The organism is Evansella sp. AB-P1 (genome assembly GCF_029688925.1).
Classification (GTDB): Bacteria; Bacillota; Bacilli; order Bacillales; family Salisediminibacteriaceae; genus Evansella.
Map to the genome: position 1 here is coordinate 1 of NZ_JARUKY010000008.1, position 56,142 is coordinate 56,142.

At 35.2% G+C, this 56,142-nt stretch carries 72 protein-coding genes, 1 riboswitch and 1 other annotated feature (1 of these 74 only partly in view); of the genes, 21 read left to right on the forward strand and 51 right to left on the reverse strand.

The annotated features are described in order from the left end of the window. Positions 1-339 precede the first annotated feature (339 nt). Entirely contained in the window at positions 340-867 is a 528-nt protein-coding gene (locus QA612_RS09455) for a DUF84 family protein (protein WP_278283562.1), read from the reverse strand. 144 nt (positions 868-1,011) lie between these two features. Next, positions 1,012-2,085, reverse strand: coding sequence for a M42 family metallopeptidase (locus QA612_RS09460; RefSeq protein WP_278283563.1), 1,074 nt, complete (start codon positions 2,083-2,085; stop codon positions 1,012-1,014). Positions 2,086-2,356: 271 nt separating this feature from the next. Here QA612_RS09460 and QA612_RS09465 point away from each other — a divergent pair, with 271 nt between their 5' ends. Then, the gene (locus tag QA612_RS09465) at positions 2,357-2,677 is read left to right on the forward strand and encodes a PepSY domain-containing protein (protein ID WP_278283564.1); all 321 of its coding nucleotides are present in this window, start codon (positions 2,357-2,359) and stop codon (positions 2,675-2,677) included. A 474-nt stretch (positions 2,678-3,151) separates the two neighbouring features. After that, entirely contained in the window at positions 3,152-5,575 is a 2,424-nt protein-coding gene (locus QA612_RS09470) for a S8 family serine peptidase (protein WP_278283565.1), read from the forward strand. 190 nt (positions 5,576-5,765) lie between these two features. On the opposite strand, the gene QA612_RS09475 is transcribed toward QA612_RS09470, so the two are convergent. Continuing rightward, positions 5,766-6,626 carry a YtnP family quorum-quenching lactonase gene (locus tag QA612_RS09475; protein WP_278283566.1) on the reverse strand — a complete coding sequence of 287 codons (861 nt, stop codon included), beginning with the start codon at positions 6,624-6,626 and terminating at the stop codon, positions 5,766-5,768. Between the two features lie 150 nt (positions 6,627-6,776). Beyond that, a complete protein-coding gene (gene trmB / locus QA612_RS09480; protein ID WP_278283567.1) occupies positions 6,777-7,412 on the reverse strand; it encodes a tRNA (guanosine(46)-N7)-methyltransferase TrmB in 636 nt (211 codons plus the stop codon). A gap of 346 nt (positions 7,413-7,758) precedes the next feature. On the opposite strand from trmB, the gene QA612_RS09485 reads away from it, so the two are divergent. Further along, the gene (locus tag QA612_RS09485) at positions 7,759-8,088 is read left to right on the forward strand and encodes a YtzH-like family protein (protein WP_278283568.1); all 330 of its coding nucleotides are present in this window, start codon (positions 7,759-7,761) and stop codon (positions 8,086-8,088) included. A 116-nt stretch (positions 8,089-8,204) separates the two neighbouring features. After that, the gene (locus tag QA612_RS09490) at positions 8,205-8,465 is read left to right on the forward strand and encodes a YtzH-like family protein (protein WP_278283771.1); all 261 of its coding nucleotides are present in this window, start codon (positions 8,205-8,207) and stop codon (positions 8,463-8,465) included. A 140-nt stretch (positions 8,466-8,605) separates the two neighbouring features. On the opposite strand, the gene QA612_RS09495 is transcribed toward QA612_RS09490, so the two are convergent. The 3 genes from QA612_RS09495 to thpR all read right to left on the reverse strand — a co-directional run bounded on the left by QA612_RS09495 (position 8,606) and on the right by thpR (position 11,348). Further along, complete coding sequence (locus QA612_RS09495; RefSeq protein ID WP_278283569.1) at positions 8,606-9,397, reverse strand: phosphotransferase family protein; 792 nt, start codon at positions 9,395-9,397, stop codon at positions 8,606-8,608. Between the two features lie 187 nt (positions 9,398-9,584). Then, positions 9,585-10,541 (reverse strand): nuclease-related domain-containing protein, encoded by a 957-nt coding sequence (locus QA612_RS09500; protein ID WP_278283570.1) that lies wholly within the window; start codon positions 10,539-10,541, stop codon positions 9,585-9,587. 255 nt (positions 10,542-10,796) lie between these two features. Beyond that, complete coding sequence (gene thpR / locus QA612_RS09505) at positions 10,797-11,348, reverse strand: RNA 2',3'-cyclic phosphodiesterase (RefSeq protein WP_278283571.1); 552 nt, start codon at positions 11,346-11,348, stop codon at positions 10,797-10,799. Between the two features lie 161 nt (positions 11,349-11,509). Here thpR and cysK point away from each other — a divergent pair, with 161 nt between their 5' ends. Next, positions 11,510-12,448 (forward strand): cysteine synthase A, encoded by a 939-nt coding sequence (cysK, locus tag QA612_RS09510; protein WP_278283572.1) that lies wholly within the window; start codon positions 11,510-11,512, stop codon positions 12,446-12,448. 351 nt (positions 12,449-12,799) lie between these two features. Then, positions 12,800-13,018, forward strand: a complete 219-nt coding sequence (locus tag QA612_RS09515) for a DeoR family transcriptional regulator (protein ID WP_278283573.1) — start codon at positions 12,800-12,802, stop codon at positions 13,016-13,018. Between the two features lie 147 nt (positions 13,019-13,165). Here the strand turns inward: QA612_RS09515 and QA612_RS09520 are convergent, their stop codons facing one another. From QA612_RS09520 to wrbA, 5 genes are all read right to left on the reverse strand, one after another. Beyond that, positions 13,166-13,885: a pseudouridine synthase gene (locus QA612_RS09520; protein WP_278283574.1), complete on the reverse strand. Its 720-nt coding sequence runs from the start codon at positions 13,883-13,885 to the stop codon at positions 13,166-13,168. Further along, a complete protein-coding gene (locus tag QA612_RS09525; RefSeq protein WP_278283575.1) occupies positions 13,875-14,549 on the reverse strand; it encodes a hypothetical protein in 675 nt (224 codons plus the stop codon). Before QA612_RS09525 ends, QA612_RS09520 begins: the two co-directional genes overlap by 11 nt. A gap of 102 nt (positions 14,550-14,651) precedes the next feature. Beyond that, the gene (gene rodA, locus QA612_RS09530; RefSeq protein ID WP_278283576.1) at positions 14,652-15,830 is read right to left on the reverse strand and encodes a rod shape-determining protein RodA; all 1,179 of its coding nucleotides are present in this window, start codon (positions 15,828-15,830) and stop codon (positions 14,652-14,654) included. A 13-nt stretch (positions 15,831-15,843) separates the two neighbouring features. Beyond that, positions 15,844-17,064, reverse strand: a complete 1,221-nt coding sequence (gene ftsW / locus QA612_RS09535; RefSeq protein ID WP_278283577.1) for a putative lipid II flippase FtsW — start codon at positions 17,062-17,064, stop codon at positions 15,844-15,846. A 248-nt stretch (positions 17,065-17,312) separates the two neighbouring features. After that, a complete protein-coding gene (wrbA, locus tag QA612_RS09540; RefSeq protein ID WP_278283578.1) occupies positions 17,313-17,933 on the reverse strand; it encodes an NAD(P)H:quinone oxidoreductase in 621 nt (206 codons plus the stop codon). Positions 17,934-18,151: 218 nt separating this feature from the next. On the opposite strand from wrbA, the gene QA612_RS09545 reads away from it, so the two are divergent. The 4 genes from QA612_RS09545 to QA612_RS09560 all read left to right on the forward strand — a co-directional run bounded on the left by QA612_RS09545 (position 18,152) and on the right by QA612_RS09560 (position 19,369). After that, complete coding sequence (locus tag QA612_RS09545; protein WP_278283579.1) at positions 18,152-18,463, forward strand: winged helix-turn-helix transcriptional regulator; 312 nt, start codon at positions 18,152-18,154, stop codon at positions 18,461-18,463. Positions 18,464-19,010: 547 nt separating this feature from the next. Further along, complete coding sequence (locus QA612_RS09550) at positions 19,011-19,148, forward strand: hypothetical protein (protein WP_278283580.1); 138 nt, start codon at positions 19,011-19,013, stop codon at positions 19,146-19,148. Beyond that, positions 19,129-19,251, forward strand: a complete 123-nt coding sequence (locus tag QA612_RS09555; RefSeq protein WP_278283581.1) for a hypothetical protein — start codon at positions 19,129-19,131, stop codon at positions 19,249-19,251. Before QA612_RS09550 ends, QA612_RS09555 begins: the two co-directional genes overlap by 20 nt. Next, positions 19,232-19,369: a hypothetical protein gene (locus QA612_RS09560; RefSeq protein WP_278283582.1), complete on the forward strand. Its 138-nt coding sequence runs from the start codon at positions 19,232-19,234 to the stop codon at positions 19,367-19,369. Before QA612_RS09555 ends, QA612_RS09560 begins: the two co-directional genes overlap by 20 nt. A gap of 117 nt (positions 19,370-19,486) precedes the next feature. On the opposite strand, the gene QA612_RS09565 is transcribed toward QA612_RS09560, so the two are convergent. Beyond that, positions 19,487-19,636: a hypothetical protein gene (locus QA612_RS09565; RefSeq protein WP_278283583.1), complete on the reverse strand. Its 150-nt coding sequence runs from the start codon at positions 19,634-19,636 to the stop codon at positions 19,487-19,489. A gap of 76 nt (positions 19,637-19,712) precedes the next feature. Beyond that, positions 19,713-21,353 (reverse strand): putative polysaccharide biosynthesis protein, encoded by a 1,641-nt coding sequence (locus tag QA612_RS09570; RefSeq protein WP_278283584.1) that lies wholly within the window; start codon positions 21,351-21,353, stop codon positions 19,713-19,715. A gap of 305 nt (positions 21,354-21,658) precedes the next feature. Here QA612_RS09570 and QA612_RS09575 point away from each other — a divergent pair, with 305 nt between their 5' ends. Both QA612_RS09575 and QA612_RS09580 read left to right on the forward strand, forming a co-directional pair. Continuing rightward, the gene (locus QA612_RS09575; protein WP_278283585.1) at positions 21,659-22,618 is read left to right on the forward strand and encodes a DUF4349 domain-containing protein; all 960 of its coding nucleotides are present in this window, start codon (positions 21,659-21,661) and stop codon (positions 22,616-22,618) included. Positions 22,619-22,837: 219 nt separating this feature from the next. Then, positions 22,838-23,893, forward strand: a complete 1,056-nt coding sequence (locus QA612_RS09580) for a D-alanyl-D-alanine carboxypeptidase family protein (RefSeq protein ID WP_278283586.1) — start codon at positions 22,838-22,840, stop codon at positions 23,891-23,893. Positions 23,894-23,967: 74 nt separating this feature from the next. Here the strand turns inward: QA612_RS09580 and QA612_RS09585 are convergent, their stop codons facing one another. Both QA612_RS09585 and proC read right to left on the reverse strand, forming a co-directional pair. Beyond that, positions 23,968-24,369, reverse strand: a complete 402-nt coding sequence (locus QA612_RS09585; RefSeq protein WP_278283587.1) for a secondary thiamine-phosphate synthase enzyme YjbQ — start codon at positions 24,367-24,369, stop codon at positions 23,968-23,970. 38 nt (positions 24,370-24,407) lie between these two features. Then, complete coding sequence (proC, locus tag QA612_RS09590) at positions 24,408-25,211, reverse strand: pyrroline-5-carboxylate reductase (protein ID WP_278283588.1); 804 nt, start codon at positions 25,209-25,211, stop codon at positions 24,408-24,410. A 167-nt stretch (positions 25,212-25,378) separates the two neighbouring features. On the opposite strand from proC, the gene QA612_RS09595 reads away from it, so the two are divergent. Beyond that, positions 25,379-25,558, forward strand: a complete 180-nt coding sequence (locus QA612_RS09595) for a hypothetical protein (RefSeq protein WP_278283589.1) — start codon at positions 25,379-25,381, stop codon at positions 25,556-25,558. Between the two features lie 57 nt (positions 25,559-25,615). Here QA612_RS09595 and QA612_RS09600 read toward each other — a convergent pair whose 3' ends face one another. Then, the gene (locus tag QA612_RS09600) at positions 25,616-26,308 is read right to left on the reverse strand and encodes a hypothetical protein (RefSeq protein WP_278283590.1); all 693 of its coding nucleotides are present in this window, start codon (positions 26,306-26,308) and stop codon (positions 25,616-25,618) included. Positions 26,309-26,582: 274 nt separating this feature from the next. Here QA612_RS09600 and QA612_RS09605 point away from each other — a divergent pair, with 274 nt between their 5' ends. Beyond that, positions 26,583-27,860 (forward strand): BaiN/RdsA family NAD(P)/FAD-dependent oxidoreductase, encoded by a 1,278-nt coding sequence (locus tag QA612_RS09605; protein WP_481804434.1) that lies wholly within the window; start codon positions 26,583-26,585, stop codon positions 27,858-27,860. Between the two features lie 42 nt (positions 27,861-27,902). Here the strand turns inward: QA612_RS09605 and leuS are convergent, their stop codons facing one another. Further along, positions 27,903-30,320, reverse strand: coding sequence for a leucine--tRNA ligase (gene leuS / locus QA612_RS09610; RefSeq protein WP_278283593.1), 2,418 nt, complete (start codon positions 30,318-30,320; stop codon positions 27,903-27,905). A 115-nt stretch (positions 30,321-30,435) separates the two neighbouring features. Beyond that, positions 30,436-30,695: a binding site (T-box leader), on the reverse strand. Between the two features lie 114 nt (positions 30,696-30,809). Continuing rightward, positions 30,810-32,018, reverse strand: coding sequence for an MDR family MFS transporter (locus tag QA612_RS09615; RefSeq protein ID WP_278283594.1), 1,209 nt, complete (start codon positions 32,016-32,018; stop codon positions 30,810-30,812). A 252-nt stretch (positions 32,019-32,270) separates the two neighbouring features. Between QA612_RS09615 and mnmL the strand changes: the two genes are divergently transcribed. Both mnmL and mnmM read left to right on the forward strand, forming a co-directional pair. After that, positions 32,271-33,233 carry a tRNA modification radical SAM protein MnmL/YtqA gene (mnmL, locus tag QA612_RS09620; RefSeq protein WP_278283595.1) on the forward strand — a complete coding sequence of 321 codons (963 nt, stop codon included), beginning with the start codon at positions 32,271-32,273 and terminating at the stop codon, positions 33,231-33,233. Further along, positions 33,230-33,802, forward strand: coding sequence for a tRNA 5-(aminomethyl)-2-thiouridylate-methyltransferase MnmM (gene mnmM, locus QA612_RS09625; RefSeq protein ID WP_278283596.1), 573 nt, complete (start codon positions 33,230-33,232; stop codon positions 33,800-33,802). Before mnmL ends, mnmM begins: the two co-directional genes overlap by 4 nt. 82 nt (positions 33,803-33,884) lie before the next feature. On the opposite strand, the gene QA612_RS09630 is transcribed toward mnmM, so the two are convergent. Both QA612_RS09630 and QA612_RS09635 read right to left on the reverse strand, forming a co-directional pair. Beyond that, positions 33,885-34,949 (reverse strand): tetraprenyl-beta-curcumene synthase family protein, encoded by a 1,065-nt coding sequence (locus QA612_RS09630; protein WP_278283597.1) that lies wholly within the window; start codon positions 34,947-34,949, stop codon positions 33,885-33,887. Positions 34,950-35,072: 123 nt separating this feature from the next. Continuing rightward, positions 35,073-35,864, reverse strand: coding sequence for an alpha/beta hydrolase (locus tag QA612_RS09635; protein ID WP_347568868.1), 792 nt, complete (start codon positions 35,862-35,864; stop codon positions 35,073-35,075). A 176-nt stretch (positions 35,865-36,040) separates the two neighbouring features. Here QA612_RS09635 and QA612_RS09640 point away from each other — a divergent pair, with 176 nt between their 5' ends. The 3 genes from QA612_RS09640 (at position 36,041) to QA612_RS09650 (ending at position 39,066) form a co-directional block, all read left to right on the forward strand. Then, positions 36,041-36,559 (forward strand): gamma carbonic anhydrase, encoded by a 519-nt coding sequence (locus tag QA612_RS09640; RefSeq protein ID WP_278283598.1) that lies wholly within the window; start codon positions 36,041-36,043, stop codon positions 36,557-36,559. Between the two features lie 472 nt (positions 36,560-37,031). After that, positions 37,032-37,568: a phosphatase PAP2 family protein gene (locus QA612_RS09645; protein WP_278283600.1), complete on the forward strand. Its 537-nt coding sequence runs from the start codon at positions 37,032-37,034 to the stop codon at positions 37,566-37,568. A gap of 352 nt (positions 37,569-37,920) precedes the next feature. Next, complete coding sequence (locus QA612_RS09650; RefSeq protein WP_278283601.1) at positions 37,921-39,066, forward strand: glycosyltransferase family 4 protein; 1,146 nt, start codon at positions 37,921-37,923, stop codon at positions 39,064-39,066. Positions 39,067-39,576: 510 nt separating this feature from the next. Here the strand turns inward: QA612_RS09650 and metK are convergent. Beyond that, the gene (metK, locus tag QA612_RS09655; RefSeq protein WP_278283602.1) at positions 39,577-40,782 is read right to left on the reverse strand and encodes a methionine adenosyltransferase; all 1,206 of its coding nucleotides are present in this window, start codon (positions 40,780-40,782) and stop codon (positions 39,577-39,579) included. 235 nt (positions 40,783-41,017) lie between these two features. Continuing rightward, positions 41,018-41,139, reverse strand: a riboswitch (SAM riboswitch). A 429-nt stretch (positions 41,140-41,568) separates the two neighbouring features. Here metK and pckA point away from each other — a divergent pair. Next, entirely contained in the window at positions 41,569-43,158 is a 1,590-nt protein-coding gene (pckA, locus tag QA612_RS09660) for a phosphoenolpyruvate carboxykinase (ATP) (RefSeq protein ID WP_278283603.1), read from the forward strand. A 127-nt stretch (positions 43,159-43,285) separates the two neighbouring features. Here pckA and QA612_RS09665 read toward each other — a convergent pair whose 3' ends face one another. Then, positions 43,286-44,065: an alpha/beta hydrolase family protein gene (locus tag QA612_RS09665; protein WP_278283604.1), complete on the reverse strand. Its 780-nt coding sequence runs from the start codon at positions 44,063-44,065 to the stop codon at positions 43,286-43,288. Positions 44,066-44,241: 176 nt separating this feature from the next. Between QA612_RS09665 and QA612_RS09670 the strand changes: the two genes are divergently transcribed. After that, positions 44,242-44,601, forward strand: coding sequence for an ABC transporter substrate-binding protein (locus tag QA612_RS09670; protein WP_278283605.1), 360 nt, complete (start codon positions 44,242-44,244; stop codon positions 44,599-44,601). Here QA612_RS09670 and QA612_RS09675 read toward each other — a convergent pair. The 28 genes from QA612_RS09675 to QA612_RS09810 all read right to left on the reverse strand — a co-directional run. After that, positions 44,598-44,852 carry a hypothetical protein gene (locus tag QA612_RS09675; protein ID WP_278283606.1) on the reverse strand — a complete coding sequence of 85 codons (255 nt, stop codon included), beginning with the start codon at positions 44,850-44,852 and terminating at the stop codon, positions 44,598-44,600. The two genes, QA612_RS09670 and QA612_RS09675, sit on opposite strands and share 4 nt — an antisense overlap. A gap of 247 nt (positions 44,853-45,099) precedes the next feature. Next, entirely contained in the window at positions 45,100-45,285 is a 186-nt protein-coding gene (locus QA612_RS09680) for a hypothetical protein (RefSeq protein WP_278283607.1), read from the reverse strand. 129 nt (positions 45,286-45,414) lie between these two features. Further along, a complete protein-coding gene (locus tag QA612_RS09685) occupies positions 45,415-45,957 on the reverse strand; it encodes a recombinase family protein (protein WP_278283608.1) in 543 nt (180 codons plus the stop codon). Further along, positions 45,957-46,133, reverse strand: coding sequence for a hypothetical protein (locus QA612_RS09690; RefSeq protein WP_278283609.1), 177 nt, complete (start codon positions 46,131-46,133; stop codon positions 45,957-45,959). Before QA612_RS09690 ends, QA612_RS09685 begins: the two co-directional genes overlap by 1 nt. Before the next feature lie 155 nt (positions 46,134-46,288). Continuing rightward, positions 46,289-46,546, reverse strand: coding sequence for a hypothetical protein (locus QA612_RS09695; RefSeq protein WP_278283611.1), 258 nt, complete (start codon positions 46,544-46,546; stop codon positions 46,289-46,291). Positions 46,547-46,557: 11 nt separating this feature from the next. Then, positions 46,558-46,902: a hypothetical protein gene (locus QA612_RS09700; protein WP_278283612.1), complete on the reverse strand. Its 345-nt coding sequence runs from the start codon at positions 46,900-46,902 to the stop codon at positions 46,558-46,560. A 12-nt stretch (positions 46,903-46,914) separates the two neighbouring features. Then, entirely contained in the window at positions 46,915-47,274 is a 360-nt protein-coding gene (locus QA612_RS09705) for a hypothetical protein (RefSeq protein ID WP_347568869.1), read from the reverse strand. Positions 47,275-47,406: 132 nt separating this feature from the next. After that, positions 47,407-48,039 carry a zonular occludens toxin domain-containing protein gene (locus QA612_RS09710; protein ID WP_278283613.1) on the reverse strand — a complete coding sequence of 211 codons (633 nt, stop codon included), beginning with the start codon at positions 48,037-48,039 and terminating at the stop codon, positions 47,407-47,409. Then, positions 48,039-48,386, reverse strand: a complete 348-nt coding sequence (locus QA612_RS09715; RefSeq protein WP_278283614.1) for a hypothetical protein — start codon at positions 48,384-48,386, stop codon at positions 48,039-48,041. The genes QA612_RS09710 and QA612_RS09715 overlap by 1 nt, the downstream gene beginning before the upstream one ends. Positions 48,387-48,391: 5 nt before the next feature. Continuing rightward, positions 48,392-48,553, reverse strand: coding sequence for a hypothetical protein (locus tag QA612_RS09720; protein ID WP_278283615.1), 162 nt, complete (start codon positions 48,551-48,553; stop codon positions 48,392-48,394). Between the two features lie 4 nt (positions 48,554-48,557). Beyond that, the gene (locus QA612_RS09725) at positions 48,558-48,944 is read right to left on the reverse strand and encodes a hypothetical protein (RefSeq protein WP_278283616.1); all 387 of its coding nucleotides are present in this window, start codon (positions 48,942-48,944) and stop codon (positions 48,558-48,560) included. After that, entirely contained in the window at positions 48,944-49,090 is a 147-nt protein-coding gene (locus tag QA612_RS09730) for a hypothetical protein (protein WP_278283617.1), read from the reverse strand. Before QA612_RS09730 ends, QA612_RS09725 begins: the two co-directional genes overlap by 1 nt. Further along, positions 49,081-49,356: a hypothetical protein gene (locus tag QA612_RS09735; RefSeq protein ID WP_278283618.1), complete on the reverse strand. Its 276-nt coding sequence runs from the start codon at positions 49,354-49,356 to the stop codon at positions 49,081-49,083. The genes QA612_RS09730 and QA612_RS09735 overlap by 10 nt, the downstream gene beginning before the upstream one ends. Continuing rightward, positions 49,357-49,866 (reverse strand): hypothetical protein, encoded by a 510-nt coding sequence (locus QA612_RS09740; RefSeq protein ID WP_278283619.1) that lies wholly within the window; start codon positions 49,864-49,866, stop codon positions 49,357-49,359. Beyond that, positions 49,866-50,021: a hypothetical protein gene (locus QA612_RS09745; protein ID WP_278283620.1), complete on the reverse strand. Its 156-nt coding sequence runs from the start codon at positions 50,019-50,021 to the stop codon at positions 49,866-49,868. Before QA612_RS09745 ends, QA612_RS09740 begins: the two co-directional genes overlap by 1 nt. After that, positions 50,018-52,153 carry a fibronectin type III domain-containing protein gene (locus QA612_RS09750; RefSeq protein WP_278283621.1) on the reverse strand — a complete coding sequence of 712 codons (2,136 nt, stop codon included), beginning with the start codon at positions 52,151-52,153 and terminating at the stop codon, positions 50,018-50,020. Before QA612_RS09750 ends, QA612_RS09745 begins: the two co-directional genes overlap by 4 nt. A gap of 13 nt (positions 52,154-52,166) precedes the next feature. Further along, on the reverse strand, positions 52,167-52,355 hold the full coding sequence (locus QA612_RS09755; RefSeq protein ID WP_278283622.1) for a hypothetical protein: 189 nt from the start codon (positions 52,353-52,355) through the stop codon (positions 52,167-52,169). Between the two features lies 1 nt (position 52,356). After that, entirely contained in the window at positions 52,357-53,568 is a 1,212-nt protein-coding gene (locus tag QA612_RS09760) for a hypothetical protein (protein ID WP_278283623.1), read from the reverse strand. Between the two features lie 167 nt (positions 53,569-53,735). Beyond that, positions 53,736-53,915, reverse strand: coding sequence for a hypothetical protein (locus QA612_RS09765; RefSeq protein ID WP_278283624.1), 180 nt, complete (start codon positions 53,913-53,915; stop codon positions 53,736-53,738). Between the two features lie 76 nt (positions 53,916-53,991). Next, positions 53,992-54,192, reverse strand: a complete 201-nt coding sequence (locus QA612_RS09770; RefSeq protein WP_278283625.1) for a hypothetical protein — start codon at positions 54,190-54,192, stop codon at positions 53,992-53,994. Between the two features lie 8 nt (positions 54,193-54,200). Further along, positions 54,201-54,359, reverse strand: coding sequence for a PTS ascorbate transporter subunit IIC (locus tag QA612_RS09775; protein WP_278283626.1), 159 nt, complete (start codon positions 54,357-54,359; stop codon positions 54,201-54,203). Positions 54,360-54,377: 18 nt separating this feature from the next. Next, entirely contained in the window at positions 54,378-54,524 is a 147-nt protein-coding gene (locus QA612_RS09780) for a hypothetical protein (RefSeq protein WP_278283627.1), read from the reverse strand. Then, on the reverse strand, positions 54,515-54,652 hold the full coding sequence (locus QA612_RS09785; protein WP_278283628.1) for a hypothetical protein: 138 nt from the start codon (positions 54,650-54,652) through the stop codon (positions 54,515-54,517). Before QA612_RS09785 ends, QA612_RS09780 begins: the two co-directional genes overlap by 10 nt. Positions 54,653-54,654: 2 nt before the next feature. Then, the gene (locus tag QA612_RS09790) at positions 54,655-54,798 is read right to left on the reverse strand and encodes a hypothetical protein (RefSeq protein ID WP_278283629.1); all 144 of its coding nucleotides are present in this window, start codon (positions 54,796-54,798) and stop codon (positions 54,655-54,657) included. 349 nt (positions 54,799-55,147) lie between these two features. Next, positions 55,148-55,372 (reverse strand): hypothetical protein, encoded by a 225-nt coding sequence (locus tag QA612_RS09795; protein ID WP_278283630.1) that lies wholly within the window; start codon positions 55,370-55,372, stop codon positions 55,148-55,150. A 26-nt stretch (positions 55,373-55,398) separates the two neighbouring features. Then, positions 55,399-55,683: a hypothetical protein gene (locus QA612_RS09800; RefSeq protein WP_278283631.1), complete on the reverse strand. Its 285-nt coding sequence runs from the start codon at positions 55,681-55,683 to the stop codon at positions 55,399-55,401. A gap of 72 nt (positions 55,684-55,755) precedes the next feature. Beyond that, entirely contained in the window at positions 55,756-55,902 is a 147-nt protein-coding gene (locus QA612_RS09805; RefSeq protein WP_278283632.1) for a hypothetical protein, read from the reverse strand. A 72-nt stretch (positions 55,903-55,974) separates the two neighbouring features. Beyond that, positions 55,975-56,142 carry the 3' portion of a hypothetical protein gene (locus tag QA612_RS09810; RefSeq protein ID WP_278283633.1) on the reverse strand. 33 nt of this gene lie beyond the right edge of the window, so the window shows 168 of its 201 coding nt (coding positions 34-201); its start codon lies off the right edge, out of view; it ends in the stop codon at positions 55,975-55,977.

Consider the following 56,142-nt stretch of genomic DNA (forward strand, 5'->3'; position numbering starts at 1 on the left):
ATATAAACAACTCATTAGCAATAAGGTTTTGAACCGAGCCGACAGGACGGTAACGTAGTCCAATAGGACAGGCGTTGTCCATGAAAGTCTAAGGGAACAGCATTAGTCTCTAAAACAGATACCATAGTTTTAGAGGAAGTGCCTTTAAGTACCTTAGAACCCACCGAATTCATTCGTGTGGAGGTTCAGTGTGGAGACAGTAGATCAAGCACTACAGGCTTTAGCTTATATTTTTGAGGAAAAATAAGGGACTTATATACAAATACAAATAGCCTTTCATCAATAATAGAAGGCCATTTGTATTCCCAATATGTTAATTTTAGAAATTGGAACGTCACTTCATTCTTTTCTTACCCTACTCGTTTGTTTAGCGAATTTCCATTGCCCTACTAAAATCCTAACAACATGCTCAAACATTTCTACTCGAGTTACTTCTCCAGCAGTTAAAACACCTATAGTTCCTTCCTTTTTCCTCACTTCTGTACGCTTTGTCCAAATATCTATTGCATCACCTAGCTCCATACCAGCTTTCACTTTCTGTGAAATTTGGGGAGTTAGTGGAATTCTTGCACCTCCAGCAAAGAAAAGGTCCCCTTCCTCAGTAGCTAATGCCCCCCAGTTACACAATTGCAATCCAGCCGAAGTATCAATCACTCCTCCTTCTAAACCAATGGCAACCTCAGCATCAAAATTTTTAATTAAGTATAAAGAACGATTTATCGCACCTTGTCTTGTTTCTTCATCAGAAAATGGTTGTGGAGATACATTTGACGGAACATCCTGTGAAATAATGGAATCTGAACTGGAAAAAATATTTTTAACTGCATCTATTTTTGCAGGGTTTTTTGAACCAATGTAAATAATCATTCATACTATCTCCTTTTACTTAGCAACTACTTAATTTGCAACATTAAGTGATTGTTCTCCTTTTACTTCCTTCTTGCTACAAGCCCTTTTATTAGAAAAATCCTCCTCACTTTTCTATTTGTGAAGAGGATGTTTTATTAGATATTAAACGTTTTGTTTTATTGTTTCTAGTGTGCTCATATCAGTTATTCTAGCTAAGCGACAAACGAGTTCCTTTGCAGCTGCATAATCATCAACATGAATGATGGAAGCAGACGTATGAATGTATCGAGAGCATATCCCGATGACTGCAGATGGAACACCGCTGCCAGACATATGAACTCGACCTGCATCTGTACCACCTTGGGAAATAAAGAATTGATAAGGAATATTGTTTGATTCTGCTGTATCTAATATAAACTCTCTCATTCCTCGATGAGTTACCATCGTTCGATCATAAATTCGTACGAGGGCACCTTTTCCTAAGTGACCAAAAGCATCCTTTTCTCCAGAAGTATCATTTGCTGGACTAGCATCTAATGCGTAAAAGATATCAGGTTGAATCATATTGGCTGACACTTGAGCTCCTCGTAAACCTACCTCTTCTTGAACTGTAGCACCAGAGTATAATATATTTGGTGTTTTCTCATCCTTTAATTCCTCTAAAAGTTCGATTGCTAACCCTACACCATATCGATTATCCCATGCTTTTGAAATTAACTTTTTCTCATTCCCCATTTTTTCTAATGGGCAAATAGGAACAATTTGTTGACCTGGTTTGATTCCTATACGAATGGCGTCATCTTTATTATCTGCACCAATATCAATGAACATATTTTTAATATCCATTGGCTTTTTTCGTTTCGCTTCATCAAGTAAATGAGGTGGAGTGGATCCGATAACTCCAATTACAGGTCCTTGATCAGTAATGATTTGAAGACGTTGGGCTAGTAAAACCTGACTCCACCAACCACCTAATGGTTGAAAACGAATTAGCCCTTTTTCAGTAATAGAAGTAACCATAAAGCCTACTTCATCCATATGACCTGCCACCATCACTCGAGGCCCTGATTCATCCCCTTTTTTCACACCGAAAATACCACCCAGATTATCTTGAATGACTTCATCACTATATTTCTTTAACTCCTCACGAACATAGTTTCTTACTTCATGCTCGAATCCTGGTGCACCAGGGAGTTGTGTTAACGTTTTGAACATCTCTAATGTCTTTTGCTTCATAATAATAAACTCCTTTCAACGATTTTCTATGTACCTTTTTATATTTTAACGAATTGTACCATACGTTTCCACTTTTTTCGTATAACGAAATAAGTATACTTTTAAAACCTTGTTTTAATATTCCCTTTTTCAGGGTAAAAACTAATATTTTCGAATATGATTAATTAAGTTTGGCATTTATTTTTTTCTTCGCTATACTAAAAGTGGAGAATGGTATTGAGGAAAAATTGTAATGATATGATTAGATTATATTTTGAAAGAAGGTGTATCTATGGGGTGGAAACGTTTTGCCGCAGGTGTAGGCGCCGGCGTTGCTGTTACACTACTTGCGAAAAATCAGCTTGAAAAAGCACAACAGCTCTCACCAGAAAAAGCACTAAAAATGGTAAAGAAAAAAGCTGATCATTTAGGTTCAATCGATGGATCTTGGGTCCATATGATTACAGAAGAATTTGAACAAGACCAACTTACGTATAACGTTTATCGTGGAGGCATTACTTGCACAGATGAAGATGGAAAAATGAGTGCCTATGAATTTTATGTGGATTCAGCAACAGGAACAATATTAAAATTAGAGCAGCAAGAGGATTAAAATTTTGATATTCTACTCCGGGACTTACATTAAGCAGTGAAACTAGGGTTCTCCCCTATTGTCACTGCTTTTTTTCATTTTTCTATACACAATAGCACTATAAGAGCATAGTGCTATACTCCCACTTAAATAGAGACTTTCCTGTTAAAATATAAAAAATGATACCTTTTCAAACTTCTTTGTCCGAATATCCACCAATTATTATTGTCGAAATAGATCGAAACATAATTCAAATAGACTACTTTATTAATCTTTTAACTGCAGATATTTGATTCCTTTGAACTATTAACATTGGAATATCTCCTTATATTTTGTTTTCTCCCTTATCACTCTCTCCAAAAAAACAATACTTTAGTGACAAGGGAAACAGTTTTCTTTTGTTGAATTTATTTTCTAATCGAAATATTAGCCTTACTAAGCAATTTGTGAAGAAGGACTTATTTTTCGATAACTAAAAAAATTGGAGGGATTTATGTGAAAGGATTTTTTAACAAGGTTTTAGTATTTACTCTTACATTTTTACTTTTATTTGTCACTGGTTTTTCATCTGTTGGACTAGCTAACAATGGATCTATTGATCAGCTAGGAAAATTATACGGCAATTATGATAATACATCCTCATCACTTACTACTGTAATAGTGGAATTACACGAACCTTCCATTGTAGAAGCAAAGCATTCTGGAAAATCCCAATCAAAAAGCAGGTTAAGTAGTGTTCGTAATCAAGTAATTCAAGATATAAATAATGTAGTATCGTCTAGTGCTGTCCACAGAGAGTACGATTATTTATTCTCAGGCTTTGCAGTAGAATTACCTGAAAATGAAGTTAGAAATTTAATTACCGTTCCTGGTATCGAAGCAGTTTATCCAAACATAACGTACGAAGCTACAGCTTCTGAACCGACCTTCATTGAAAATTATGAGTTTTCACCAACTATGATGGAGAGTGCTCCGTTTATTGGTGCAAATGATGCTTGGGATCTAGGGTATACAGGTAAAGGTGTGACAGTAGCTGTTATTGACACTGGCGTCGATTATACTCACCCTGATTTAGTACATGCATTTGGCGACAATAAAGGATGGGATTTTGTTGACAATAATGACGATCCTCAAGAAACAGGGGCAGATGATCCTCGTGGGGATTCCACAAATCATGGCACTCACGTTGCTGGAACAATTGCAGCTGATGGAGAGATTAAAGGAGTAGCTCCTGACGCAACTCTTCTTGCTTATCGTGTATTAGGTCCTGGTGGATCAGGTACAACTGATAATGTTCTGGCTGGTATTGAACGCGCAGTACAAGATGGTGCTGACGTCATGAATTTATCGTTAGGTAATACTTCCAATGATCCTGACTTTGCAACTTCTTTAGCGCTAGACTGGGCAATGGCAGAAGGTGTTGTTGCTGTTACCTCAAATGGAAATTCTGGACCTAACCGTTGGACTGTTGGCTCTCCAGGAACGAGTCGTGATGCTATTTCTGTAGGAGCAACACGTCTACCTTACAATGTATTTCATGTTGAACTAAATACATCAGGATCATTTGAATACCAATCAGCAAACGTTATGGGGCATCCAAGTGATGAGGAATTGTTAGCATTGGATGGGGAAGAATTTGAATTTGTCTTTGTAGAATTAGGTTTAGAGGAAGATTTTGATGATGTTGATGTAGATGGAAAAATTGCCTTAATTGAACGCGGAGAGATTCCTTTTGTTGAAAAAGCGGAAAACGCAAAGGATGCAGGAGCAATTGGAGCAATCATTTTTAATAATGTTGAAGGAGTTCAACCAGATGTTCCAGGGATGGTAATACCAACGATTAAGATTTCCAATGAAGATGGTGAGAAAATGCTAGCTGAGCTTGTAGCTGGTAATAATACGGTATCCTTTGCTATAGAAGATGCTGGAATAGTTGACGAGACGGTAGCAGACTTTTCTTCAAGAGGACCGGTGTTAGGTACTTGGATGATTAAACCTGATGTAGTTGCTCCTGGAGTTAACATTGTTAGTACAATTCCAACTCATAATCCGGACAATCCTTATGGCTATGCAGCCTTCCAAGGTACAAGTATGTCAGCTCCACATGTAGCTGGTGCTGTTGCATTACTCCTTGAAAAATATCCTGACTGGACGCCAGAGGAAATAAAATCTGCATTAATGAATACTGCAGAATCGATTTATGATGAAATAGGTAATGTTTATCCGTTAAATACACAAGGTGCAGGAAGTATCCGTATTGTTGACGCACTAAATATAAAAACGCTTGTAGCACCAGGCTCTTATTCCTACGGAGTTTTCATGAAAGATAATGGGCGTCAAGTAGAACGTCAGCATTTTGAGATTAAAAACCTTTCAAACGAAATAAAGCGTTACTCCATGGAAGTAAACTTTTATGATGGTGCAGAGCATATTCAAGTGAATACGAGTAATAACCTAGAAGTAAAACCAGGTAAAATCCAAAAAGTGAACATGAACGTTCAAGTAAATGCTAGCGAGCTAGATTGGGGCTTCTACGAAGGGATGATCACATTAACCCATGAAGATGAAGTGATTGAAATCCCAACCATTTTGTTTATAGGAGATCCAACATTAGATGATCACCTCGTACCAGATCATTTAGAAGCTGGAAGCTTTACACTTGAGGATGGAGTTTTCGATATTTCTTTACTGTTAAATCGTGATGTGGATTATGCTGAAATTTATTTCTACTTTGCAGATTTAAGTGGTGGATACTTCATTACAGAATTTTTCGATCTTCCTGAAGGTCAAGTAAACCTAACTCTTGACGCAAGTGGCATTTTCCCATTAATTCCAGCCGGTGAATATGCTCTTGTTACCTTTATCGGTGACGAAAATTGGGAAGAAGGCTGGGTTTTAGGATACTTTACAGTGGAATAAAATTAATATAAGAAAAGCGTAAGGCGCCCCAATTACGCCGTTGCCCACGTCCTGTGGGCAACGGCGTAATATCGACATCCTGTTTCCTAGACACCTTACGTAGAGTGAAAATTTTATGCTTTCTTATCTTTCAAAAAAATAGAACACCCTCGATGCAAAGTGACTATTTTGCATCGAGGGTGTCTCCCTTTTACTCATTTTCTTTGTTTCGTAATACAGCTTCCTCTATATTTTTTCCATCTTTACTCCACTTCAAAATTCTATATTTGTAGTCATGATAAAACATGAACCATGCTCCATCTTCTATACCTGGAACCAAATACTTCTGCTTCATTGCAATAGAATCCAATGGATAATCGTCATACGCTAATACCCATAAAACATTTTGATGAGCATGAGTTGGCATGAGATCCGCCATATGTAACACGGTCTCCCCGTTTTTTTCCACCTTTAAGATACAATGACCTGCACTATGCCCTCCTGTATGGATAAGCTGTATGCCATCCACAACTTCTACACTCTCATTAAAGGTCTTTACTTGATGAGAAATCGCTTTCCAATTTTCCTCAAAATACGTATTCCTTGAACGAATATTAGGATTTCGCATTTCTTGCCATTCTACTTCTTGAATCCAATAGGTTGCTCGAGGGAAAGTGGAAATGAGATTACCATCAACTGGCTTCGTTGCTCCACTTGCATGATCGAAATGCATATGTGTCATTAACACATGGTCTATATCTTCTGCTGTTAAACCAAGTAAGGCAAGACTTTCTTCTACCTTTGATTCGTGTGTAATACCAAAATTTCGTAATGCTTTTTCGCTAAACTTTCCATTTCCAATACCAGTTTCCACCAATATATTACTTCCGTTAACTTGTATTAATATAGGGTCTGTCCGAAGTTCAATTTGATTTCTTTCATTTAATGGATATTTTTTTGACCATAAGGGCTTTGGAACAACACCAAACATTGCTCCACCATCCATATGAGTAACACCACCGTTTAGCCAAGTAAACGTAACATCTGCTAATCTCCAGCTTTCTAAAGCCATTTTGATCCTCCCCTTTACAAAAGAGTACCTACTCCCTTTCCACTATCGTTCGACGCATATAAAGGGAGTGGATTGTAGTATATGGCGTAGCATCCGAACAATGAATTTTACCGTTTGCCTATTAACAAAAATGCATAACAAGATAATTGATTATTTATATGCTTCTAAACGGTAAATTCGAATTCCCTTTTCAACGAACCTTTCTTCATACTCTGTCATAATATTATCTTCCATATTAGATTCATGTAGGTTAAACGTAACCTGCTTTAGCTTAAATCCAAATTGGGATAAGCTTTCAATTGAGTATTCAAAAAGGCCTTGATTATCAGTTTTTAAGTGTATTTCCCCAGTGTCCTTTAATATTTCACTGTATTTCTTTAAAAAGCTTTTATGAGTTAAACGTCTTTTCTCATGACGATTTTTCGGCCAAGGATCAGTAAAGTTTATATAAAATCTATCTACCTCACCTGAATCAAAAATTTCTGTAATATTTGTTACATCTGCCTTTAACAACCGAATATTATCTAAAGGGTTTTCTAATAATCTTTCAACCCCTGTAACAATAACACTATCGTACTTTTCTACACCTATTACATTTCGATCTGGGTATGATGCTGCCATTTTTGTTACGAAACGTCCCTTACCAGTCCCTACTTCCACATGTAAAGGATTATCATTTTCAAATAATTCACTCCATTTCCCTTTCCTCTCCTTTGGATTTGGAACGATAATTTGTGGGTTATCTTCAATTAATTTAGGTGCCCATGGTTTATTGCGCAATCTCATTCTTTCTTCACTCTCCAATTAATTAAACTAAAACTAAATTATTCTTAATTCTAATCATATTAAATTTACACTCTAATGTAAAAAGCTTTTGAATAGACTACCGTGAAAATAAAAAAAATTCATAGTGAAAGGGTATACAAGTGACTACCGATCCTTATGGCTTTGCTATTTTCCGCAGCTCTAGAACCTTCTCACCAACTATTAAACAGACTTATAATAAAAAAAAATGTGTAACAATTGTCTAAATTGGGAAATAGGATAAAAAGCTGCTAGAAAGGTTTAGCGTGTTAACTTACTCCCCTATTACACATTAACTTTTTTTAAAGATTAATTTGGAGGTGTATTTATGAAGAATTATCCTATAGTCGAACGAGTGAAATCCATTTTATTAGAACAAGTAAAATCTCATAGAACTTCAGTTGAAGAATTTCAGAAACTAGAACAGTTATTGAAAATTATTGAAGATGAAGAAATAAATGATAACTTCGAAGGGACACTTCAAGAAATTAGAAGCTATATTGATCGATGTCCCACGCCGCAAGGAAGAGAGCTCGATGAATATGTAAATCTCCATCGATTAAATATTTCGAGGTGGATTGAAGAATTATCCATGCTGAACGAAGGGGGAGGTGCGGTTACATTAGACTATGAACAGCGAAAAGGAAGAGAAATCTAAAACATAGAATATTTTTTCCTAGAAGACACATCCTTATATTTGTAGACATGTAATATTTTCGTTAGAGCAAGTATTTATTAACAACTTTGAAGTAAAGGATGTGTTCTTCATTGACTATGAACTATCACCATCAGCTCCAATTACTAGCTGATATATTAAGAAACCAACAAGATGAAAATTACGGAACTCATGTAGAGTATGAACAAATTGAAAGGCTAACTAGTAGCCTTTTACAAAATGATTCTGTTCCAGATAATATCAAATCTACATTAATGGGAATCGAACAATTTGCCTATCAGCATGACAAAGATGGACAACATGGGCAGTTTAATGCCTCTGAACTTCAACAGTTTGTTCAACAGATTGAACAATTTTGAAGTAATTAGCTCTTCATTTTCATTAGTAGAAATACTTAATAATCTTTAATACAAATAAATCTATAATTTCAAATTTAAAAAGCAAGAAGGGAAGTCCCTTCTTGCTTTTGATTTCTCTTTCTTTTTTTGAATAACTATATTTAACAATGAAATTCTGTTTCCTGAAGAAGCTGAAATAGCAAATCAGACCATTTCGTCATTTCATGATACTCTTGGCGCTGCCAACGCCATAGTATACTTTCCACACATTGACTTATCATATACCAACGTAGTCTATATTTTAGATTAGCACTATATGTTAAACCATATTCCTTTAACCAATTTTCCCATTGATTCTTTGGAACATATAAATAGAGTAATTGTGCTAAATCCAATGCAGGATCTGCCATTATAGCGCCATCCCAATCAATTAAAAATAGGTTATCATCACTCATTATCCAATTATTATGATTAACATCTGCATGACAAACAACACTCGTCTCAAAATCCAATCCTTCCATACTAGCACTTAACCATTTCATTGCTTCAGATATATAAGGATCTTTAATTTTGAAATGCGAGATACGTTCATTCAAGTTCTGTAATAAGTCTGCAGGGGTTAAAGGAGTGTTACCCATTCGCATAAACATGTCAAGGAGTTCTTCAGAACGATGAATTTTCGCTAACAACCTTGCAACTCTACCTTCACACATTTCTGGTGACTTTAATTCCCGTCCATTTACCCAACGTTGCGCAGTTATAACATCACCATTTTCTAAACGCTTCGTCCATAATAGCTTTGGGACAATCCCTTCTGCAGACAATACTGCTAAAAATGGAGAAGAGTTTCTCTTTATAAAAATTTTTTGATCTCCATGCTGAGCAATATAAGCTTCACCAGTAGCGCCCCCAGCAGGACGCACCTTCCACTCTTCTCCCATAAAGTGTTTCAAATCATTTCACCCTCAATTTCGTCTAAGCTTTGATGTATGTATGACCTTGTACAAGATCATCACACCCTATTACATAGAGGTTAGACCTTTTTTGAGTCTTTTATTATTGTAAAAAATATTTTCCTTTTGTTCAACTTAAACATGATAAAAGTATAACAAATATTTAAGTAAAAACTTATTAGTTCTACTAATTCGATTCATCATCTTCTACTTCTGTATCAAATGTAGCTTGAAAATCCATACTTCCGTTTGGTCTTGACGCCCATACAGAAGCACATTTAGCCAAAATTACATCGGCAAGTTTTAGTTGCTGATGTTTCATTGGAGCTACATTTCTATTAAGCACCTCATACCATTTTACTATATTTCGCTTATCAATTAATTTTATTGGATACTCTGGTTGAAGTATATCAATATAACTATCCTTAGCAATTACAGCCGTACGAATAGGTAAAGAGAATTCATTTTCTGTTAAAATAGGTTCTAACACTGTTCGCATTCTTTTTAAAGCTATTATTGGATCTAAGATTCTTCCTTTTTCTCCTTCAAACTCCTTCGTCCAAAAACGATCAGAATCACGTTTAAATATTGTTCGATCATTTCCTGTTAAAGGAGTCACTAACCATAGCTCTGTTGGCGTCAAAATAAATATATCCATTTCAACCTTAGTTTTTTTAGAAAAAACTAAGGGCTGATAAAAAACAAAATATGTGTCTGGAAGTTTTTTTAATAAATCAAATAAAAATGCGTCATGATAGAAGCTTTGTTTAATTGGAGATATTTCAGAAATAGTTGAACTTGCCCAGTTTAATTGAAAATGAAATATTTCTTCTAAAAAAGCTTCTTTTAATTCTTCTTTATTTTTATAATCATCTTTATCTACATTGTAATCAACTATTTGCTTCTCTTCTGTTGAATTACCCTTTCGAAACAATAGAGACTTCATTCGACTTCGTAGCTCTTTGGAGAACTTCTTTTCTTCAATATCATAGCTAATAAACGCCTTTTGCTTTGACCTATTCTCCCAATTAGCTAAAAGTCGTCTCCAGCGTTCTTTTTTTAAGCGTACAAACCGTGAAGGATATTTGTATAAATCCACTTCATATCTAGAAATATAATCTGATAGTTTAACAAGCTGTGCCATTAACATTACTCCTAAGAACAAAAGCGCAAGGCGCCCTCTCATCACCCATATGCAAATGTTCTAGCCGTTAAAAAGTGTTTTTTACTTTTTATACGGACAGATTATTTGACGCTAGGTGATGGCGCCTGGAGCTAGCCGTTTATTTGAAAAAACTATCCACATTAGGATATTTTATAATTTCTCTAACTAAAACAAAAGCACAAGGCGCTCCTACTTTTTCATTTCGTATTACGAATATCTTATACTTATACTATTTTACCTTGAAAGTTTAATTTTTGATATGGACTTATACATAGGACTTTGACCTGGAATTACTTGAAAAAGGTTAATTTCATCCACTGGAAACGCTTTTCCCCATTGATCTGTAATTGTCTTGTAATGAAATGTCTCTTTACTGGCAAATGATTTTCCTAACGTAATGTGTGGACGAAAAGGTCTTTTATCTAATTCAAATCCATGGATATCTGCCACCTCTATTATAGCATCATGTAATTGAATTAATGTTTTATTCTCTTCTAATCCTACCCACACTACTCTCGGCTGCTCTTCTTTTCCAAAAAAACTAATTTTATTTAAGCTTAACTGAAATGGAGGAATTCCTTCCATTTTACCATGTAGTGAATCCCATAGCTTCTCTTTCTTCTCTAAATTCCATCCACCTAAAAATAATAGTGTAATATGAAAATCGGATGCATTTGTTAGCTTTTTGAAATAATGAGATAAATTTAACTTATGCTGAATTTCAACTAAATTTGATCGGATGGATTTAGGTAAGGATATTCCGATAAAGTGATGAGTATTTGCCATCAATGTCCCTTCTTTCTTATAAAAGATAATATATGGTACAATAAGGAAGCAAGATATTTTTATGTGACCTACTAATATAATCACAACAAAACACTGTGAAACTACATGTAAAGTCCCATAAAATAGTGACAATATAGTTTACCCGAAAGGAAGTGGATTCGATGCGAACAGTAAATAATATGGCTGAATTAATTGGAGATACACCCGTCGTTAAACTACAACACGTAGCAGATAAAAATGGAGCATCTGTCTATTTTAAACTAGAGTTTATGAATCCTAGTGGTAGCGTCAAGGATCGTGCTGCTTTTAATATGATCCTAGAAGCAGAAAAAGAAGGCTTATTAAACGAAAAATCCGTTATTATTGAACCAACATCAGGTAATACAGGGATTGGTTTAGCTATGAACGCAGCAGCACGTGGCTATCGTTCCATCCTCATTATGCCAGATACAATGTCTCTAGAACGAATTAATTTATTGAAAGCATATGGTGCAGAAGTAGTCCTTACTCCTGGAGATAAAAAAATGCCTGGTGCTATTGAAAAAGCACATGAGTTAGTAAAGGAAATACCTAATAGCTTCATGCCAATGCAGTTTGAAAATGCAGCTAATCCAGATGCTCATCGCTATACAACAGCGAAGGAAATCGTAGAAGCAATGGAACAAATAGGAAAACCTCTGTCTGCTTTCGTAGCAGCATCTGGAACAGGTGGAACCATAACTGGAACTGCTGAAGAGCTAAAAAAAGTTTACCCCGACATAACAATACATGTGGTAGAACCGAAAGGATCTCCTGTTTTATCTGGAGGAAAACCTGGGCCACATAAACTAGTTGGAACAAGTCCTGGATTTATTCCACCAATACTGAATGAGGACGTATATGATGAAATATTCTGTATTTCCGATGAAGATGCCTATAACATTACGAGAGATTTAGCAAGAAAAGAAGGAATCCTTGTTGGCCCTTCCTCTGGAGCAGCATGCTACGCAGCCATACAAGTTGCTAAACGCTTAACGCCTGACGATGTTGTCGTTGCAATCGCATGTGATACTGGAGAACGCTACTTGTCCACTGACCTTTTTGAATTTGAAAAGAAATAAATTTACTTTTAGTTTGTTCAACTTTGCAGCATTAGCTCTCATTTCAATGAAATGGGAGCTTTTAAATATTTTAAGTACATATTTCCCACTAAATTTTCATAGTTTAATGAAAACAAGAAAAGTGATATTTGGAGCTTTGTCACATTTGTTTACAGACTTTTTGGAATTTTCGCAACATCCATTCTTTACTGATAATGATTTATTCATTAAAATAAAGAAAAGGAGGTTGATGCTTTGAATTTATTTTCAGTAAAAGCTACTCCATAACTAACTTAAGACACATTTTTTCCGTTAGTATCAAGCAATATCTCATATCTTTTACATTAAAATATATAAGAATGGAGTGGTTATTTGAAACCTTCAACTGACAGGATGTTGACTAGGATAAAATCTATCTACCTTTATATTTATAAAAGAGGAAATGTCTCCACCAAAGAATTGGTTGAAGAATTCGGAACAACTCAACGCACCATCCAACGAGACCTTAATGTGCTTGAATTTAATAATCTCGTCAGTAGCCCAGAACGGGGTAAATGGACAACAACAAGCCGCAAAATAAAAATATCATAGAACAACGTTTTTTTAATCAATGCGCTTAGCTAATGATACAGTCTTCTTTTAAAAACTTTTTATACTCCATAAAGCACTAATGTAAGTGAAATTTCCCATAACATTTGAGCATTACTATATACACATTAAACGTTAGCTAAGCCATTGCTACTTATTGTTTGCCTTCCAAAGGGAATCTACCTCGTCCTCTGTTAACTCTCGATAAGATCCTGGTTCAAGTGAAGGGTCTAATGATAAGGGACCAATTTTTTCACGTTTTAAAGCAACTACCTTATTACCAACTGCTTTAAACATTCTTTTAACTTGATGAAATTTTCCTTCTGAGATAGTTAAATGTAAAACTGTTTTATCGTCATCAGTAATATATTGAAGAGTTGCAGGCTTTGTTATATAACCATCATCTAACGTTACTCCTTCTTTTAATACTCTTTCATCTTCCTCATTTAGTAGTTGATCGATGTGGACACGATACACTTTATCTACCTTCTTTTTTGGAGAAGTTAGCTGATGCGCTAATTTACCATCATTTGTAAGTAACATAAAACCAGTCGTATCTTTATCCAATCTCCCTACTGGAAATGGTTCATAGATAGCATCATCCGTTTCCAAAAGATCAACAACAGTCATATCAGTAGTATCTTCTGTAGCAGATATAACCCCTTTAGGCTTATTCATCATTAAGTAAATAAATGGCTTATAACTAACAGATTCACCAAAAATCTCAATATGATCTTCCTCAGGATTCACATGAACTTTTCCATCCTTTATTACCTTTTCGTTAACAGTTAGCCCTCCTTGCTTTAACAACTTTTTTACCTCTTTCCTAGAACCGTATCCCATATTAGATAATAATTTATCAACTCTCATCCTCATTCTCCTTTTCATTCATCACTTGTTGACCAAATCCACCTAACATACCGTTGTAATAAGATTGAATTACCCCAGGTACTATTTGTCTTATTGCATGTTCTATAAGTTTTTCTGATAATCCTATTTGAAGCATATCTTTCTTAAATGTAAATACTAGTTCAATGGCTTTTTGTGTTGCTGCTTTATTTAGAAGAAAAACATCCTCTTCTGACGCTATTACTATTTCTATAGACCTTTCAAACCACTCTTCTACTATTGATATATGCTCCTTATAGGTTTCTGGAATTGCAGCAATTCCTTTTTTATCAATGATTAATTGATTCGCTTCCGTGATAAATTTTACAGGAACCACCTTTTGATTATCGTAAACCTTATGTATTATTTCCTTTGCTTTTCCTTTTGTTGCACAATAATATATTGTTGCCCTCGGATGTAGTAAATGTCTATAGTTATCTAGGAACTTCGGAATCTCGTCTGCCGGTAACATAAGCCAAACATCCTTCTCCTTACTAAAATCACTAGGTGATATCCAAGAAGCTTTTCTATTGTCTTTTAACATTTCTAATACTTTTTTCTTTGATCTAGAAAACACTTTTACTTTTCTATGATTAGGAAGCACCTCAATTATTGCCTTTGCTAATCTTCCGTAACCGACAATCATTACTCTTCCCTCCTTTTCATTAGTTAACAACAACATAATGTAACAAGCCTATATAAAAGAGGGAATCCCTTTTTATGAGATACCCTCTACTTTAAACCAAAATTAATCTTCTTCTCCAAACATGTAATGCTTTGTTCTAATGTTTACATTTAAAACAATTCCTACTGCAATCATACTGGTTATTAAGGCACTCCCACCATAACTTATAAAGGGAAGAGCAAGCCCAGTAATTGGCATTAAACCAACAGTCATTCCTATATTTTGGAAAATTTGAAAGACGAAGAGACCGATACAGCCTGCAACTAAATAAGTACCGAATGTATTGTTACAACTAAAGGCTATTATCACCATACGATATAACAATAAAAAATAAACAACAATTAATACAGTAGCACCAACAAAACCGAATTCTTCACCAATTACGGTAAAAATAAAGTCTGTGTGTAATTCTGGGATTGTTCCACTATGAGTCTTGGCCCCTTGTGTAAAGCCACTACCATACAATTGTCCTGCACCTATCCCTTGAATAGCTTGATATAGCTGATACCCTTCTCCACCAATATTAGCCATAGGATCTAACCATGCATATATCCTGCTTAACTGGTGTTCTCGTATAATATTTATAAATATTTCAAAATAATTGTTATGGAGCCAAACGAGAAAAGCAATGAACGATATAACCAATGTGGCTAGTAAACCGATCATTCGGTACGTGACTCCTGCCATAAGAATCATACTAAACATGACTGAACCGATTACAAGGGCAGTACCTAAATCTGGTTGAATAAGAATAAAAGCAAATGGAGGCAAACCTACTGCTAATATTTTCCCTACCACAAGGAAATCCGATTTAAATGATTTTTCTCTAGGTGTTTTCGTAATAGTATAAAGTAAATGCGCTAAAGCAATAATCACAAATATCTTTACAAATTCTGACGGTTGAAACTCTATCGGACCTATTTCTAACCAACGTTGTGCTCCTTTTTTTGAAGTACCAAAAAAATGTACTAATAATAGTAATACCATACCTACGCTATAAAGAGGAATAGAAAAGTTTTTAAACAAATCATAATCGATACTCATAGCAGCGAGCATCAAAATTACCCCAACACCAAACCAAATGATTTGTCGCTTAATAAAGTAAGTCGGTTCTATACCAAAAGATTCCGTGGTAGCACTACTCCCACTGTATATAGCTAATAAGCTTATACACATTAGTACAAACAATAAAAATAACAATGTATAATCTAGCTGTTGATAAGAGGATTTTCTCTCCTGCATGCATTTCCACCTACTATTTATTTCCTAAAGTTCTCACAGGGCGAAGAGGGGTATTTACTGAAGAAACTTTTGTTGTAGCTACTTCATCTTCAAATGTCTCTTCATTTATGAGTCGTTCTTTTCTTTCTTTCTCGGCCTTTCTTGATATATTCGCTAAAATGCCCATGGAGATAAAAGTAACCATAAGGGAGGACCCCCCATAACTAAGGAACGGAAAAGGAATACCTGTAATTGGTAATGTTCCACTAACAGCTCCAGCATTAAATACCATTTGGATCGATAACTGAAAAACAATTCCAAAGGCAAGTAAGCTACCAAATGTATCTCGGCACCTAGCACCGATAATAATACCTCGAATAATAATGATCAACATACAAACGAATACAAACGTTATTCCAATAACACCTAGCTCTTCACTGACTATAGCTAGTATAAAATCTGTATGGGCTTCTGGTAAATAAAATAGTTTCTGTATACTTTGACCAAAGCCAGCACCAGATAATCCTCCATGAGCAATAGCTATGTAAGATTGAACAAGCTGATAGCCTGACGAAGCCTCTAATTCAAATGGCGTTCGATAACCAATTAAACGATTCATTCGATATTCTGCTGATTGAGCATAATGATATAACGCCCATGCTGCTAAACTTCCTAATGAGATAAGATGAAACATTCTAGCACCTGAACAAAAAGCAATAAGACCTGCTACGAGAACAATGGATGTTGCAGTACCTAAATCTGGCTGCCTCATAATCAAAACAAAGAACACAAGGACAACAATTAGTGGTGGTAAAACTCCACTAAAAAACTTATTAATATAAGCTTGTTTACGTGAATAAACGTAAGCTAAATAAATGATTGAACCTAGTTTAACAAACTCTGATGGTTGTATTTGAAAGCCTGCAATGATAATCCAACGATAAGCTCCATTAACATCATATCCAACACCAGGAACCATTATGAGAACTAACAAAATAATACATCCAATAACAATGATTGGTGATAACTTTCTATAATGGCGATATGGAAAAAACATAAAAACCGTAAATAAAACAGCTGAAATGATAAGCCATTGCAACTGCCTGTCAAAAAAATGCGAAATATTCCCAAATGTATTATAACCTACAACAAAGCTAGAACTGTATATCATAACTAAACCAAAAATAGAAATGATAAAAATGGTTGTAATTAATATCCAATCAATATGAAGTGACTTTTTCTGTTGTTGCTCCAAGGAATTCACCTACCGATCTTTTGCAGTAGCCCTCTATTAATTCTTATATTATATCAGATGAAGCCACAAGTTTAAAAGACATCTATTTATTCTATCATTTATTATGTAAAGATTTTTTTCTAAAAATCTTTCTTTATACTGTGAGCAATAAAGTTGAATTAATTTCAATAAGGCTAATTGAAATTAATCCTTATAATTAGTGTGTCAATTAAAGAGAGTCATCCATCACTGGATGACTCTCAACTCTCTTATCCATGCAAAGCTTTTGCAATTCTAGCTACCCGTTCTCCAAGACGTTTGGCCATGATTAAATCTCGTTCATCTGGTTGTACACTTCCATCTGGTCCTGCAACAGTAGAAGCAGCATAAGGTGAACCTCCAATACCATCTGCAGTTAATTGTTCAGGGTTTTCTCCATAAGGTAAACCAACATAGATAAAACCAAAATGCAGCAATGGGACTAACGATGTAATCGCTGTTGTTTCTTGTCCTCCATGAATAGAACCGGTACTAGTAATAATACCTGCTACTTTTCCTTCAAGCTCCCCATTCATCCAAAGTCCACCAGCTGAATCTAAATATTGCTTCATTTGTGCAGGCATAGACCCATAACGGGTTGGGATTCCCCACACAACACCATCAGCCCATTTTAAATCTTCATGAGTTGCTATAGGAACATTTTCTTGCTTTTTTTGGGCTTGTACATATGCATCTTGTTCTGACATCACTTTCTTTACAACATCAAATTCTTCCACACGAGCAATTTTAACTTCCACCCCATCAACACTTTTTGCTCCTTCTGAAGCAGCTTGAACCATAGTAAAAATATGACCGTAACTACTATAATATGGTATTAATACTTTTGTCATATTAGATAGACACTCCTATTCTTTCTATTTTGTTTTTACTCTTAGACGAAAGAAAGAGTAAAATATAAGTATTAGATGATGGTCATCTATATGTACAATACCTTCTCGTTTCGAATCATAAACATATGCAAATTAATAAAGTAGTTAATCGGGGATACTTAGCTACTTACAAATATCAAGTGGACTGTGATATACTAGTTATGAAGGAGATGATGCCGATGGTTCAAGTGAATTTATGTCCAAAATTTGAATCTGCCTTTCAACTATTAGGAAAAAGATGGAACGGACTTATTTTGAATGTTTTATTACAAGGACCTCAACGGTTTAAAGATATATCTACAGTGATACCTAGTATGAGTGACAAAATGCTTGTAGATCGTTTAAAGGAATTAGAGGAAGCTGGCTTAGTTGAACGTTCGGTTTATCCTGAGACGCCAGTTAGAATAGAATATGGGCTCACCGAAAAAGGGAAAGATTTACAATCAGCTATGGAAGAACTTCAAGAATGGGCTGAAAAGTGGATAGATTAACAAAAGAGAGTATTCATTTACAAAAAATTATTATTTATAGGTCCTCTTACTTATGGAGCAGAAAGTATGCTATCTGTATAAGTAGAGGACTTTTTTATTTGCTATCCTGAAAATAGGCGTTAGTTCAGGAGTGAAGGGCAGCGACTCCAGTGGGATCAGCGCGAGTCGAAAATCCCCAAGCACTTACCGAGTAAGTGCTTGGTAGTTGAGGCCGCGCCCCACGGTAAAGAAGACACTGTAAAGCATGAACAGATATCGCACTTATGCCTGTGGTGAAAGCGTCTGCCAGAAACGGATGAACTTCTTGTTATGTATTTTCATACCCCATGGTGCAAGTTACACTTGTATTGGAGTCTACCGTGAAAATAAGTGTTATCAAACTTATCAGTATTAACAAAAAAAGGGCAAGTTAATCATTCGTTCCATTTGGATTAAAATCATTTTCATCCTCCATGGTGCAAGCCTTCACTTGCATCGGCGGTCTACCCTGAAAATAAGAAGCGTTCTAGAAGCCCGGAAACAGTGGAAAAACAAAAATGCGGGATGAATGAAGCCGTTATTGTTACCGCAAACGATGGAAAAGAAGGTTTGCGGTAATATAGAAGACCGCCTATATGCCTGCAAATCGGAAAAGCAAGTTTGCAGTAACATAGAAGACCGCCTATATGCCTGCAAATCAGAATAAGCAAGTTTGCGGTAACATAGAAGACCGCCTATATGCCTGCAAATCGGAAAAGCAAGTTTGCAGTAACATAGAAGACCGCCTATATGCCTGCAAATCAGAATAAGCAAGTTTGCGGTAACATAGAAGACCGCCTATATGCCTGCAAATCGGAAAAGCAAGTTTGCAGTAACATAGAAGACCACCTATATGCCTGCAAATCAGAAAAGGAAGGTTTGCGGTAACATAGAAGACCGCCTATATGCCTGCAAATCAGAATAAGCAAGTTTGCGGTAACATAGAAGACCGCCTATATGCCTGCAAATCAGAAAAGGAAGGTTTGCGGTAACATAGAAGCATGCCTATAAGCCTGCAAATCGGAAAAAGAAGGTTTGCGGAAATATAGAAGACCGCCAATGTTCCCCGCAAATGGAGAAAAGAAGAAATGTGGGAAGGTAGTATACTTTAGAAAGAACATTTTCATCCCCCCATGGTGCAATATCCACTTGCATGGACGGCCTACCCTAAAAATAAAAAGTAGTCTGCATGATATATGTTTTCATACCATGCAGACTACTTTTCTCTACTCTATCCGTCTAAGCTTTGCCTTTTCTTTTTCGATAAAAATTTAAATCTTTTCCCTAATATTTGACCTGCTAGTCCTGAACGATAGCTCATATACATGTATACTGCTAAGCCCATTACTACAGAAACAATAGCTGTAGTAAGAGCATTTATGCTCGAGTTTAATGGTACGAAGTAATACATTCCATTTCGAACAAGAAGAACAATCATACCCATTACGGTAGCAAACAAAGAGATCAGTAGTATACGCTTTAATAAAAAGCTATAGTTATACTTTGCATACTTTCCTACTGCCCAGATATTGATTCCAACCGCTATTACATAGCCTAAGCCTGTAGCAAAAATTGCTCCAAAGGCATCAAACCAGACAATGAATGGATAATTTAGAACTGCTTTAAATGCTAACCCTGTTAAAAGGGCTATAACAACAAATTTTTGTCGGTTTATCCCTTGTAATAATGATGCTGTTACAGCAAAGAGTGAAAACAAGATAGCTACAGGTGCATAATACTTTAAAATTGGAGCACCAATCGCCATATCTTCTAAACCAAATAATGCAGCATAGAAAGGATTTGACAAAAGAACAAGGCCTAGTGCAGCTGGAATGCTAATGAACAATATAATTTGATAAGTCTGAGTAATATGCCGTTGTAATTCCTCCCTCTCATTATTAACAAATGCCTTAGTGACTGTTGGAAGAATTGTTAGAGAAAGTGCAGTAGCAACAGCAACAGGAATTAAGATTAGCTTGTGTGCAGCTTGAGCAAATGCTCCAAAATACATATCCGCTTCCATTTGACTGTATCCAATACTGATCATAGCCCTATTAAAGCTCATTAAATCCACCATTTGAAAAAGTGGAGTAGCAATTCCAACGAAAGCAATCGGAACGGCATAGGAAACAAGCTCCTTATACATTTTCGTTAGGGGAATTTGATGATCCACAACACTTGTTTCTACCTGTTGCTGAATATGCCCCTTTCGCTTACTCCAATAAACTAGAAGAACAACCATGCCCCCTAATGCACCAACGAAAGCTCCAAAGGTTGCAAATCCAACAGCTGTCCCAAGTTCTCCCTGCCATACTTCAATGATTAAGTATGTAAGAAGAAGGATAAATACAATCCGAATAAGCTGTTCAATAACTTGTGATACTGCCGTAGGACCCATTGACTCAAATCCTTGAAAATATCCTCTTATTAAGGACATAACAGGAACAATGACAAGTGCAACACTGACCATTCTAATGGTAAAAACTGCGTCCTCAATCGTATTCCCCTTTAGTGCATCAGGGTCAATAACTTGTCTTGCAATAGGTTCTGCAAGTAAAAATAACACGATAAAGGCAATAGCACCAGACACAGACATAACAACAATGCCTGATTTAAATAGCCGTTGCCCTGTTCTATAATCCCCTAATGCATTATATTTTGAAACAAATTTTGAAACAGCTAAAGGAATTCCTAACGTAGATATACTTAGCAGAATGGTATAAGGGGTGTAGCCATACTGATATAATGCTAAACCGTCTAATCCCACAATTGCTTTAAATGGGAAAACATAAATAAGCCCAAGTATTTTTGATAAAAAAATACTTGCAGTTAAAATCATCGTTCCACGTATAAGTTGTTTATTATCAGACATTTTTTTCGCCTGCCTTAATACTATTTAAAATGTGTTAATATTATGGAACTTTTTCCAATAAATACTTTTTTATAATACTGCTAGAATTTTAACACACATCACCTACAAGAACATAATAGTAATTTATTTTTTGTACTATTAAAAAAAAAATCTTTCTCTAAAACTTAACAATAGCAAGTACAAATCCCATTTTGTTCATAAATTTATCACTTTCTTAAATTGGATAAGCTATCTATGAATACATAATATGAAACCTTCTATTTAAAAATTCGTCTAATAAGAAAACAGTTATTGGGGGTTAATTGATGAATAAGCAAATAAAACGTTATTTAACGATTAGTTTATTCGTTTTACTGTCAACATTCTTTTTAGGATGTAGTGACAGAGATAACAGTTTAGAAAGTAGTGCTGATAATGATTCACAAGCAAACATGAATGATAGTGCTGGATTTGTAGAATATAGTAGGGATTATGAAGGAGAAATGGCTGAAGACGGACGGTCCAATACTTCTAATCAAGAAGTCGATGAACAAAACCTTTCAACTAGAGATACAACGGAACAAATGATCATTTACAATGGAAATTTGTCCATTGAAGTAATCGATTTCAAAAGAGCACAAGCCGACATACAAGAAAATACAGAGCAATTGGGTGGCTATATTGTTGAATCGTCCATTTATCATCACGGGGAAGATAGATTATCTGGAAATCTTGTTGTAAGAATTCCACAAGAGCATTTCCACTCCTTTCTGAATGATATGGAATCAACAAGTACAAAGGTTCTAGAACGAACAATCCATGGAAACAATGTTACAGAAGAATACATTGATTTAGAATCAAGACTCCGTTCAAAGGAAGCAGTGGAAGAACGCTTATTATTATTTATGGAAGAAGCGGAAAACACAGAAGATTTACTAAAAATATCAAATGATCTTACAAAAATTCAAGAAGAAATAGAACGACTAAAGGGAAGAATGAATTATTTAGAAAATAATGTTGCTTTCTCAACCGTAACAATTTATATAAATGAAAAAACAATAAATGTTTCCTCTATTCAAGAGACAGATAGCTTAAATACATGGTTGAAATCTAAAAGTTTATTTGCAGATACTGTGAATGCATTAATATCATTTTTTTCAGGAGTGATCATTTTTACCATTGGTCTCTCTCCAATTTTAATTCCTCTAATAATCATTATTTGCTTTATTATTGTCTATCAAAAGCGAAAGTTGAAAAAAACGAAAAAAATGGAACAAGATAATTAATATATATTCATATATAACTTTTAAACTGCACCACAACTGGCGAACCAATATCCGTCAATTGTAGGTGCAGTTTTTTGCAAAAATAATTGGTTCAATAATGTAGAAAATCATGTAACTATTCAAATATATCTTCATAATAGTTAATGAAAATGATAATGTATTCATTGTATGAAATAAAGGACTATAAAAAAAGACAACAGCAACAAAGGGGAATTAGCTATGAAAAAAATTAGTCTAATAATTATTTTACTTATTACATCCTTCCTAATCATTAGTGGATGTACACTAGATCAAGAGTCTACAAACTCAAACTCTTCCAATCAGGGAGAAATAAATGTAGATAATGAGGTAAAAAACGAAGGGAATAACAATAATAAAGAAGATAATGACCATGAAGATTCAAGCGTTGAGGAGGAACAGAAGAGTGAAGAGGAAATAGTGTCAGCATCTGCTGTATATGTTCCAGATAACATTCTATTTGAAGCTATGGTTCTTGTTAATTCATCTTTAAATGTTCGAAAGGAACCTAATAATAATGCTGAATCGGTCGATCAATTAAATAATGGAGTTCATGTATTTGCATTGGATCAAGAAGAAGACTGGACATATATATTTACTGACAATATAGAAGGTTGGGTAAATAGTTCCTATATCAAAGAAATACCGTACGACTCCAACCAAAAGAAGATTGTGGACAATCCAGAAGACATATTGGTCTTAGTGAATAAAGAGTATGTGCTACCTCGTGATTATGAACCAGCAGATTTAATCATTCCTAATGTACCATTTTCTAATGAAGAATATCATGAACGGCAATATTTGCGAAAAGAAGCGGCACACGCATTAGAAAAAATGTTCCAAGCTATAGAAGAAGAAGGGTTAGAGCTATATGCCACTTCAGGATACCGTAGCTTTTTTACACAAAAACAAATTTTTCCAAACAATGTTGGTCAACACGGGTTTGAACGGGCTAACGAAACAAGTGCATTTCCAGGAGAAAGTGAACACCAAACAGGTCTAGCAATGGATGTAACGAACCGGACAGTAAGCTTTATGTTAACAACGAATTTCGGAGAGACTCCAGAAGGAAAATGGATATCTGAAAATGCTCATAATTATGGATATATCGTTCGATATCCAAAGGGACTTGAAGCCATTACAGGTTATACGTACGAACCATGGCATTTACGGTATGTAGGAAAGGAAGCAGCAACAGAAATTTATGAAACTGGAGTCACATTAGAAGAATATTTAGGAGTATATGAAAGGGAATAATAGAAATTATTATTTTTAATAAACTTGAAGGAGCTTACTAGATAAACTCCTTCAAGCTTATTTATATTGCAAAGTTACCCCTCAATAATCTTTAAAACCATCGTTCGCATTCTTGGCCCATCAAATTCACAAAAATAGATTCCTTGCCATGTACCGAGGATTAGTTCTCCATCTTGAATAATGATTACTTGAGAAGCACCAACGGTACTTGCTTTTAAATGAGATGCTGAATTTCCTTCTCCGTGACGGTATTTTTTATGTGTCCACGGATAAACTTCATCCCATCTCATTAACATATCATGCTTTACGTCAGGATCGGCATTTTCGTTTATCGTAATTCCAGCCGTCGTATGGGGACAGTAAACATAGATAACACCATTTAATACTCCTTGATCTTTTACATATTTCTTCACTTCCCTAGAAACATCAATCATCTCATCACGTGAGTTCGTTTCAATAGAAATTTTCTTTATCATATGTAAATTCAAATCCTCTCATTCGTTATATTCATCATTCATTTCCCATGCCCTCTCGCATGTTCGTTCGTTGCTTTCACTGCTTCATGAACAATTTCTTTAAATCCTTTCTCATGAAAAACCTTTAATCCCTCTGCAGTAGAACCACCTGGTGAAGCAACCTGTGCAATTAATTCGCTAGGTTCATAGCCTTCCTCAAGCATTGCAGCTGAACCCTTTAACATGTTAGATACTAAATTACGACTTTGCTCTAGTGTAATTCCATACTCTAATGCTGCACCTTCTAATGCTTCCACAAAAGAATAGACAAAAGCAGGCGCACTCCCAGTTATTGCTGTCAAATCATGAACCTGCTGTTCTGTTAGTTCCTCTGAATTACCAATTGCAGATAAAATAAATGTAATGATTTCTCGTTGTTCTGTACTAACATTTTTTCCACAAACATACGTGGACATTGATTTGCCAACCTGTGCTGCTGTGTTTGGCATGATCCAACAAACAGCAGCATTCTCAGGTAATCGCTTTTCCATATAGGTTGGATCAATTCCAGCAGCAACAGTAATCACTAGCTGATTGTTATATACAGAATGTATACTTTCTAGTTGTTCCTCTTGTGTTTGTGGTGGTGTCGCTAAAATGATAACATCGTGTCTATGGATTTCTTCTTCCCACTTGGATGAAGTCTCAACCTTATATGTATTTTTTATATTAATTAACTTTTCTTTATTTTGTAGGTTAGTTACTGTTAAACGATCTATGCTCCTTCGATCTTTAACAAGACCTGCAATAATAGCCTCTGCCATTCTACCTGCCCCTACCATTAAAATAGATACTTTTTTCATTTTCTTCTTCCCCCTTTATCCTATCATACCGTATCATTATTATTTTCTAAAATGAAAGATTACACTCCCCAAAAAACGGTAAATATTTTAGGTTATTTTTCCCACATGGAGCTATGTTACACTAAATGTATAATAAAGATAATCAAATTTAAAATGAGGTGTATGACATGGAATTTTTTGCACTTATATTAGCTTTATTATTATATATTGTTCCAATTGTACTTACTATTTTAGTAGTACTATGGATTTATAAAATTAAAACAGCAGCTGAAGAACAGGTTGTCCAAAACCGTGCCATTATTTCGATACTTAGAAAGATGCAAAAAGAAGTGGAAAATGAAAACTAATTTTTACATTACATAAGAAAAAGAACGCCACAACTGGGCGTTCTTTTTTTCATACAGTTAGCTAATATTCTCTAATCGCTTTTCAAGCTGTTTTAATTTAAATTCATCCTTATGCATCTTTTCATATTGCTTTAATTTTCTTTTTAAACGAGATTTTGTCCAGTGAAAATCAACAATTCCCTTTTGATTTAGATAAATCGCAAAGAAATCTACATGACCACTATCGTATTTTTCTTTATCATCAACAACTTCGAAATAGCAATCAAATGCTTCAAAAATTGTAGATTGTTTTGGAACAAAATCACCGTATTGATCAAAACATTGACGATAGTTCTTTTCTCTAAGCTTTGTAATAAACGTATTTAAAAATACTTCTTCATTTCCCGTAAAATTATATCCTTTTTTCTCAAGTAATCTTAAGAATACTTTTAGTTCATTATGATAATAGTTATATGCTTTTCGCATATCCTTCGTCATATTAATATTAACACTAACTGTACCTTCGGAGCGAGCATGCAACATGTTCAAGACTGCCTTGTAAACCTCTGGCTTTAACAAAAATGCAGGGTGAACCGTCCTCAGATACTTTTCCACCTCATTGTTTAAAATCGACTTCTGATTTTCTTCAAATTCCATTCTTTTTAATGCTTCTAGTCTTTCTTGCTCTGCATACTCCATAATACGTTGCTGTGTTTCTTGTGCCCACACAGCACGCTTTGTTTCAAACTTCTTCATTAAGTTTTGAAACATGTGCCTCTCCTCCTTCCCATAATTTAACGTTATTTTTTTTCCATCTGAAGTGTATCACATTAAAAACAGAAATAAAATAGAGTTTTTATAAAAAAAATAAAGAATATAACATGTGAACTGATCTATTCACCTCTTATACACATATATAATGATCTTTGCCGTAATTTCGTGATATTTACTCCTTAATTAATAAGATCTTATTTTCAAGCCTTTTGGTTTTTGTATAAAAACATGCTATCTTATTTATGAATGGTGAGAAAGATGGTGAATGAAAATGAAAGCAGATGTTATCGTAATTGGAGGAGGACCTGCTGGTTTGATGGCTGCTGTTGCAGCTGGCGAATATGGGGCAAAAGTTCTTCTTATTGATAAAGGAAATAAACTAGGACGAAAATTAGCAATTTCTGGTGGCGGTCGGTGTAATGTAACAAACCGTGCTCATGTGGAAGAAATCATTGCTAATATTCCAGGCAACGGTCGATTCATGTATAGTCCTTTTTCTAATTTTAATAATGAGGATATTATCCGTTTTTTTGAAAACCTAGGTATTGAACTAAAGGAAGAAGATCGTGGAAGAATGTTTCCTGTAAACGACAAAGCCATTACGGTCGTCAAAACATTGATTGATCGAATTAGGAATTTAAAGGTAGACATTCGTACTGGAACGGAAGTAAAGGATGTCCTTTTTAATCAACAAGAAAAAAAGGTAAAGGGAATAAAGTTAACCTCTGGTGAAATCATTGAGGCACCGAATGTTATTATAGCCGTTGGAGGAAAATCTGTTCCTCATACTGGCAGTACTGGTGATGGATATCCATGGGCAAAAAAAGCAGGTCATACTATCACAGAGCTTTATCCTACAGAAGTACCAATAACAGCTAATAATTCCTTTGTAAAAACAAAAGAGCTACAAGGATTGTCATTACGTGACGTTCGATTAACTGTATTAGATCCTAAATCAAAGAAGACCATTGTTTCTCATGATGGAGACATGGTATTTACTCACTTCGGTATTTCAGGTCCCATTGCATTACGTTGTAGTCAATATGTTGTAAAAGCAAAGAAAAAGCATCAAGTAAATACTGTTCCAATATCTTTAGACCTTTTTCCAACTTTAGGAATAGAGGGAGTATTAACTCAACTAAACGAACTCCTTGATTCAAACCCAAAGAAGGCAATTAAAAATGTATTAAGTGGATGGCTTCCTGAACGCATCATCCCAATTCTACTTGATGTTTCCATTATTGATCCATTAGTAGTTAGAACCGAAATTTCAAAGGATAAATTAAGAACACTAGCAAGTAATGCGAAAAACCTATTAATCCATGCAACTGGAACCTTATCTATTGAAAAAGCATTTGTTACTGGTGGCGGAGTTTCCGTAAAGGAAATCAAACCAAAGAGGATGGAATCAAAATATATGAAAGGTTTGTTTTTTTGTGGAGAAGTGCTAGATATTCATGGGTATACAGGGGGGTATAACATTACAGTTGCTTTCTCAACAGGGTACACAGCAGGACAAGCAGCTGCAATGAATATGTGGGAAGAATAAAAAAACTGAGGTGCACTATTACAGTGCCCTCAGTTTTTTTATTTAATTAGCTACAATGTTTACTAGCTTTCCTGGAACAGCGATAACTTTGCGCACTGTTTTTGTTTCAATCTCTTCTTTTACTTTATCAATTTCCATGGCCTTTTTCTCCATTTCTTCCCTGTTCGCATCCTTAGCAATGACAAGCTTTGCACGAACCTTTCCATTTACCTGTACAGCAATTTCAACTTCATTTTGTACTAAAAGAGAGGAATCATAGATTGGCCATGTTTGATAAGATATTGTATCTTCATGACCTAGTCGACTCCAAAGCTCTTCACTTAAGTGTGGTGCCACTGGAGATAAAAGCTTCACAAAGCCTTCAATCTGAGATTTTGACAATGTATCTTGTTTATACGCTTCATTAACAAACACCATCATTTGTGAAATTCCTGTATTAAATCGAAGACCTTCGAAATCCTCTGTCACTTTCTTCACTGTTTGATGATATGTTCGCGTCATCTCTTTTGTAGCTTGCCCATCTACAATAGCTGGATTTAACTCACCACTATCTTGAACAATGAGACGCCAAACACGATCAAGGAAACGACGAGCACCATCTAATCCTGTTGTACTCCAAGCGATAGACGCATCAAGCGGTCCCATAAACATTTCATATAAACGGAGTGTATCTGCACCATGGCTTTCTACAATATCGTCAGGATTTACAACGTTTCCTTTTGACTTACTCATTTTTTCATTATTTTCTCCCAAGATCATTCCTTGGTTGTATAGCTTTTGGAAAGGCTCTTTCGTCGGAACAACACCAATATCATATAGAACCTTGTGCCAGAAACGAGCATAAAGCAAATGTAACACTGCGTGCTCTGCTCCACCAATATAAATATCAACTGGAAGCCAACGCTTTAATAATTCTTGGTCTGCTAGTGCTTCCTCGTTATGTGGATCGATATATCGTAAGTAATACCAGCAGCTACCAGCCCACTGTGGCATCGTATTTGTTTCACGACGTCCTTTTTTCCCTGTTTCTGGATCCGTAACCATTAGCCAGTCCTCCGCATTGGCTAATGGAGATTCTCCTGTACCAGACGGCTTGAATTCCTCTAAATCTGGAAGTGTTAAAGGCAGTTCTTCTTCAGGAACAGGCTTCATTGTACCGTCTTCAAAATGAATAATTGGAATCGGTTCTCCCCAATAACGCTGACGACTGAACAACCAATCACGAAGACGATACGTCACCTTCTTTTCACCACGGTTATTTTCTTCAAGCCAGTCAATCATCTTACTTATTGCATCTGTATTGTTTAATCCATCCAAAAAATCGGAATTTACATGAGGACCGTCACCTGTGTACGCTTCTTTTGAAAGGTCACCACCAGATACTACTTCTTTAATTGGCAAATCAAATTGTTGAGCAAACTCAAAGTCTCGTTCATCATGACCTGGTACTGCCATGATGGCACCTGTACCATAATTTACTAGCACATAATCTGCTATCCAAATAGGAACATTTTCTCCTGTAACTGGATGTACAGCATAAGCTCCAGTAAATACCCCCGTTTTTTCCTTAGCTAGCTCCGTTCTTTCTAAATCACTTTTCGTAGCTACTTTCTTCTGATAGCCTTCCACTTCACTACGCTGTTCTTCTGATACAATTGCATCAACAAGCTTGTGCTCAGGTGCTAAAACAAGATACGTAGCACCGTAAAGGGTATCAGGTCTAGTTGTGAATACAGTAATCGAATCATTTACACCTACAATATCAAAACGTACGTCAGCCCCTTCTGAACGACCGATCCAATTTCGTTGCATATCCTTAATACTTTCTGGCCAATCAAGTTCTTCTAGGTCTTCTAATAAACGATCAGCATATGCCGTTATCTTTAGCATCCACTGCTTCATCGGACGACGTTCAACAGGATGACCACCACGTTCACTTTTCCCATCAATAACCTCTTCATTTGCTAAGACAGTACCTAATGCAGGACACCAGTTTACTGCTACTTCATCAATATAAGCTAATCCTTTTTCATATAGCTTCAAAAAGATCCATTGTGTCCATTTATAATATTTTTCATCTGTTGTATTTACTTCACGATCCCAATCATAAGAAAAACCTAAAGCTTTAATTTGATTACGGAAAGTATCAATATTTTTTAATGTGAACTCTCGCGGATGTCTTCCAGTGTCTAATGCATATTGTTCTGCAGGTAAACCGAAAGCATCCCAGCCCATTGGGTGTAAAACGTTATAGCCTTGCATACGTTTCATACGAGATAAAATGTCTGTTGCTGTATACCCTTCAGGATGTCCTACATGTAAGCCTGCCCCAGATGGATATGGAAACATATCTAGTGCATAGAACTTTTCCTTCGTTGGGTCATCCTCTACTTTAAAAGTCTTTTTTTCTTCCCAAAACTTTTGCCACTTTTTTTCTACTTGTAGATGGTCAAATGCCATCGCAAAAACCTCCCTTGTTCATATCTCAAGACGACGATAAGATATCTATAAAAATTAAATAACTTATGTAATAGCACCTCCAAAAAATAAACAAAAGCCTCCCATCCCTAATAAATATAGGGACGAGAGGCTATAAATCCATCCCGCGGTACCACCCACGTTAGTGTACATAGAAATGTACACTCACTCATACCTGTAACGTAGGTTAACGTTAAAGATTAATAAGATCTAAGTCGTAACTTCATCTATAAGTTACCTAATCCGTTCTTCTTTACGATTCCAAGGTGAGTTCATGCATCATTATGGTTAACTTTCACCGACCGTCAACTCTCTGTATCATACTAATACATTACTATTCCTTGTCGTCATCTTTCAATATATTCATATAGTGTAATTACTTGTTATTGTATGCATGCAAGACGTTAGTGTCAAGCAAGATTTATTAATATGATATACCAATTTCAAAACAATTAAACATTGAATCCTTCCTTAGGATGCACGAGACTCAATTTTTTTTCTAGTAAACGAAAAACCTTGTAGTTTCCTATCAAAAACAATAGTAGTTATAATTGGAATAATTAGTAACAATGTCAAAATATAAAATAGAACAGACATGCCATATAAATCCACTAATAATCCACCAAAAAATGGACCTATCAGCCGTCCACCAGTTCCAACACTATTCACAATCCCTTGATAAAAACCAGCTTTCCCCTTTGGTGCAAGCTGATGGGCGATGGTAGGAATTGCTGGCCAAACAAACATTTCACCTATCGTTAAGATAACCATAGCAGCGAGAAATGCAGGAAAGATTTCCGCTTGTGATAATACGAGATAGGCTGTCATGAAAATACAGACACCAACATAAATTTGAGATTTTAACGATTGGATCCAACGTACAATAAAAAACTTTATAAACGGCTGACAAAATACAATCATTGCTCCATTTATTGTCCATAATAAACTGTATTGACTTAGGGGAATCCCTATATTTTGCGTGTGTACAGAAATCGTAGATGCCCACTGCGTATATGCAACCCAGCAAATAAGAAAGCCGGAGCATAAAATGAGTAAAGCATGAAACCTCTTTTTACTTTCCACTACTGTACTTTGTTCAAATACATTGGTTGTAGACCCTTCTTCTCTTTCTCCTTGAAGCTGATTAAAAAAGAAAAGTACCAAAATGAAAAATACAAGATACATCATACCATTTCCAAAGAAAACGAAATCAAATCGATGGCTAGCAAGAAAGCCTCCAATGGCTGCTCCAGTAGCAACACCTACATTTTGTGCCACATACATAGCATTAAAGGGCCGACGTCCCCCCTCTGGCCAAACGGCTCCAGCTAAAGCATACATACATGGTACCATTAAGCCTGCTCCAAACCCTAAGCCCATAAGCAGTGTTACATAAGCAACAAAAGACTGATGTAGCATTGCTAAAATAAAAGCGCTTGTTGTTGTAATCATTAAACCTAAAATAATTGTACGGTAACCTCCAATGCGATCGAAGAGTTTTCCACCAATTAGATTACCAATGATTCCTGCTCCTCCATTAAACATAAGAACAAGCCCAGCAATCGTTAAAGGCTGTCCTAATACTTGACTCATATATATTGTATTTAAAGGCCATAAAAAAGAGGCCCCTGTTACATTAATGGCCATACCAATAACGAGTATCCAAATAGCTTTAGGCATGAATATCCCCCTTATTTCGTATTACTAAGTAAATTTTATGCCACGAAAGATTAATTATCAATAAATTTATTAGAATAATTTAAGAACAAGATATTATTTTATTAGATGATTACATTTTTTAACTTTTAAACATTATGTATGTCTGTGACAGTCTACATTAACTATGATAGGATATTAAAAGAATTACAGAAAAAGTGGATAATAGTAAGAGTTAAAAATATTATCGTTTTGAAAGGACGTTCTTGATAACTAATGAAAGAAAACATCCCTCCTATTTTTGGAGAAAAAAGATATTATACTTGGAGTGCACATTTAAAACAGCATTTTGGAGAAAAGGTTTTCAAGGTTTCCTTAGATGGAGGATTTGATTGTCCAAATAGGGATGGAAATGTTGCTAGTGGTGGTTGCACATTTTGTAGTGAAAGAGGATCAGGAGATTTTGCTGGAAATCGCAGAGATGATCTGATAACACAATTTAATACAATTAAAGAAAAGCTTCACCAAAAATGGAAATCTGCAAAATATATTGGATACTTTCAAGCTTATACAAACACATATGCTCCTGTTGAAGAATTAAAAGAAATGTACGAAGTCATTTTAGAACAAGAAGGAGTAGTAGGCCTTTCCATCGCAACCCGTCCTGATTGTCTCCCAGATGATGTAGTGGAATATTTAGCTGATCTCAATAAACGAACCTACTTATGGGTAGAATTAGGCTTACAAACGGTTCATGAAAAAACAGCTTCACTTATCAATCGAGCCCATGATTATGAGTGCTATGTGGAAGGGGTAAAGAAATTAAGAAAGCACAACATACGAGTTTGTTCACATATAATAAACGGCCTTCCATTAGAAACATACGACATGATGATGGAAACTGCAAAAGAAGTAGCTCAATTGGATGTTCAAGGTATAAAAATACATTTACTCCATCTTTTGAAGAAGACACCAATGGTAAAGCAGTATGAAAAAGGCATGCTTCAATTCATGTCACTTGAGGAATACGTGAATCTCGTTTGTGATCAACTAGAGGTAATCCCTGAATCAATGATCATCCACCGACTAACAGGAGATGGTCCTGCAGACTTAATGATAGGTCCAATGTGGAGTTTGAACAAATGGGAAGTATTAAATAGTATCGATGCAGAATTGAAACGAAGAAACAGTTGGCAAGGAAAGCTCTCTGAAGGTAAAAAAGGAGTTACGATACGATGAACCTATTAGGAGTATTACCTTTTGCTAGAGAGTTATTAAATAAAGTTGTTTCAGAAGGTGATATCGTTATTGACGGAACTGCTGGTAACGGCCATGACACGTTATTCCTAACAAAATTAGTAGGAAAAACAGGCAAGGTGTATAGCTTTGATATACAAGAGGAAGCAATAAATGCAACATATGATAGACTTCTAAAAGAAAACATGGAGCATGTTGCAACACTAATACATGACGGACATGAAAATGTTTTAAATCACTTAGAAAAAGAACACCATCATCAAGTTGCTGGGGCTATCTTTAACTTAGGTTACTTCCCAGGTGGAGACAAAGGAATTGTTACCACACCTGACACAACTATTTCTGCAGTAGAGAAAATCTTACTTCACCTCAGAAAAGGTGGGATTTTAGTCCTAGTAGTATATCATGGACATCCAGAGGGGAAATTTGAAAAAGAACTACTCGTTCCATATGTACGTAAATTACCACAGGATCAGTATCATGTTCTTGAGTATCGATTTACAAATCAAATGAACAATCCCCCATTTATTATTGGAGTTGAAAAAAGATAAAGAGTATTCTAATACTCCATAAAAGATAGGACCTAGTTACAGACTAGGTTCTATCTTTTTCTTAAGATATTTTATCTTTTTATTATGTTCCACTTTTACGACGATAAATCCAACCGTTAATATAAAAAAACAGTGTTGGTGCGCCACCGCTACGGATAAATTCATTCCCTTTTTTCTTTAAATCAGGATTATTTTTAACTTTATCATCAGCCAAATAGATCGCTAATAATCCATTATTTATTAATCGATGAAACTTCCAATCAGGAAGATTTCGTATACTCCTATCAGCTTCAAAGTAAAAATGCTTCATTCTTTCTATCATTTCGTCTTCATTTTCATAATAAAAACAAAAATTCAGATCTCCACCAGCCTTGTCCTCTTCTTGATCGATAAAATAATCCATCAATATGTGTAACCCTTGAACCCAAGGGAAATACCCTGCTTTAATCTTATTTACTTGTGATAATGTCATATTTTCATTTGCAGCAGAGTAGGAAGTTAAGCAAAAGATGCCAAGAGTGGATCCACAGCTTGCAGAAAATTCATACCAGCTCATTGGAGGAACACTTTGTTTATGTTGTTTAAACCAAGCCTCTAATCTTGGAACACGTTCTTCTAATTTGACATGCTTATGTACTTGCAAATCACTATACAATTCAGCAAGAGTAATATTACTCTCTTGCACAGCCTCATAGCTAGGAAACTGCTTTATACAGTCCTGACAAGTTTTTACTAACGAAGCTAAATAACCTCCATCATTTTTTTCCTCTCGATAACGGTAGTAGTCTTTAATTGCTGCATTAGGAGTTAATGCATCTGGCATGGATTCATGTAGTGCACGAAAATCATTAGGATCTAAGGATGTACTACGATCACAAAGATTATCTAAGTAATCACTTATTGTCTGATAAGCAACAATAAATTTAATAGCTTCCACTCTTTTTTCTTGTGCTAATAATCCGTAAATAGCTCCACCTTCGCAGTGAAAGGTCTTCGTTTCAATACTTGCTAGTGCTTGCTGTCTTAACTCAGGATCTGGAATGTCTTTTGCTTTTTCCTTCCAAATGTTCAAAAATTCATGAACTTTTGGTAAAACCTTTTTATAAACCTGATACATTAACGTCCACGAGGTAGTTGGAATACTCACAAATGTCTCCTCCATTTTTATTTAATCTATCTTTCTTGAGTAGTAAAACCTTTATTGCACCATTGCCTACTTTCAAGGGTCAATGGTGCAATTCAAACAATTTTTAGCATCTTAGAAAGTAGGTTAACACGACAACTGTATTGTTACAAACCCAAGTAAATGGGCAAGTACTTTATTCCTCTCAGGCTCATTGAGTACTTCGTGGTACAAACCATCCCATTCTTTATAGTATTTATTATGAATTGGTAAACGATTAAACCACGATATTACCTTCTCTTTATCCACAATTAAATCGTTCCCTCCCTGCATAACTAATAAGGGAACATTAGGAAAACTATCTACTTGTCTATGTGAGATATCCATTGCTTTTTCTAGTTCACTATACCATCTAACACTTACTCTTTTTATTAATAAAGAATCATTTAAATCCCTTTGACGCATCCTTTCGTCACGAGTTCCAGACCCAGGAGCAAGACCAGATGGAAAACGAAAGCTTGGATGAACAACATTTAACACACGTGCAGCAATTTTTTTAGATTTCTTAGGAGGATTGGTTAAACCTAAACATGGGGACGATAGAATAACAACGTCAGGTAATTCAACTTCTTTAAGAGACTGAAGGGTATAGATGGATATCAATCCCCCCATACTATGGCCCAGTAACACAACAGGTAAATTGTATTTCTTCCCTTCACTTAACCATTTTTCCAATACTTCTTTATAATCATTAAAGGAATTAACATGTCCACGGGGCCCTTCAGTCTTTCCTTGCCCAGGTAAATCCCCTATAATTACGTGATATCCTAGTGAGTGGAGTTGGTTCACTACCCATTCATAACGGACATGATATTCTCCTGCACCGTGAATAATCACAAACACTCCTTTTGGTTCTTCAGCTTCCCATTTCCACATCATGCCACCTCGCTTTCTCTATTTATTATCTTCTATTTTATAATCCCATTCGTCAAGTGACATCATTTCAACATTTCTATTTTAAATATAATTTGATAAACTAGAGAAAATTACTTGGAAACTTGAAAAAATTTAATGTAATGAAGAAACTGAATAAATTAATGAGGAGGAAAGGTTGCATGATTTATCCGTATAAAGATAAAGAACCAGAAATTGATGAAACTGCCTTTATAGCAGAAGGTACTGTCATAACAGGAGATGTTTCCATAGGAGAAAAGACTAGTATTTGGTTTAATACTGTCATCAGAGGAGATGTTTCTCCAACAATTATAGGTAAGCATGTAAATGTGCAAGATAATAGCGTACTTCACCAAAGTCCAGGTTACCCCCTTATTCTTGAAGATGGGGTAACAATTGGTCACCAATGTATATTACATAGCTGTACTGTTAAAAAACATGCATTAATCGGGATGGGTTCCATAATCCTTGACGGTGCACAAATAGGTGAAGGTGCATTTATCGGTGCAGGGAGCATCGTTCCACAGGGGAAAGTTATCCCACCTAGAACGTTAGCTTTCGGTAGACCTGCTAAAGTGGTCCGGAAATTAAAAGATAATGACATTATGGACATGGATCGTATCCGAAGAGAATACATTGAAAAAGGTCAATATTATAAATCCCTCCAATCAAAAAAATAGTTAAAGACTTTAAATTGTAAAAGGACTTCTTGGTTCATTCGAATTCAAGAAGTCCTTTTTCTTTTGCATTATTAATAAGAAAAGCGGAATGCGCCCCAATTCCGCCTAAGTACAGCCTACGTCCTGTAGGCAACGGCGTAATATCGACATCCTGTCTCCCACCGAAATGCAAATGTTCTGGCCGTTTAAAAGTGCTTTTTACTTTTTATGCGGACAGGTTATTTGACACGAGGTGATGGCGCCTCAATTTAACCTAAGAACACCCACGTCCTGTGGGCAAAGGTTAAATCATCGACATCCTGTCTCCTAGACACCTTACGTAGAGTGAAAATTTTATGCTTTCTTATCTTTTGAAGAAACGAAAACATTCCTTTTATAAATTCTTAGTAAAATCTTCAAATAAGCATTACGTTAACTTAATATTTTATCAATATGATGAAAAGGAAGCTAAAACCTAAGGAGGTGACAGCAAATGGAGAAATCACGCCATTTCTTTCATGTCATAGATTGTACATTTTTTCGGATTATTAATCGTAATGAGCAACAGACTGCTTATCATCAAATAATGGGCTGGCTAACTCATCTTGGTGGAGCACGCTTTACGATTTCATTTACAATCATATCGTTCTTAATATTTTATTCATCATTTAAATACGTGGTTATTATTTCTGCAGTATCACTTACTTTAAGCCATCTTATTGTTGCACTGATTAAAAAAATTGTTCCACGTTTCCGACCTTATATTACTTTAAACAACTCCTACGTAACAGCAAAACCATTAAAAGATTCATCTTTCCCATCTGGCCATACAACAGCAATATTTTCCTTATTAACTCCATATATGCTCTATGACTATCAGCTTACTTTATTTTTACTACCTATTGCCATCATCGTTTCTATATCAAGAATTACGATTGGTTTACACTATCCATCAGACGTGATAGCCGGAGCAATAGTAGGAACATCTACTGTTTTGTTTATAAACACCATTTTTCAGAGTATTTTTTAGTCTACCCTGAAAATAAGCGTTAGTTCAGGAGTCGAATGTAGCGACTCTAGCGACGAGCAATGCTTCACGAAAAACTTCGAGTTGTCTCGACGCATATAACATCAGAGCAACATTTGCAGAAGCAGAGACAGGACCATGTACTTTAGAAATGTATAGTGTAGAGGCTGAAGCATTGCCCGCGGTAAAGAAGACACTGTGAAGCATGAACAGATGTCGCACTTATGCCTGTGGTGAAAGCGTCCGTCAGAAACGCATGAACCACCCTTGAAAAGAAATTTTTCATTCCCCATGGTGCAAGTTTTACTTGCATGGAAAGTCTAATTTAAAAATAGAAATCGAGGAGGATCCATATATGAGGATTGCTTTGTTCACAGATACGTTTGCTCCACAAGTAAATGGTGTTGCAAAAACATTAGGTAGACTTGTAAATTATTTTGAAAAAGAAAATATCCCCCATGAAATCTTTGTTCCAGAGCAAGTTGATGATAACTCTCTTTTTAGTGGCAATGTTCACGGTTTTACAAGCTTACCATTTTTACTATATCCAGAATGTCGTATTGCCTTACCAAATATATTAAAGATCCGCAATCGTCTGCAGACACTTCAACCAGATCTCATACATCTTGCTACCCCATTTAATGTCGGCTTATGTGGGCTCCATTACGCTACAAAGTACCATGTCCCTTATGTAGCTTCATATCATACGCATTTTGACCAATATCTAGATTATTATAAATTAGGTTTTATGCTTCCTTGGATTTGGAAATACCAACATTGGTTTCACCGTAATGCAAAAAAAATATTTGTACCATCAAATGAAACAAAAAATCACTTAGAGGAAAAAGGTTTTAAGGAGTTAGAACTTTGGCCTCGTGGTGTAGATTGTCATATTTTTAATCCACATAGAAATAAAAGGGATTTTAAGGAACGTTATCATATAACTAAAAAGTATACACTTTTGTATGTGGGTAGAGTTGCCCCAGAGAAGGATTTGCACATATTGTCTGAAATGGTAGAAAACCTGTCATCAGAATTAAAAAAGGAAGTTCAATGGGTAGTAGTGGGAGAAGGACCTATGCTTTCTGAACTTAAGCAAAAGCATAAACAGGATATTTGCTTTACTGGTTACCTTGATGGGGAGGAATTAGCAGATGCTTATACTGCTGCAGATCTTTTTGTATTTCCTTCCTCTTCAGAAACGTTTGGAAATGTTGTTTTAGAAGCATTAGCATCTGGAACTCCAGCAATTGTAGCTAACTCAGGTGGAGTAAAAGAAATTGTAATAGATGGTGTCACAGGAATATTATGTTCTCCTAATGATACAGCATCCTTTATAGAAGGAGTTGAAAGGATGTTATTATCCCACTCACTACGTCGTTCCATGAGTTTAAAGAGTCGATCCTATAGTAAAAAGCAATCCTGGGATAAAATTTTTTCCAATCTTCTTTTTCAATATGAAAAGGTTACTACAGAACATAAACTGACTCAGCTAGTATAGAATTAATCTGATACTCCCACGGCTAAAGCCAGTGGGGTTCTAAGATACTGACAGGCTTTTCAAGAGTGCCCTTATCTCTCAAAAGAGAGAGTTTCCACTCTAGCACTAACCTGTTTCTCTTAGAACATCAATGGACGTATAGCGTATAGCTAGGCACTTCGTCAAGCCAGCCTAAAAGACCTCTTGTGTGCTTATCGTTCCGTATCGGTCGTATCAAACCGAAATTTTAAGGACGAACGTTGAAGATTTTACGTGGCAAACGTTATTTATCGCTTCTTGCCACAACTCCATATCTTCAGTTTTCAAAGAACATTTGTACTACTTGTAGAATAGCACAGGTGTTCGTATCATTCAATAATTTAGGCTAAAGCCTACCGAAAATTCATCCCATCTCTAAAGAGGGGCTACGCCCTGCATGGGCTTTCTTTTCGGAAATCTGTAATTAAATACTAAAATAGCTGTTCGGAAAGAGGATATAGCTTCTCTTTCTGAACAGCATTTTGTGCTTTATTATTTGTTCAACGCTTGCTCTTTTAAAATTGCTGCTTTATCCGTACTCTCCCATGGAACATTTAAATCTGTGCGACCAAAATGACCATAAGCAGCAGTTTGCTTATAAATAGGTCGACGGAGATCTAGCATTTTAATAATCCCTGCTGGACGAAGATCAAAATTGCTTCGTACAACCTCAACTAGTACTTCCTCAGACACTTTACCTGTACCGAAAGTTTCTACTGATATGGAAACAGGTTTTGCAACACCAATTGCATATGCAAGTTGAACTTCACAACGTTCTGCTAGTCCAGCTGCAACAATATTTTTTGCAACGTAACGTGCAGCATACGCTGCAGAACGGTCCACCTTCGTTGCATCTTTACCAGAGAATGCTCCACCACCGTGACGAGCATATCCACCATAAGTATCCACAATTATTTTTCTTCCAGTTAAGCCTGCGTCCCCTTGAGGTCCACCAATTACAAATCGCCCAGTTGGATTTATAAAGTACTTTGTTTCTTTATCCATTAATTCTGCTGGAACAACAGGCTTAATAACATGCTCTTTTAAATCTTGTTTGATCTGTTCTAATGTTGCTTCTGGATGATGTTGAGTAGAAATAACTATCGTATCAATTCGAACTGGCTTGTCATTCTCATCGTACTCCACCGTTACTTGTGTTTTTCCATCAGGACGTAAATAGTCAATTGTTTCATCTTTTCTCACTTCACTTAATCGGCGAGACAATTTATGAGCTAAAGAGATTGGTAAAGGCATAAGTTCCGGTGTTTGGTTATCGGCATAACCGAACATCAACCCTTGATCACCTGCTCCAATAGCTTCTATCTCATCTTCAGTCATTTGACCTTCACGTGCCTCTAATGCTTTATCAACTCCCTGAGCAATATCTGGGGATTGCTCATCAATGGATGTTAAAACTGCACAAGTTTCATAATCAAAGCCATATTTTGCACGTGTATAACCGATTCCTTTTATTGTCTCACGAACAATTTTTGGAATATCTACATATGTAGACGTGCTAATCTCTCCAGCTACTAGTACTAAACCTGTGTTAACTGAAGTTTCACAAGCGACACGAGCATTAGGATCACTTTTCATAATCTCATCTAAAATAGCATCTGAAATTTGATCACAAATTTTATCAGGATGCCCTTCAGTTACAGATTCTGATGTAAATAATCGTCGTTTTTTTTCTGCCACAGTATGTACCTCCTTCATTTTTCTCCAATTAGGATATGTTAATTGATGTGACGGTACTCGTTCTCCTAGCAGAATGGTGCAAATCGATAAGTCGATTTGGGGATTAACGTTTTAAAGCTTGCGAATCTTTCATTTTTAAGATGAAAAAATCACGAAGCTGTTTGAACAATCGGCTATCCAATAAAATAAAAAACCCTTTCCAGTGAGGAAAAGGTTATACCCATTCGCCTTTCACCTCTTATCGATCAAGACATACGTATATATGTCTTGCAGGTTAGCACCGTTTCACCTTGTCGTGGTGTGGTGATGGTTGCCGGGCTTCGTTGGGCCTGTCCCTCCGCCGTCTCAGGATAAGAGTATCCATCCGTTCGCCAAAAGGATAACTGATTTCCCTTGACCTGTCAACCATTGTCTCCCATTTTAATGAAGTTTTTACTAATATCATATTTTATTTTATCAATATTTTAATTTTTCATTCAAAATGCAAGAAAACATACGTGCATATCAAAGTTTGTATAACATTTCACAAATTCGCCGTTTCACCCACTGTTTCAAATCTAATTTTGTTCTACAAATAGAGTACAATAATTAACAAATGAAGCTAGATAGTCCAATAGAGAAAATTCTAAATAGTGATTTATTTTATATGTATTAATTAATTTTTTTACTTATTATGATGCACATCCGCCAAAATAAAGTATATACTATTAACTAAATATGTTATACTATTTAAAAACTACTATGAGCTTTTTAAAAATTGGTTTGCTAACTGAAAGGGTGATAGCTATGAGTACAATTCACTTTGAAACAGAATTAGTTCGAGTACTACGAGGAAGCAATGTAAGTCATGACCTGTCTGTTTCACACTTAGTAGAAAAAGCTTTAGAACGGAAAGAAGGTACACTAACCTCAACTGGAGCTTTTCGTGCAACAACTGGTAAATATACTGGTCGTTCCCCGAAAGACAAATTCATTGTAAAAGAGAAGGATACGAAAGAAACGATTGACTGGGGGATAGTGAATCAGCCCATTTCATCTGAGGTTTTCGAACGTCTCTATATGAAAGTGTTACACTATTTAAACTATCAGAATGAAATCTTTGTTCGAAGAGGGTATGTTGGTGCAGATAAAAAACATCAGCTTTCTATTCGAGTTATAAATGAATTAGCATGGCATAATTTATTTGTTAAACAACTATTTATTTCACCACAACAAGAAGAATTATCCTCTTTTTATCCTGAATTCACTATAATTTCAGCACCTGGATTTAAAGCCAATCCTAAAATAGATGGAACGAACTCTGAAGCATTTATTATTATCTCATTTGAAAAACGAACAATCTTAATTGGGGGAACGGAATATGCTGGAGAAATGAAAAAATCTATCTTTTCTGTAATGAATTTTTTACTTCCAAATCGGAATGTTCTACCAATGCACTGTTCAGCAAATGTAGGCGTTGAAGGAGATGTAGCTTTATTTTTTGGATTATCAGGAACTGGAAAGACAACATTATCTGCAGATCCCCATCGTGCTTTAATAGGGGATGATGAGCACGGTTGGTCCACAAATGGTATCTTCAACATTGAAGGAGGATGCTACGCGAAATGCATAAATCTTTCAAAGGAGAATGAACCACAAATTTTTAACGCCATTCGATTTGGATCAGTTATTGAGAATGTAGTGATCGAAGAGAGTTCTAGAAAAGCTAAATATGAAGATTCTTCACTAACAGAAAATACAAGAGCAGCTTATTCACTAGATGTAATACCTAATTCTGTTATACCAAGTGTATCAGGACACCCAAATACAATTATTTTTTTGACAGCTGACGCTTTCGGGGTGCTACCGCCTATTAGTAAACTGTCAAAGGAACAATCTATGTATCATTTTTTATCTGGCTATACAAGTAAATTAGCAGGAACGGAACGTGGCATAACAAAACCTGAGGCAACCTTCTCCACCTGCTTTGGTGCGCCATTCTTACCATTACACCCAGGAGTGTATGCAAAAATGCTTGGTGAAAAAATAACGGAACACCATGTCAATGTATTTCTTGTTAACACAGGATGGTCAGGAGGTCCTTATGGAATCGGTAAAAGGATAAACCTTTCCCATACACGGGCAATGATCCAAGCTGCCTTACAAGGAGAATTAAAATCCATGGAAACTGTCGTAGATCCAATATTCCGACTTCGAATCCCACTTCATTGCCCAGGAGTCCCTGACGAACTCCTTCAACCAAGAAAAACTTGGAATAGTGAACGGGAATATGAAAAAAAAGCAAGACAACTAGCGAACAAGTTTAATGAAAATTTCAAAAAATTTAATGATCTGTCATCTACTTTTTTCTCTGCAGGACCTACTTCTACTATATAACCCTATAGATAAGAGGTTTTCATAACTTCTATTGTTATAGAGGATGTTCAAAAAGTCCGGGAAAAATATCTGTCGAATCTCTGCGTTGGCTTGCTTTTTGAACACGCACTTATAGAAAACCTCTTTTTCATTCTTTTTCCTTTAACCATGCGGTGACTTTTCTTGTTAGCATTAGCTGCTTCCTAACAGTTAAAGTATGTCCTAATTCACCGTAAATCCAACTCTCCACTTCTTTGTTCTGCCTTTTTAATTCACTCTCTAATAAATATGCGTGTTTTACGCTAACACTAGTGTCTCGTTCACCATGTACAATTAAAACCGGACAATGAATACTGCTAACCATTTGAATTGGAGATCTATCTAAATATATCTCCTCTTTTTCGTCTGGACTTCCTCCAATTACTCTTCTAAGCATCTTCCGTAAATCAGGACGTTCCTTGTAAGTTAATGTTAAATCAGAAACTCCTCCCCATGTAACCATAGAAGTTGGTGTTCTTTCTTTTGCAACCATTGCCCCCATCATTCCACCACGTGAAAACCCTATTACATGGATATTGCTTGAACATACATTCTCTCTATTAAGTAAAATATCGTAAGCAGAAAGGGCGTCTTCTCGATCTTCTCCACCAAAGTCCTCTTCTCCTTCCCCTCCTAAATTTCCTCTATAGACTGGTGCAAAAACTACATATCCTTCAGAAGCATATTGCGTTATTCTAGATACTCTCACCATTCCTACATGGCGAATGCCACCGCGCAAATACAATATTCCTGAATAGTTACCTGGTAATAGTGGTTCAACTAAATAGCCTTTTACTTTAAGGTTACGTGAATAATATGTAATCATCGATAATTTTAACGTTTTACTTGGAGATGGAAGTACTATTTCTTCAATGATTTTACCGTTCATATAAAAACACCTTTCTAAAAAACTTTACAAATTGTCCATTTTACGTGATGAGTGAATCATGTTACCTAGATCTTAAAATATTTTTATAAAGTATGAAAGTGTGATTCACACATTTTACTAGTTAATCATAATTTATCACATCAGCGTATACCTAATTTTTTCAGGAGGGACAGGAAATGAAGTTTATCAAATATGTTTTGTTACTTATTATTGTTCTGGGTACTGCCTTCATTGTAGGCTGTAATTCAAGTGATGACGACTTAACAGAAGTTAGAGTTGGAGAGGTTACTCGATCTGTTTTTTATGCTCCACAATATGTTGCCCTATCTCAAGGATTCTTTGAGGAGGAAGGTCTTAGTGTTGATTTAACAACTACTTGGGGTGGCGACACGACAATGACAACACTACTATCTGATGGAATTGATATTGCCCTTGTAGGAGCAGAAACATCTATTTATGTGTATGCACAAGAAGCAAGTGATCCTGCAATTAATTTTGCACATGTTAGGTTAACTATAAAACAGGGTTTTATTTAATCGAAGTAGACTTTACCGTCTTTTAATATGGGGATGATTCGAAAGGTATCTGAGGCTTGAAATCTTTCCTGGAGATGGTCAATGATCGAAGGATTATTTACAGCTAATTTTACTATTTCTTCTGCCATTTTTGTTTTTGAAATATCACATGCTATTGATAATCTTTTTAATCGATCATGAGTATCTTGGTCAAAAGACGGATTAACACGAGTCTTTTTATCAGATCTTATTTTTCGTTCCTTAACTTGCACTTCTTACCCTCTCCCCTTCACTAATTTTATAAAAAAAATGATGATAAGTCAGTAACACTGTAACAGATTTACACTGTTACATCGTTACTTTGTTACAACTTATGCTGCTAGAGGAGGACAAAGTACAAAAATCTGTTCTGAGAAGTGAAAAATATGGACATTAACTTTTCTTTTGTGTAACATTCCTTTCTAATTCACGATAGTAAGACTTAATTATAATGTACATATATCACTTCTCCATTAATAATTACTTTTTTATTACTTTCATACTTTCAATATGTTCTGTAAATAAAACATGCTGTTCTTCGGTCACTATGCAAGGAAAACCATTTACCATAGACTTATACTCACTTCTTCTTACATCTGAATTAGTATCTACATTCAACTTTTCACCATTTTTAAACAATATTTTTACAAGATATTTTTTCTCCATAAAATCACCTCCTAAATTTTGATACTAATTAATTCAGTATTAAATACGTTAACTCCTACACATAAAATGTTATTTTTTGTATTTTTTGTGTCTATTTGTTATTCCTACCACTAAACTCACTAAAATTAGTTAGTTTATATTACGATAAAGTGTGCTACTCGATACTCCCGTAGCATCTACAATTTCATTTATTGTAAATTGTTTTGTATGATACATTTTTAAAGCCTGTTCAACTTTCTTTTGTTTTGTTTTAGGTCTACCACCTTTTCTTCCTCTAGCTCTTGCAGCTGCTAGACCAGCATTCGTTCTTTCACGAATCATATCCCTTTCTAATTCAGCCAGAACTGACAACATACGAAACATCGCTTTACCCATTGGTGTAGTAGTGTCAATATTATCTTGTATGCTAATTAATTCCACACCTTTAATCTCTAATTCTTCTGCTACCTTTAATAGTTTAAGTGTGGATCTAGCCAACCTATCTAACTTATATACTACAAATTGATCTCCTTCGCGCAATATATCAATAGCTCTGTTCAACTGCTCTCTTTCATCCTTAGCTCCAGAAATCTTTTCTTGATATACCCGTTCACATCCTGCATTATTAAGTGCATCTAATTGCATTTCCAATGATTGATCCTTCGTACTTACTCTTGCATAACCTATAATCATCATTTTAACTCCTTTTGGCGTTCTATGAATTCATTCAAAATATGCTCTATTAACTTAAAATCATTATTGAATGGATAATGCCTGAAATCAGTTTCTTGATTTTTGGATAGTTTCCTAATTTCGTCTAATTTATTATCTATTTCTGTAAGCCATAGAACCGTTTCATAAAAATCCAATTTTTCTCCCCCTTTTTAGTCTAATTTTCTTTTAAAAGTACCTTTTTGATAAATAGAATATGGTAATGAGTTTTGGGAAACTTTGTCCAATAAAAAGGGGCATTTATTTGCCCTTTTTTATCCCTTATCAAAAACGGTGGTTTTTGATACTTAAATTAGTATCCATCCCTAAACCTTTTAGAGTATTTGTATTTCGTGTGAAACATAAATTCATTTACTCCTGTTTTAAAGCTTCCATGGTGTTTCCCCACTTTATAAGAAAACATCGCGTTTTTTACAAAATCAATTAAATGTGGTGCAAAGATTAGAGCCATTGCTAATACAATAAAACTAACAACTAATCCAATGAGATCCATACCTCCACCAACAACATCTGCGACACTAAACGGTAATTGTATTCCTGATAAATCCATCCTTTTCCTCCTTAGACTGCATGTATAAGCAGCATATTATTTATTGTTTTTAAAACATCAATTCCATCACTTAATTCATCTTTCTCTGTCTCCAGAAGTTCTGATTCTAGTTTTTCTATATACCAAGGGAAGAATGACTGTAGTAGTTCAAGTTCCACAGTAGATAATTGAATATCATGAATATCATCTTCTATATTGATCTCCAGGAGTTTATCAACAATTGAATCATAAATTCCAATGTATTCTTTAACTTCTTTTCTATCATGTTTCTTCTTTAATCCCTTTTTTGTAGGATTTCTCATGATTCCCAAGTGGTAAACTAATACTGACAATTCTTCATTTTTTAGTCGTAACATAATTATTCCTCCTTAGGATGCTGCAAGTCGGTGTCTGGTGACATGCTCATCGATATAGTTTTGTAGCTTACTAATTTCATTTTCTGTAATTTCTTCTATTTTCATCATGAAATATGTTTTCCCACAAACCTTCACTTTTCGATCTTCCGAATAATCTCTACATCTTTTCCAATGCATACAGCTGCGAGGTAGTAGAATAAAACCAAGCTTACTTGCTGCTTCTTCAACAGCTTCTAACGCTTTGTAAAAATAAAATTCATTCATTAGTTTTGCAAACTTTACTTTTGGTAAAGAGGGGAAATTATAAAGGAGAGCTCTAGGATCACGATATTTATACCCACTAGGTATTAATGAAAGGTTTTCGATTCTCAAGTCTGTTCATCTCCTCTAATCTGGATTTCATTTTCTTTTCATGTAAAAATGTGTTTAACTTATCTACTAAAACATCAATTAGCAATAGCAAACTTCCCATTATGATAACAACGACAAACACATGTATAAAAATCATGATACCAACACTCTTTCACGAATTTTTCTAGCTTCATTATGAATTCTTTCAAGTTCATCAAAGAATTCGTCTGATTGTCGTTCTGTTGCTGGAAGTGGAAACCCTTTAACCATTTGATGTGTATCATAAAGATTTAACGCCATATACCTTTTAGCTCGATACATTGGTAAAAACTGACGATGTAAGAACTCTCCAGTTTGAAAGTCTATAAAAGTATATTGAAATCCTTTTTTACCAATCCTTCTACAATGAACGAGCACCTCTACAATTTGTCTTATTCTACTATCCACATTTCCGATGTTAGGACTAGCATACATCTGTACACTATGCATTTTTCGTGTGTACATCATTACCTCTGTTGCAATAATTGATCCAAACTTTCCCCATCTTCGTGAATCAAAAGCCATGTGTGCCTCATCCCAGGTACAGATAGATCCTTGTCGTTTAGCTACTTCATACCAATCTGTATAATGATCCATGCTACTAGATTCTTTTAATTTGTAATTTGAAAATAATGCTATATCGCCGCCATTTTCACGGACTTTTGCTCGGAAATGATGTGCCATAATTGACATCATAAACGTTTTCCCACTGCCTAATGGACCTTGAAAAAAGAAATGATGCGCCATTATCGATCACCTTTTCCTGCTTTTTCAGCCATTACTATTGGTTTTGGAGGTTTTGGAATCAATGCTTCAATCGTATCGATGTAATATTTAGGATCTGCAACATGAACTTTACTTTCCATGATGAATTTTTCTATATCCTCATATGGATCTCCGTCTGGATGTAAGTACTCATTATTTCCAAGCTGCTTTAAAAAGATAAAAGCACGTACTTGCCATTCTTGTAATTCTTGAGCATTCGAATTCATTACCTCTAAAACTTGTTTTACATCTGATATGTGATGCACTTCTGGAAAGAGATTATCTGATATTACGGATTGTAATTTTTCCGAATCACTGTTTTGTTGCATAAAATTTATTCCTCCTTCTCAGATATTTTGTTAGCAAGTTCCGTCACTTTAGAATGAACAACATCAAACTGAGAATATGAGACTTCATTATCCATTTCGAAATGTACATTAAGCATATCTACCATTCCTTTTAACTCATAAATTAGATACTTTAATTCATCATTCATATATTTAACCTCCAGAACAACTTGAAATACCAAATATGATAAATGCTACAAATATCAGTATCATTAAACCTATTTTTGTAATGTCTACCCCTTCTTCTCTAGGTGGTTTATAAGAAGTAATTTGTTGCAAGACCATTGATTTTTCAAGTTGTGCTAATCGTTTTACTTCTTGAACTGATTGAGATGGAGCACGATAAAAAAAGTTTCTTCCCTCTATGCCATTCGTTACCTCACAATCTTGTAAAGGAACCTTATAAATACCTGTTACTTCCACGCTTTCTTCGTCAATATGTGTAACACGTTGAACATCACTAGTTTTTAAATCGTTATCAAAAATAATAAGTAAATCACTTGTTTCTTCAAACATGTCTTCTTTTTTTCTTTTTAACATTAAGCAATCACCTTCCGTTTACTACCCTTATTTTTCTTTTGTTGTGAACGTTGGACTACTTTCCATCCAATAAAGGTGATCGTTCCTATACCAGCTGCTAGACCTGCACCAATAAAATAGAAGTATATAAATGCATCTACCACCATTTCACACCTTCTTTCTTAGCATAGTAAAGTCTCATAATGGATCTAAAAATAAACACCGAACCTATAACAACCATTGAAAACAATAAAGATTGTATAACTAGCTGCCATTCTGAAGGCATATCACCAAAAATAGATAGATATTGGCCTATATCAAGACCTTGCGCGGTTACAACGTTAACCATTTGCAAACGTTCAATAGCCATATCTAAAAATGAGTGAAAGGGGGTAAAAATACTATCAATCCAATCACGAATTTGATCTCTCATTTACTCTCCCCCCACTCGAATACTAGAAAGTAATTTTATAACTGTGATAGCTGTAAATAGCCAAATAATAAATAATAAAATATAAGCAATCGTATCTAGTTGCATTGGTTCTAATGCATTAAAGATGTTTCCGATCATTTCACTATATCCATGTCCAGAACTTGATTGTGGACTATAAGATAAACTTGCTAGTGTATTAGCTAGTCCCATAAAAAATGAATAAATTAGCTTCGCGAGCTCAAAAAATATGAGAAACAATTTTACAGCCAGCAACCCTATTTGAAATAAAAAATAAAGGATCCCATCAATAATGGCATAGATAACTTCAAAAAATGCCATCAACAATTCTAATAAACTATTAAATAAATCAGCTATTAGACTTCCTAACCAACTAAAAAAGCTACCTATTTGATCTCCAATCCATGTAATTGCATCCCATATAACACCAAACAAATTACCAAAAATATTACCGAATATCCCTAAAAATACAGGAAAGAAAATAATATCCATTAATAGATCCTTCTATTCCTAAATGCTTTATATAAAAAATCAATCAATCGATCAGAAAACAAAATCACCATGAATAAGAATAATAGAGGTGCTAAATAAGGAAACAAATTTGTAAATATCACTTGTAAAACACTCTCTAATATTTGTGTATTCATGTTCTAACCCTCCTAGTATTTTGGGATCTAATACTTTTCTTAATAAAAGCTATGATTCTAGGTGCAAAAATTAACGCTAATGCTAGAACTATGAAACCTGTTACAAGTCCTATGATTTCCATACTTCCTGTGACAACCGCAGCAACACTAAAAGGTAATCCAGCTCCTAAAACTTTACTCGGATTATGATTCTCTCCCACTGTTCCATATTGAGATATAGGAACTAGTGTTACCGCAGGATCTCCTAAGGCAGTGTATTTCATTTCCGATTCTGGAATAGTTATTGATCCAAGACTTGCATCCACAGTCGCATACTCTTCGCCACCAACAATAACTTGTACTTCTCCACTAGTTGGAGTAGACCAGGAGTATACATAGTTCCCATTTTCATCAACAGAGTCATTAACACCGCCCATTGTTGGTTCAGGCTCTGTATCTGTTGAAGTAAAAATGTAAACACCTTCTGACTCTTCTCCTTCTGTGTTTGTGGTTGTCAATTTGTATTCGTAATCACTTTCAGGGGCAACCGTTAAATCATTAAATTGTGTACCATTAGTTTCAAAAATAGGTGTATATTCTTCCTCATTTGCTGAAACCCTCGAACCAAAAAGTAAAGAAGTGATAATGTTATCATCTTCTGTCGATTGAATATCCTGTCTATAAATCCTCACAAAATTAAAATGAGGATTGAAAGAAGGGTTGTTCCACGATAAATCAACTCTATTGTAAGTTGATTCTGCTGTTAAATCTGTTATTTCTTCTAGCAAAGGCGCTTCAAGTGTTTCAAAAATAACTTGCTCCCCTTCAGAAATAAAACCCTCTGTTGTTACTGTTTTTAATTCAAAGGAATATACTTCCTCTGGTTCTAACCCTTCTAAATAAAAATGTGATCCTGTTGTTTCTGCTATCATTTCCCCATCTTGAAACAGTTGTACTTTTTCCGAACCATTAAACGTTGGTCTAGTAAAATTTATTCGCGCACTATGATAATTAAATATATCCGTTTCTTTTATTGTGGGTTTTTCTATTTTTTTTGTGGTAACTGTGAACGTTACCCCTCTACTTTCTTCACCAGGAGGATCGTAAAATGTTTTTAAAATAAATGTGTATTCTGTGTTAGGTTCTAAATTATTAATATAACGATAGTTCAAAGGTGCTTCTACTTCTTCAATTAAACTATCATTTTTATATACTAATATTTTTTTGAAATCTTCATCGTCTGGGTTTTCCCATTCCAAATAAATCCTATTATAAAAGGTTTCTATTTCATTGATTATTACATCTTGATAAGTTTCTAAGTCACTACCATATAAATCTAAACCACTAATATTAAAGGTTGAATCTTCATCGTGATAGTTGTCTGATTTTACACCTAATACCTCAATATGTTTAACATTGTTTAAAATGGGTGTATCATTGTATCCGTTTTCTCCTTCTGTTTCATAAATTAATTTGTTTTCTACGTCAAAAAATCGCAATAATACAGTGTTTCGATCTGGTAAAGTTTGATCGTACTCAATGAAATAACTATCAACATTTATCGGATAATTCAAGTCGACGATTAAATTATCTGTACTTATATAATCGAAATTCCTTAAATAATTCGTTGTTCCTAGATTCCCGTCGGTTGCTAATTGTATATGAGGAAACTGATTATTATTTGTTCTTAAATTTTTACCAAACAAATACCCCGTTTCATACTGTGGGTTAACTCTTTCTAATGGGATAGAATCTAAATTACTTAACGTTCTATTGAAACTGGTGGTTTTCCTTATTTCTATCCTCGTTACATCATAGAACATGGTATTATTTCTAGTAATGTTAATTTGTGGATTAGAATTAAATAATAAAACATCATTCGAGAAAACTTTCATGTTTAAGCTTGTAGAAGTGCTAAAACCAACATCGGTGAAACGGAAACTTTTAGGTCCATCAAAGGAAATAACATAATCGACATTTTGATCTAGACTCAATGTTTCTCCTGGTGTCACATGCTCCCAATGTTCTTCACCTGTTTCTGTATTTATAATTGGATACGATTCAAATACATTTGTATTTGAATCTGCTGAAACGCTGTTCATAAACGAAAATACAAATACAAAAGATACAATATAAAATAACGCCTTTTTCATATTCTCCCCTCTTTCAATCTATGATCACTCCGTATTTCCTTTCTACTTTATTTCTTATCAGTTCGATGGTTCGTCTGTAGTAACACATTTTTAAAAAGTTATTGTTTTGTTCTGCTTTCTTAAATTCGTCTCTCATCGATCTTATTTTTTTCGTGTAATAATAAATAGCTTGAGGTTGTGCTCTTTCGTATTGGGGGAACATTTTATCCTCCTCCTAACCTTCCTCCACTTCCATCCTCGGACCCTGGATTAGGTTTGTAATCTATCAATCCATTTTCTCCTGGTTCATCTCCACCACTTGGAGGTGTGGATCCACCATCGCCTGGCATCGGCAAGCTGCTTCCTCCATCTCCTCCAGGTGTAGGGGGCGAACTATTATCTCCTCCACCTGGCATTGGAGGTGTAGGACTTCCTCCTGTTCCATCTCCATTACTAGGTGTAGGAATGTTGTCACCACCGTTGCTTTCCCCCGGAATAGGATTAGTAGGCGTTTCTATAGTTCCATTAGAATCAGGAGTCTCCAATATTGGTGTATCAGGTTGATGATTCCACTCTCCATAATCATCTGAATCTTCCCCAGGCATTGGTGGATTAGTCGGAAAGTCTGGTAGCATATCGATTGGATTTCCTATTTCAAATCCTCCTGTTGGATCCTCTCGAAACTCAATTTCTGGAGCTTCTGATGCAATATCATCCAATGAATATCCTGAATCATCTAGTCCAGGTACTTCCTCCAATGATGGTGTCTGTTCATCCAGATCGGATGCATAGTCATTTACATTTTCACTAGGTAACTCAATTGATCCAGGTGCAGCTGGAGGCGGTGGTGCTGTTCCAAACATTGACTCTAAATCATCTATCATCCCTGGAACTATGGAATCTCTTATAGTATCTGCTACCTCCTCCCAATTTGGTGGGGAAGGTATGTTATCAGAAATTTCTTCCAGTTTATCCATGAGGTCATTCCACCTTGCATCTCCCCCTCCGTCGCTTGGAGGATCGTCGTCATCTCCACCACCATTACCTGGATCTTGTGGTGCAGAGCAATTGGCATTCGGATTCGTAAAAGGATTACCTTCATACGGTTCTGAACCTCGATAACCTTCTAAATAATCCTCATCGTATTCACAAACATTCTCAATGACCCAAGAATCATAATCTCCTAGTTGTCTACCGTCCCCCCAGTAAACGCGAATACCGTGCTGCCCATTATAATGTGGGTAAATTCTATTTGTAGTGCCCTCTATCTTAAATTGCACAGAATCAAATTCATTTTTGGGATAGTCAGTAAAATAGTAGATGATATATCCACCAGTATTCCTCCAGGTGTCCCATTCCTCACTTTCGAAGCTTATGTAAGGAATCGTATAGTTCCCATCCTCATCTAAATCATACTTAATAGTAAAGTCAGCCATAGCTCTATCCATCCATGTAAAAGAGAATAAGAACAAAAAAGATATAATTGCGATAAAACACCTTTTATTATGAAACGAGTAATTTTTTATCATATATAAAACGTCACCCTCTAATATAAAAGAAGAGGAGAACCCTCCAGCCCTCCTCATCTTTTAATCTTATAAAATTATGCGGATCGCCCGCCACGGCTGAATACACCTTTAACAAATGCGATAAGTCGCGGTGCGAACATAAGTGCCATTGCTAACACAATGAACCCTACAACTAAACCGATAAGTTCCATACCTCCACTAACAACATCCGCCACATCAAATGGCAATGTAATTCCTGATAGATCTAAACCCATTCCGTTTCCTCCTTCTTCCATGTTTTATAACACTCCCTAAAAAATTGAATAATATATTTAACTAGTAAAATACTAGTTAGTACCGATAAACATCATAATCATCATCGTCATCATCATCTTTTTTGAAAACTGATTTAATAACCTTGACGATTTCATCTGCTGCAAATAATGCAACTAATATCATAACTACTGGAGCAGCGTAAAAGAGTAACCATCCTAACCATTCCCAAAACTGTACAAGATTTTCTCCAGATAAGAACGATTGATATTCAGGCATGTTATCACCTAGTTCCTATCTCGAATTGCACTCACAACCATTTTTAACAATAGTCCCACTGCTTGGATAGCTACATAAATCATGATGAAGGATGCGACGATTCCTAATATGAATGCGAAAACTTGCCAAAAAAATGACCAATCCCATACATTAGCTATGTTTTCCATATCATCCTTTCATCCTCCTTACAATCTTGACTTGTTGTACAATTCTATAGTTACAAATACCAGTGTCACGACAATTGTAAAACTAAAAATAAATACCATGACATCAGGATTCCCATAAACAATTTTCAATGTATCTTGAACAATACCACCAACATTTAGCGCCATTTGTTCAACCCCTTTGAAATCACACTTATGATAAATCTAAACATTGGAGATAGAAGTATACATGCTCCGATAACTGCTATATAAACGAAAAAGATATCAGTCGTAGTTCCTTCAACTACCGAATACATGATTACCTCCTAATGATACGATCTAAAAACATAAAGATAAGAATACAAGAAATTAATGATATTACTATCACATCACCAAGTGTGATCTCATAGAGAATATGAATATCACCATAAGTACTGGAATGAATGGTCTCTGCTTGTTCCATTTAGATCACCCTTTAATACTGAAAAATATTTTCTTGTTGAATACTATGTTACAAGCTTGTTTTAAAACAAAATATCCCAAAATACCCCAAAACATACTAAAATACCCCAAAACTTTCAAAACTAAATATATTCATAGATACCCCTTTCACATTTCACATTTTTTCTTCTTACCCAGGAGGGAGCATTGGTCACCAAATTTTCAGAGTACCCTTCTTTTTATTTGGATAGTTTTTAATAAAATTGTCTTGGTGGCGGCGCAAATAATTAGTTATATAAATAACTTTAATTTTTTGCACCCTTAATAAATAAAAATGACCTAGCGAAACTTCGCTAAGCCATCATTAAAAATTATTTGTCTAAGTAACAAAAGTATTTAATCTCTAATAGATCTCCAATAATTCTACCTACCTCATAATAGTACACCGGTGATAATATGAAGCCATTAGTCCTTGGATCCGACTCCATTTTGAATTGATCTAAAGCTTTTTCTATTTTGTGATTTACTATTTCAGGTTTAAATGATGATTCAATAATGACAACTTTATAGTTTAGTAATTTCATATTTTCAAACATTGTTCTACCTCTTTTCAAGATAATACTCATACTTTTAAGAACTTTTTAGACCTTCCAGTAGGAGATGTACCTGTTTCTAATGTAGTTATCCATTGATCAAGATCACTCCGGCCATAACCTTTCTGGATAAGCTGCTTAGGAAAACTCATAAAATCTTTTTGCCAAAGCTTAAATTTATCAAGCGCCTTTTTTCTCTCCCCAAAACCGTAGACATGTACATCCGTCTTAGTTGAATATTTACTTGTGCCTATGTATTCCGATAGATAAATGTACTGCTTCCCTTTTACTCTAACTTGTGACAAAAATCCCATCTTCGTCCTCCCTCATAAGTTTTTTACTCTCCAATTTTGGTGAGTGATTATGGAATTCTTCAAAACTCTACATTAATACCCTTGTAATGCGTGTTTGCTTTTAATGACTTTATAAAGATTTATATTCAACCTTTTTAAATCTTCAATTTGTGGATTTTGCTCTATTTCATCAGCAATAACATCTTTTATTTCTTGCTCTAATACTTCTAAATCATTCAATATATAATCTAATTTTAGATCGATAGATTTTGTTGGCTTAATTTTAAAAACCTCCTTTGGACGTACTGTTCATCAAGATTCAGCTTTTTCATGCATTTTATCAATCCATAAAATTAATCCTTCTATGGTTGGATTAACATTATTTTTATCACAATCAATCATATAAAATTTCATGTTTTCTCCTATATCTGAAAGCCAATCAGAACCATATCCACCTTCATACGCTTTTTGTTCATACCC

Bases quoted from the DNA above. Each gene is read 5' to 3' on its own strand.
- QA612_RS09455 (WP_278283562.1), bottom strand. From the start codon at position 867: ATGATTATTTACATTGGTTCAAAAAACCCTGCAAAAATAGATGCAGTT.
- QA612_RS09460 (WP_278283563.1), bottom strand. From the start codon at position 2,085: ATGAAGCAAAAGACATTAGAGATGTTCAAAACGTTAACACAACTCCCT.
- QA612_RS09465 (WP_278283564.1), top strand. From the start codon at position 2,357: ATGGGGTGGAAACGTTTTGCCGCAGGTGTAGGCGCCGGCGTTGCTGTT.
- QA612_RS09475 (WP_278283566.1), bottom strand. From the start codon at position 6,626: ATGGCTTTAGAAAGCTGGAGATTAGCAGATGTTACGTTTACTTGGCTA.
- trmB (WP_278283567.1), bottom strand. From the start codon at position 7,412: ATGAGATTGCGCAATAAACCATGGGCACCTAAATTAATTGAAGATAAC.
- QA612_RS09485 (WP_278283568.1), top strand. From the start codon at position 7,759: ATGAAGAATTATCCTATAGTCGAACGAGTGAAATCCATTTTATTAGAA.
- QA612_RS09490 (WP_278283771.1), top strand. From the start codon at position 8,205: ATGAACTATCACCATCAGCTCCAATTACTAGCTGATATATTAAGAAAC.
- QA612_RS09500 (WP_278283570.1), bottom strand. From the start codon at position 10,541: ATGGCACAGCTTGTTAAACTATCAGATTATATTTCTAGATATGAAGTG.
- thpR (WP_278283571.1), bottom strand. From the start codon at position 11,348: ATGGCAAATACTCATCACTTTATCGGAATATCCTTACCTAAATCCATC.
- cysK (WP_278283572.1), top strand. From the start codon at position 11,510: ATGCGAACAGTAAATAATATGGCTGAATTAATTGGAGATACACCCGTC.
- QA612_RS09520 (WP_278283574.1), bottom strand. From the start codon at position 13,885: ATGAGAGTTGATAAATTATTATCTAATATGGGATACGGTTCTAGGAAA.
- QA612_RS09525 (WP_278283575.1), bottom strand. From the start codon at position 14,549: ATGATTGTCGGTTACGGAAGATTAGCAAAGGCAATAATTGAGGTGCTT.
- rodA (WP_278283576.1), bottom strand. From the start codon at position 15,830: ATGCAGGAGAGAAAATCCTCTTATCAACAGCTAGATTATACATTGTTA.
- wrbA (WP_278283578.1), bottom strand. From the start codon at position 17,933: ATGACAAAAGTATTAATACCATATTATAGTAGTTACGGTCATATTTTT.
- QA612_RS09545 (WP_278283579.1), top strand. From the start codon at position 18,152: ATGGTTCAAGTGAATTTATGTCCAAAATTTGAATCTGCCTTTCAACTA.
- QA612_RS09550 (WP_278283580.1), top strand. From the start codon at position 19,011: ATGAAGCCGTTATTGTTACCGCAAACGATGGAAAAGAAGGTTTGCGGT.
- QA612_RS09555 (WP_278283581.1), top strand. From the start codon at position 19,129: ATGCCTGCAAATCAGAATAAGCAAGTTTGCGGTAACATAGAAGACCGC.
- QA612_RS09560 (WP_278283582.1), top strand. From the start codon at position 19,232: ATGCCTGCAAATCAGAATAAGCAAGTTTGCGGTAACATAGAAGACCGC.
- QA612_RS09565 (WP_278283583.1), bottom strand. From the start codon at position 19,636: ATGCAAGTGGATATTGCACCATGGGGGGATGAAAATGTTCTTTCTAAA.
- QA612_RS09570 (WP_278283584.1), bottom strand. From the start codon at position 21,353: ATGTCTGATAATAAACAACTTATACGTGGAACGATGATTTTAACTGCA.
- QA612_RS09575 (WP_278283585.1), top strand. From the start codon at position 21,659: ATGAATAAGCAAATAAAACGTTATTTAACGATTAGTTTATTCGTTTTA.
- QA612_RS09580 (WP_278283586.1), top strand. From the start codon at position 22,838: ATGAAAAAAATTAGTCTAATAATTATTTTACTTATTACATCCTTCCTA.
- QA612_RS09585 (WP_278283587.1), bottom strand. From the start codon at position 24,369: ATGATAAAGAAAATTTCTATTGAAACGAACTCACGTGATGAGATGATT.
- proC (WP_278283588.1), bottom strand. From the start codon at position 25,211: ATGAAAAAAGTATCTATTTTAATGGTAGGGGCAGGTAGAATGGCAGAG.
- QA612_RS09595 (WP_278283589.1), top strand. From the start codon at position 25,379: ATGGAATTTTTTGCACTTATATTAGCTTTATTATTATATATTGTTCCA.
- QA612_RS09600 (WP_278283590.1), bottom strand. From the start codon at position 26,308: ATGTTTCAAAACTTAATGAAGAAGTTTGAAACAAAGCGTGCTGTGTGG.
- QA612_RS09605 (WP_481804434.1), top strand. From the start codon at position 26,583: ATGAAAGCAGATGTTATCGTAATTGGAGGAGGACCTGCTGGTTTGATG.
- leuS (WP_278283593.1), bottom strand. From the start codon at position 30,320: ATGGCATTTGACCATCTACAAGTAGAAAAAAAGTGGCAAAAGTTTTGG.
- QA612_RS09615 (WP_278283594.1), bottom strand. From the start codon at position 32,018: ATGCCTAAAGCTATTTGGATACTCGTTATTGGTATGGCCATTAATGTA.
- mnmL (WP_278283595.1), top strand. From the start codon at position 32,271: ATGAAAGAAAACATCCCTCCTATTTTTGGAGAAAAAAGATATTATACT.
- mnmM (WP_278283596.1), top strand. From the start codon at position 33,230: ATGAACCTATTAGGAGTATTACCTTTTGCTAGAGAGTTATTAAATAAA.
- QA612_RS09635 (WP_347568868.1), bottom strand. From the start codon at position 35,864: ATGATGTGGAAATGGGAAGCTGAAGAACCAAAAGGAGTGTTTGTGATT.
- QA612_RS09640 (WP_278283598.1), top strand. From the start codon at position 36,041: ATGATTTATCCGTATAAAGATAAAGAACCAGAAATTGATGAAACTGCC.
- QA612_RS09645 (WP_278283600.1), top strand. From the start codon at position 37,032: ATGGAGAAATCACGCCATTTCTTTCATGTCATAGATTGTACATTTTTT.
- QA612_RS09650 (WP_278283601.1), top strand. From the start codon at position 37,921: ATGAGGATTGCTTTGTTCACAGATACGTTTGCTCCACAAGTAAATGGT.
- pckA (WP_278283603.1), top strand. From the start codon at position 41,569: ATGAGTACAATTCACTTTGAAACAGAATTAGTTCGAGTACTACGAGGA.
- QA612_RS09665 (WP_278283604.1), bottom strand. From the start codon at position 44,065: ATGAACGGTAAAATCATTGAAGAAATAGTACTTCCATCTCCAAGTAAA.
- QA612_RS09670 (WP_278283605.1), top strand. From the start codon at position 44,242: ATGAAGTTTATCAAATATGTTTTGTTACTTATTATTGTTCTGGGTACT.
- QA612_RS09680 (WP_278283607.1), bottom strand. From the start codon at position 45,285: ATGGAGAAAAAATATCTTGTAAAAATATTGTTTAAAAATGGTGAAAAG.
- QA612_RS09685 (WP_278283608.1), bottom strand. From the start codon at position 45,957: ATGATTATAGGTTATGCAAGAGTAAGTACGAAGGATCAATCATTGGAA.
- QA612_RS09695 (WP_278283611.1), bottom strand. From the start codon at position 46,546: ATGGATTTATCAGGAATACAATTACCGTTTAGTGTCGCAGATGTTGTT.
- QA612_RS09700 (WP_278283612.1), bottom strand. From the start codon at position 46,902: ATGTTACGACTAAAAAATGAAGAATTGTCAGTATTAGTTTACCACTTG.
- QA612_RS09710 (WP_278283613.1), bottom strand. From the start codon at position 48,039: ATGGCGCATCATTTCTTTTTTCAAGGTCCATTAGGCAGTGGGAAAACG.
- QA612_RS09715 (WP_278283614.1), bottom strand. From the start codon at position 48,386: ATGCAACAAAACAGTGATTCGGAAAAATTACAATCCGTAATATCAGAT.
- QA612_RS09720 (WP_278283615.1), bottom strand. From the start codon at position 48,553: ATGAATGATGAATTAAAGTATCTAATTTATGAGTTAAAAGGAATGGTA.
- QA612_RS09725 (WP_278283616.1), bottom strand. From the start codon at position 48,944: ATGTTAAAAAGAAAAAAAGAAGACATGTTTGAAGAAACAAGTGATTTA.
- QA612_RS09730 (WP_278283617.1), bottom strand. From the start codon at position 49,090: ATGGTGGTAGATGCATTTATATACTTCTATTTTATTGGTGCAGGTCTA.
- QA612_RS09735 (WP_278283618.1), bottom strand. From the start codon at position 49,356: ATGAGAGATCAAATTCGTGATTGGATTGATAGTATTTTTACCCCCTTT.
- QA612_RS09740 (WP_278283619.1), bottom strand. From the start codon at position 49,866: ATGGATATTATTTTCTTTCCTGTATTTTTAGGGATATTCGGTAATATT.
- QA612_RS09745 (WP_278283620.1), bottom strand. From the start codon at position 50,021: ATGAATACACAAATATTAGAGAGTGTTTTACAAGTGATATTTACAAAT.
- QA612_RS09750 (WP_278283621.1), bottom strand. From the start codon at position 52,153: ATGAAAAAGGCGTTATTTTATATTGTATCTTTTGTATTTGTATTTTCG.
- QA612_RS09755 (WP_278283622.1), bottom strand. From the start codon at position 52,355: ATGTTCCCCCAATACGAAAGAGCACAACCTCAAGCTATTTATTATTAC.
- QA612_RS09760 (WP_278283623.1), bottom strand. From the start codon at position 53,568: ATGGCTGACTTTACTATTAAGTATGATTTAGATGAGGATGGGAACTAT.
- QA612_RS09765 (WP_278283624.1), bottom strand. From the start codon at position 53,915: ATGGGTTTAGATCTATCAGGAATTACATTGCCATTTGATGTGGCGGAT.
- QA612_RS09770 (WP_278283625.1), bottom strand. From the start codon at position 54,192: ATGCCTGAATATCAATCGTTCTTATCTGGAGAAAATCTTGTACAGTTT.
- QA612_RS09775 (WP_278283626.1), bottom strand. From the start codon at position 54,359: ATGGAAAACATAGCTAATGTATGGGATTGGTCATTTTTTTGGCAAGTT.
- QA612_RS09780 (WP_278283627.1), bottom strand. From the start codon at position 54,524: ATGGCGCTAAATGTTGGTGGTATTGTTCAAGATACATTGAAAATTGTT.
- QA612_RS09785 (WP_278283628.1), bottom strand. From the start codon at position 54,652: ATGTATTCGGTAGTTGAAGGAACTACGACTGATATCTTTTTCGTTTAT.
- QA612_RS09790 (WP_278283629.1), bottom strand. From the start codon at position 54,798: ATGGAACAAGCAGAGACCATTCATTCCAGTACTTATGGTGATATTCAT.
- QA612_RS09795 (WP_278283630.1), bottom strand. From the start codon at position 55,372: ATGTTTGAAAATATGAAATTACTAAACTATAAAGTTGTCATTATTGAA.
- QA612_RS09800 (WP_278283631.1), bottom strand. From the start codon at position 55,683: ATGGGATTTTTGTCACAAGTTAGAGTAAAAGGGAAGCAGTACATTTAT.